Below are 57,671 nucleotides of genomic sequence, written 5' to 3'. Positions count from 1 at the left end.
AGGCGGCTGCTATGCGTATCGTATTGTCCTAGAACTAGAAAGTTTTTAATTTTAAAAAATAGCCTAACAATACCGACTTCAATATATAAAATCCTATTTTTGACTCATGCTAGAGCAATTAAGTAAACATCTCGACATCACTTTTCCCTTTCTGGCACAGAAAAGACTTTTTTTGGCCGTGAGTGGAGGAGTGGATAGTATGGTTTTAGCGCATCTTTTTCAGCAACTTCCCTTTGACATAGCTATTGGACACTGTAATTTTCAATTGCGTGGCATAGATAGTTTCGAGGATCAGCATTTTGTTCAAAACTATGCCCATCAACAGGGTATTCCTTTTTATTATACCCAATTTGACACGCAAGCTTTTGCGGAGGATTACAAATTATCCATACAAGTTGCAGCAAGAGAATTGCGTTATCATTGGTTTTTAGAACAAATCGATTTGCATCACTACGATTATGTGTTAACCGCTCATCACGCGGATGATAATTTAGAAACTTTTATTATCAATCTTTCCCGAGGGACAGGAATAGAAGGGTTGGTAGGAATTCCAGATCAAAACGAACACGTCATTCGTCCTTTATTGATTTTTTCTAGAGCCGAAATTGAAGCCTATGCACAAACCCATCAATTGGTTTGGAGAGAGGATCGTAGCAATGCTTCTGATAAATATTTAAGAAATAATATCCGACATCATCTAGTGCCCTTGCTTAAATCGTTACATCCGAATTTTTTAGGATCCTTTGCCAAAACGCAACAGTATTTGCAAGATGCGAAAACCTTGGTAGATGATGCTGCCGTAATGGTATACCAGCAAGTAGCTCGCGAAGAAGACGAAGCCATTTATTTCGACTTAACACAATTGATGCGTTTGCCCAATTATACTGCTTATTTGTATCAATGGTTGAAGGATTTCGGATTTACGGCTTGGAAAGATATTTATGATTTAGTAGACAGTGCGTCTGGGAAACAAATACTAGCCAAAGATTTCCGACTGTTGAAAGATCGTAATCATTTGATTTTATCTCCCACGACCCCAAGTGTCTCTGAAACGTATGCTATAGATCGTGAAATAAGTGAAGTTAAGATTCCCTTAAAACTACGTTTTACTATTGTTGAAAGTATCTGTCAATCGGATGCAAACACTATATTTGTCGATGCAAGCAAATTATCATATCCCTTGCAGCTGAGAAAATGGAAAGAAGGCGATTCTTTTTTTCCTTTTGGGATGCAAGGCCAACGAAAAAAAGTAAGCAAGTTTTTTAAAGACGAAAAGATGTCGTTACTAGAAAAAGAAAATACTTGGCTGCTTTGTTCTGAAGATCAGATTATTTGGATTATAGGCAAACGTGCCGATGAACGATTTAAAATAGAAACCACAACCCCCACCATATTAAAAATAGAATTTACTGCATGAAAAAGTTTGTATTACTAGCCCTATCTCTTTTCTACTTAGGCAATCTTTATAGCCAAATATTGAATCCGGTACAATGGACCGCAAAAATTGAACAAAAGTCATCCACCAATTACCTCATTACTTTTGATGCTGTGATTGAAAACGAATGGCATGTTTATTCGCAGTATACCCCCGATGGCGGTCCGCTTCCTTTGGAAATTATCTTCAATAATCAGGCTGGTAATTATCAATTGGTAGGCAAGGCCAAAGAAGGAAAGACTCGTACAGCTTTTAATGATGTTTTTGGAGTTAACGAAACCTTTTTTGAGAAAAAAGGACAGATAACCCAAGAAATAACAATACTTAACAAAGGTTTGAAATCCATAGTGGTTGCGATCAACTATCAGGCTTGTAAAGAAGTATGCTTGAACTTAGAGAAAAAGTTTACTATTGCTATACCTCAAAGTTCTTCAGATGCAAAAGGTTTAGAGTCTAAAGAAAATAAGAGTGTTTCGGATACTACTTCAACTTTTACTTTAACTAAAGATACCGCGTCTGTGGCATCAAAAGTAGCTATAGACGAAACAAAAGTTGATGCGCCAAACACAGCTGCAACTGCATCTAATACTTCAGCTTCACACAGCTTATGGGCTATCTTTTTTATTGCATTTATCTCTGGATTTGCGGCCCTATTGACTCCTTGTGTTTTTCCTATGATTCCGATGACGGTAAGTTTTTTCACCAAACAATCTAAAAATAGAGCAGCAGGTATTCGAAATGCGATTATTTATGGTATTTCAATAATAGTAATCTATGTTGTTTTGGGCTTACTAGTAACCTGGATTTTTGGTGCTGATGCACTCAATGCCATTTCTACCAATGTTTGGTTTAATTTGGTGTTCTTTGTCTTGTTGATCGTATTTGCAACTTCATTTTTAGGCGCTTTCGAGATTATGTTGCCTAATTCTTGGGCTAACAAAGTAGATAGTCAAGCGGATAGAGGAGGAATTGTTGGAATTTTATTTATGGCTTTGGCATTGGCTATAGTTTCTTTTTCCTGTACGGGACCTATAGTTGGTACTTTGTTGGTGGAAGCTGCTTCTAAAGGTGGTATTGCTCCAATTGTGGGTATGTTGGGCTTCTCCTTGGCTTTGGCTATGCCTTTCATGTTGTTTGCTATGTTCCCAGGTTGGTTGAATTCGTTGCCAAAATCAGGAGGCTGGTTGAATACTGTAAAAGTGGTATTGGGCTTTTTAGAATTGGCTTTGGCTTTTAAATTTTTATCCAATGCCGACTTGGTTTTACAACTGCATTTGTTGGAACGTGAAGTATTTATTGCAATTTGGATTGCTATTTTTGGCGCATTATCCTTGTATTTGTTTGGTAAGATTACCTTGCCTCATGATAGTCCAACTTCTTCAATATCTGTAGGAAGATTGTATATGGGATTGTTAACTTTGATTTTTACTGTATATTTAATTCCTGGTCTTTGGGGAGCTCCCTTGAAACTCATTAGTGCATTTCCACCACCTATGGAATATAGCGAAAGTCCACATGGCGTTGGAGGATCGTTGCCAACAGCCACAGTATCAGCATTGCCTCAGGGTGCTAAAAGGGGCCCACATGGTATTACAGTTTTTGATGATTACGATATAGGGTTGGCTTATGCCAAAACCGTAAATAAACCTATTATGCTCGATTTTACTGGTTTTGCTTGTGTAAATTGCCGCAAAATGGAAAACAACGTTTGGTCTGATTCAGAAGTGTTGTCTATCTTAAAAGATGAAGTCGTGGTGATTTCTTTGTATGTTGATGATAAAAGAGCTTTGCCTGAAAGTGAACAATTTGTATCAAAGACTACGGGTGAAACCATTGAAACCATAGGGGATAAATGGACCGATTTTATGATTTCAAAATACAAGACCAATACGCAGCCGTTGTATGTATTGATTGATTTGGAAGGGAACAGTTTAAACCCAAAACAGCCTACGATAAGTTATGTGGGAATTCCAGAATACGCTGCCTGGTTACGTGCCGGTATTGCTAAATTTTAGTTTTTATATCAACTATAGAGCCTAAATTTAAGAATTATACTATAACCCATCTTTTTCAAGATGGGTTTTTATATTTTTACACTAAACTAATTCAAAATCTAAGATTCATGAAAAAATTGTTTCAGTTGGGATTATTTTTTCTTGCTCTGACAGTTGTTGCGCAAGACAAGACCCAAAACTATGTTACAGAAAATTACACCAAAAAAGAAGTGCATATCAAAATGCGCGATGGTTTGGAATTGTTTACAGCAATTTACTCCCCAAAAGACACCTCCAAAAAATACCCAATAATCATGCTGCGAACGCCTTATGATTGTTCTCCCTATGGCGAAGATCAGTTTGATCGCAATATTGGACCTAATGAAATCATGATGAAGGAAGGGTATATTGTAGTGTACCAAGATGTGAGAGGGCGTTATATGAGTGATGGATTGTATGATAACATGCGTCCATTTTTACCCAATAAACAAAAGAAAACAGACATAGATGAGGCTTCAGATACCTATGACACGATTGATTGGTTGGTCAAAAATGTACCTAACAACAACGGTAATGTAGGTACTTGGGGAATATCTTATCCCGGTTTTTATGCTTCTTATTCTTTGTTGAGTCAGCATCCGGCTTTAAAAGCGGTTTCTCCTCAAGCCTGCATAGCTGATTTCTTTTTTGATGATTTTCATCATAATGGCGCCTATTTGTTGAGTTATTGGAAAGTTACGCCACTTTTTGGGCCACAAAAAAAACAACGTACTACTGAACCTTGGTTTAAATTTCCGAATGTAGGGACCAATGATGATTATGATTTTTTCTTAAAAACAGGGCCGCTGTCTAAATTGGATACATTTTATGATGCAACCGATGAATTTTGGCAGCAGTTGAAAACGCATGTGAATTATGATGCCTTTTGGCAAAAACGTGGTTTGTTACAACACTTAAAAAATATCAAACCTGCCGTAATGGTGGTTGGTGGCTGGTTTGATGCCGAAGATTTATATGGTCCTTTAAATACCTATGCCACTATCGAGAAGAACAGCAAAAACTATAATACCCTTGTAATGGGGCCGTGGAGTCATGGCGATTGGGCCAGAAATTCGGCCAAACAAGTAGTTGGTAATATTGCTTTTGGCGACAGTATTTCGGCTTTTTATCAGAAAAATATCGAGGCGAATTTCTTCCGTCATTTTTTGAAAAACAATGGAAAAGGGGATAGTAAATTACCCGAAGCGTATGTGTTTGATACTGGAAACAAAGAATGGAAGACATTTGATACATGGCCACCAAGGCAGACCGAAAAAAGACGTTATTATTTACAATCCCAACAAAAATTATCTCAAAATGCGCTTAACACTATTTCCTCTGAGTCCTTTGTGAGTGATCCCAAAAAACCAGTGCCTTACAGTGAAGATATTAAGCAGCAAGGTTTAACACCAAGAAAATACATGACCGACGATCAGCGTTTTGCGGCCAGAAGACCTGATGTTTTGGTGTTTGAATCGGATGTGTTGTCTCAAGATATGACTTTGGCTGGTGAAATACTAGCTCGCTTACAAGTGGCGACTACTGGAACTGATGCGGATTGGATTGTTAAAGTAATCGATGTTTTTCCAGCAGACGAGCCGGAGACCAAGATGGCCTCCTCGCATTTGAAAATGAGTAATTATCACATGATGGTGCGTAGTGAAGTGATGCGCGGGCGATTTAGAAATGATTTTGTACAACCAGAACCATTTACTCCTAATGAAAAAACGGCGGTCAATTTTAAATTGCAAGATGTTTTTCATACTTTTAAAAAAGGACATAAGATTCAAATTCAAGTACAAAGTACCTGTTTTCCTTTAATTGATTTGAACCCACAGACCTTTGTGCCTAATATTTTCTATGCCCAACCCGAAGATTTTACCACACAAACTCATAAGGTTTTTTCAGATTCGGTTATAGAGTTTACAGTGTTGAAGTAATGAGAGAGTAAAATTCCTAAGTCATTAGTAGTGTCTTTATAAGATACGAACACTCTCAGTAATTTAGTGTCTTATGGAATGAATAACTATTTACTTTTTAACTTAACTAATGTTTTCAATAGTTAACAAAAAAACTCGAGCGGAATGGCTCGAGTTTTTTGTTGATTTCTAGTGGTTAGCTAGAAGTTTGCTTGCAAGAATATACATCAAAGGTTAAATTTAATCCTCCTCTTGCTTGCTTTTGGTTGGTTAGTTAATTATTTGGTTTTGGTTTGTTAGTTTTGAAGTGAAAATTCATATTCTCCGTGTTGAGAAATGTCAAGTCCTAATTCTTCTCTTTCTTCTGTCACACGTAAAGGTGTAATTTTGTTGATGATAAAAAATAGCGCATAGGATGCTGCAAAAGCAAATACAGATACGATTACCATTGCTTTCAATTGTGTTAAAAATAAGGTAGCATCTCCGAAAATCAATCCTTCGTTATCTCCAACAATTGAATTTACTGACTTAGAAGCAAAAACACCTGTTAATAACATACCTGTCATACCGCCAACTCCATGACATGCAAATACATCCAAAGCATCGTCGATTTTTCCTTTAGGGAATTTGCTACAAACTACATTACTTACTACACTAGAGATGATTCCGATAGCAATGGCGTGAGAAATGCTTACAAAACCTGCAGCAGGAGTGATAGCTACTAAACCGACAACAGCTCCGATACATGCACCCATAGCTGATAATTTGTGTCCTTGAATTTTATCGAAGAAAACCCAAGTCATAGCAGCAGCTGCAGCAGCTACAGTAGTAGTACCTAAGGCTTGTGCGGCCAAACCACTAGCTCCAACAGCAGATCCTGCATTAAATCCGAACCATCCGAACCATAATAAACCAGTTCCTAATAATACATAGGTAATGCGAGCAGGGTTTACTTTTTGTACTTTTCTTTTTCCTAAAAAGATAGCACCGGCTAATGCAGCCCAACCAGCACTCATGTGTACTACGGTACCACCAGCAAAATCCAATACTCCCCATCCGAAGAATAGGCCGTCAGGGTGCCATGTCATATGACATAGAGGGGCATATATTGCAATAATAAATAATACCATGAATAATAAATAAGCCCAAAAACGAACACGCTCAGCAAAAGCACCAGTAATTAAGGCAGGGGTAATGATGGCAAATTTAGCTTGAAAAAAGGCAAATAAAATAAAGGGAATGGTTGGTGCTAATTCCCAAGCGCTAGTGTAATTTACACCTTCGAACATGAAATTAGCTGTAGGATCTCCTATGATACCTCCTATACTAGGACCAAAGCACAATCCGAAGCCTACTACGACCCATAAAACCGTAACAATCACCATAGCCATAAAACTTTGAAGCATTGTACTGATTACATTTTTTTTACCTACCATACCTCCATAAAAGAAACCTAAACCAGGAGTCATAAGTAAAACCAAAGCTGAAGCTACAATCATCCATGCTGTATCTCCAGTATCCAATTTTAAGGCTACTACGTGAGCACCAAGTTTGGCGGTTTCTGCTTGAAATGCCATTGAAAAAATTGATAATCCCAAAATTGTGACAAGAATCACACTTAAAACAATCTTACGCATAATTTATTAGTTTATGTTAATTACGAGGGTAAAAATATAAAATCATTTTTAACCCCTATAAAAAATATTAATTAAAACTTAATTTTTGTTATTTTCTGAATTTGACCCCCTAAAAAATAGGGTATTGTTTAAAAATGATTTATTTTTTAATATTTTAAAAATAGAGTAGTTGGATTTTTGAGGGGAGGTTAGGGTTTAGGGGTTAAAGTTTAAGGTTTAAAGTTTAAGGTTTAATTTTGAGGTATAAGGTGTGGTACAATTTAACCCAGATTCCGCATTAGAAATCTACTCTAACTATATTACTTCACCACAATTATATTTTTCGGTAGAGTTCAAGATACGCTTCGCTCAGTTCTCCCATTTTTAAATTCAAAATACAGAAGTATTAGCTCATTGGTTTATATTTTTCATAGGTATTCGCTGAACGTTATTTTCATCTTAAAAAATAGTCCGTGAGCACTTGCTTTTACTGTATAATTCAGTTTCGCTACGAAGTCTAATGTGGATTCTGGGTTTAAAAAAAAAAAGGAGCGGCCTTTGGGGTAACGCTCCTTTTCATTATTGGACTTGAATGGTTCAACTGAGTACGTGTTTGCTCAATATTTGATAGACTTCATTAATACTGTTACTCCCTTTTCCAAATTGTTTGGTAATGGGGTCAGTTTCGTTTTGTAACCAAATTTTAAGATCAGCATCTAAATCCAAAATACCGGCACTTTCCTTGGAAAATTTTTTAATCGTACGATACGGAATCGACAAATAATCGGTTTTGGAACCTACTAGTTGTTTTTCTACTAGAATAAGACGTTTGTTGGTAAATACGAAACTGTCTTTTATCAATTTGAATGCTTTTTCGATGGTTTCGCCCTCTATTAATAAGGGTTCAAACTCTTTCTCTATTTGTGCTGTGCTGACTTCAGAGGCATTGCCTAAGATAGCATTGAATAATCCCATAGCTTTTTAGTTTTGTTGGTATTTGTATTTATACTTATCACTTAATCGCGTTTGATGTGTTTCTAAGTTGATCTTTCTTCCTTGAATAAAGGCTACCGTAAGTTGGTTAGTTCGCATGTCTAAAGCATCGCCTTCTGAAAGGAAAAGAGTCGCATCTTTACCTACAGCGATTGATCCACATTGCGCCTCAATTCCTAATAATTTAGCTGTGTTTAGGGTAATAAGTTGTAAAGCTTTTTCTTTATCCAAACCATAAGCTACACAAGTACCTGCTAAAAAAGGCAAGTTTCTACTACTCATACGTTCTTTACTTCCGCTGTTTTCCAAACCAACTACAATTCCTAAATCGGTTAAAATCTTTGCCATTTTATAAGGAAGATTTACGTCTTGATCTTCGTTTATGGGCATGTCATGCACTCTACGCAAGAACACGCCAATTTTGTGTTGCTGCAAAAGTGGAGCGACTTTGTAGGCCTCAAATCCTCCTACCACTACGATTTTTTGGATACCATAATCTAATGCCAATTGAATGCCATCAGTGATTTGTTTTTCTTCATTGGCGTGAATGAACAGGGTTTGAGTCCCCTCAAACAATCCTTTGGTGGCTTCGGCAATTAAGTTACGCGTAGGAGAGGAACCAGCCATATACGTTTTTGCATTTTGGAAATAAGCTCTCAATTCTTCCAATTCTTTTTGATACTCTTTATTGGGTTCAATTCCTCCGGGTTCGGCCCACCATCCTGAGCGTTTGAAGGTTTGAGGTAAGGAAATATGTACGCCATCATTTTCTTTGATTACGGCATCTTGCCAATGCCAAGCGTCCAATTGTACTATAGAGGAAGTACCAGCAACACGTCCACCTCTTGGAGTAATTTGGGCCATTAAAATCCCGTTGGGGCGTACCGTTTCAATAACTTTCGAATCGGCTGTGTAGGCAATAAGACTGCGTACATTGGGATTAAAATTTCCAATTTCTTCTTCGTCATCGGAAGATTTCACGGCGTCAATTTCGACTAAACCTAAAGTAGCATTAGGCATGATGAACCCAGGATAAAGGTGTTGTCCCTTGGCATCCCAATGTGTTTCATAAGAGGAAAGTTCGTTTTGTGCTTGACTAGTGGTGCTCACTAAAGTAATCTTTCCAGCTTTGAATCCCACCGCTCCATTTTCAATGACTTCACCGTTGCCTAGATGGGCGGTTGCATTTAGAATTAGTATTGATTTCTCTTGAGCAGGGGCAGGAATATATTGGGCTACACTTAGCGAAGACCAACACAATAGGGCGCCTATAATGATTGTTTTAAAGTTCATTTCTTAGTATGTTTTGAATGTTATTAAGCAATTATCCGATTACAATTCTTCCATTGTATCGCATTCGTACTCTTTTTTGATGGTTTTTTTCGGTTCTTGTGTACTCATTCCTTTGTTTTTTTCTTGAAGCAATTGTCCAATGAGTGTTGCACGTTCTTTAGCATTCTCCAGCTTTTTAGCTTCATCAATTTGGCTGTCAAAATACACTACCCCTTCAATAAGTGTTTTTTCTACTTTAGCATAAATAGACAAAGGATTGTCGCTCCACAAAACCACATCGGCATCTTTGCCTACTTTGATACTACCCACTTTATCGTCTATATGTAAAAGTTTTGCAGGATTTAAGGTTACAAATTTCCATGCCTCTTCTTCAGAAACTTTACCATATTTCACCGCTTTGGCTGCTTCTTGATTAAGTCTTCTTGACATTTCGGCATCGTCTGAATTGTAAGCTACCACCAATCCGTGATTGTGCATGATCGCACCATTTTGTGGAATTGCATCGTTGACTTCAAATTTGTAAGCCCACCAATCCGAAAATGTTGAGGCTCCAACACCATGCGCTTTCATTTTATCGGCCACTTTGTAGCCCTCTAAGATGTGCGTAAACGTATTTACTTTGAAGCCCATTTTATCTGCCACATTCATGAGCATTAATATTTCGGATTGTACATAGGAGTGACAACTGATAAAACGTTGGTTGTTTAATATTTCAGCCAAGGTTTGCAATTCTAAATCCACTCTGGGCTCTTTTCCTTTTTTGCCTTTGGTATTAAAATTTTTCCAAGCTAAGTCGTATTCTTTGGCTTTTTGAAAATAATCGGTAAATACTTGTTCAACGCCCATACGAGTTTGTGGAAAACGAATAGGATTGGTATTGCCCCAATTGGATTGTTTCACGTTTTCCCCTAAGGCAAATTTGATGAATTTAGGTTGATCTTTATAGAGTAATTCTTCTGGTGCTGCACCCCATTTCCATTTTACAATAGCGGAACGACCTCCAATTGGATTGGCTGAACCGTGTAACAATTGAGAAGTAGTTACCCCACCAGCAACTTGACGGTAGATATTGATGTCTTCGGAATTCACTACATCTTCTATGGTTACTTCGGCACTCGAGTTGTGTCCGCCCTCATTAACCCCATTTGAAATGGCAATATGCGAATGTTCATCAACTATACCACTTGTTAAATGTTTACCGGTTGCGTCAATCAACATAGCTCCAGAGGCGCTAAGATTGGTGCCAATTCGAGTAATTTTCCCTTTTTGAATCAGTACATCGCTTTGTTTTAGAATCCCTTCTTTTTCGTTGGTCCAAATGGTCGCATTTTTAAAAAGAAGGTCTTGTGCTTTTGGGAGTTGTGTGTTTCCGTATGCTATGTTAGGGTATGTAACCGGTTGCACAACAAAAGGTTTTGCTGCAGTAGTAGTGTCTTTTACTATTTTGAAAGCATTGATTTTTTTGGCCGACCAAATGCTTTCATTTCCATTTTCATCTATGGCCTTGCCAGAGAGATGCGACGGGTCATTTACTAAACCGTTCACACGCGTATAAGTAGGTGTTTTGGATGCTTCATTTTTAAGTAAAAGATTCATCCATTGGTTGGCGTAGGTAAGTGTAGCGGGGATTTTTTTAATCTCTTTATTGGTTACCGTTACTTTAGGTTTGGCCAATTCGCCTTCAATATTCATTTTGTAGCTTTGTTGATTCACGGATAACTCATATTCGCCACGGATATCTTTTATGTTTGCTTCATTGACAACATATTTATTGCCTTGTACCCAGTTTTCAAAAAGCGTCGTTTTTTCGTCAAATATATCTCCGGATGTCACAATAAAATTGGCATAACTTCCGCTTTTTAAAGATCCAATTTCGTTGCTTTTGCCTAATAATTGTGCAGGTATAGTTGTTAGTGCTTCTAAGGCTTTGGTTTTGTCAAATCCAAATTGAATGGCACGTATTACATTGGTTTTAAAATCTTCAATTTTCTTTAATTTATCGGTAGTTAGTGCAAATGTGATGCCGTTATCAGCCAACACTTTTAGATTGGATGGTGCTTGATTCCAAAAACGTAAATCCGATAATTCCATTTGATTGGCATTGAAAGGGTTGGATACATCGTACGCTTCTGGAAAATTAACCGGTATAATAAAGGAAGCGTTGGTCTTTTTGATTTCATTAATACGTTCAAATTCGTTTCCAGCCCCTTTAAGCACATAATTAAGACCAAATTCTTTGGCAATTTTTGCTGCTCTTAAACTGTTTAATTTGTCTTCGGAGGCAAAAATTTGCATCAATTTTTCATTTGCGATCAAAGCTTCTAAGGATAGGTCTTTGTTGCTAGCATTCCCGTTTCTGTACCAAGCAAGGTCATGATACATTTGGCGTAACAAAGCCATCATTCCCATTAATGAAGAAGGATAGGCTTGATTGGTGGTTACACTTCTGGTAAATGCAAAATGATTAGTAATCGTATTGCTTAATATACGGTTGGTTTTATCGGTATTGTCTAGGGCAATCAATGCTCCAGTCCCTCGGGCAATTCCATCAGGTATGTGTGTGCCTACTACACCAAAGCCTGCTTTTAAAAATTCTTCGGCTTTAGCTTCATCATAAGCAAAAGTTTCATAAGCATTGATTTCAGATCGGATGTTCTCGTTCCAATAGTATCCTGTACGTTTGGTGTCGTACAAAGAGCCTCTGCCTTCATTTGGCGCTTTTTTAGGTTTTTCACTACCAAAGGAAGTGTAAAGATCAATGAAAGAAGGATAAATGGATTTGCCTTCGGACTCAATAATTAAAGTGTTTTTTGGAATTGTAACCGATGATCCTACCGCTACCACTTTGCCATTGTGAATCAATAAAGTGCCGTTTTCTATAATCTCTTTTGGAGAAACATAAATTTTGGCGTGAGTAAAAGCAGTGTAGTAATCGTTTTTATTGCTGATACTTTCATTATTCGGAAAGTACTCTTGTGCCTTAGCAATAGAGGCAAATGCACCTATTAGGAGCAGTAACATGATTTTTTTCATAAATGTTTGGGTTAGTTTTTTCAAAAATATAGTTTTTTGTAGCATCTTTACTATTTTATTTAAAATTTGATTCACTATTGTCATCCTTTCATTTTTTATTACTTATGACACGCTTTTTACTTTTTATAGTAGCATTTTTTTCACTTTCTTATAGTTTTGCACAGGAACAAGACATACAAGCTACCGTTCAGTCTTTTTTCAAGGGTTTTCATGAACGTGATACGATAGCTATTCAACAAGTTTGTGTTGATTCTTTGTCTATACAGTCGGTATCGGAAAGTTCCAAAGGCACCTTTTTAAAGAAAGAAACCTTCTCCAAATTTTTACAATCGATTGCTTCGATTTCAAAAAGCACCTTATTCGAAGAGCGAATTCTATCGCATGCTATAAAGGTTGATGGCGCTATGGCTATCGATTGGACGCCTTATGAATTTTATGTCAATGGGAAAAAAAGCCATTCGGGCGTCAATGTTTTTACGTTGTTCAAAGACAATGGACAATGGAAGATTGTAGCGATTATTGATACAAGAAGAAAGTAAAAACGAAACAAAATTTCCAATTCCCATTTCGAAAATCCAACAGATACCTAGTTTTATGAGAAAAATAATTACTCTCCTTTTATTGTGTGTTGTTTTTTCTTCTCTTGCACAAGAACAATTGACGGCTCCTTTTCAATTTTCGGGCTATTTAGAGATGTATTATACTTATGATTTTGGGCAACCTTCGACTCATTTGCGCCCTGATTTTGTATACAGTCACAACAGACACAACGAAATCAATTTGAACTTAGGTATGGCCAAAATGAGTTATGCCAAAGGCCCCGTAAGAGCCAATTTTGGGCTGATGGCTGGCACATATACGCAATACAATTTGGCTGCTGAGCCTGCTGTGTTGCAACCTCTTTATGAAGCAAATGTAGGCGTAAAGCTTTCTGATCAACACGATCTTTGGTTGGATGTAGGAGTAATGCCTTCGCATATTGGATTTGAAAGTGCTATTGGGAAGGACTGCCCAACACTTACTCGTAGTATCTTGGCGGATAATTCGCCTTATTTTGAAACAGGTGTCAAAGTGAGTTATACATCGCCTTCTGGACAGTGGTATTGGTCAGGTATGTACTTGAATGGGTGGCAACGCATACAGAAAATTGAAGGCAATCAAACGCCTGCTTTTGGAACTCAAATTCTGTACAAACCCATGAAAAATATCGTTTTAAATTGGAGTACCTATGTTGGTAATGAACAACCCAATGGCATTGAAAAATGGCGTTATTTTAGCAATCTTTATGGTCAATTTATTTTTTCCGATCAGGTGAATTTGACTGCTGGTTTTGATATTGGCACCCAACAATCGCTTCTTCGTTCAAAAGGTTTTGATACTTGGTTTTCTCCGGTTCTAATTTTACAATACCAACCCGTGAAAAAAATCAAAATGGCAGCTAGAGGGGAGTACTATGAAGATGCTAAAGGTGTCATTATCACTAGTAACACTCCCAATGGTTTTAACACCTATGGTCTTTCTGCTAATTTAGATTATTGGATTACAGAAAAGGTTGTAGTACGATTGGAAGCGAGAACTTTTCAAAGCAAAGATGCACTATTTTGGAATCAAAGTGGAGCTTCTCATTCTAATACTTTTGTTAGTTCTGCTTTGGCAATTGCTTTGTAAATGTATATTGTATTCTTCTGTCTTACCTAACAATCGGCCATATTAACAGCTATTGCCAGTCCACCTTCTGAGGTTTCTTTGTATTTAGAGTTCATGTCTTTGGCAGTTTGCCACATGGTATCAATGACTTTATCTAAAGGGACTTTGGCATTTTTAGCATCGGTTTCTAAGGCCAATTCCGCTGCGTTGATGGCTTTAATAGCGCCCATCGTATTGCGTTCAATACACGGAATTTGAACCAAACCACCAATTGGGTCACAAGTTAAGCCCAAGTGGTGCTCCATCGCAATTTCTGCAGCCATCAATACTTGTGCAGGGGTTCCGCCCATTACTTCGCATAAAGCGCCCGCAGCCATAGCTGATGACACCCCAATTTCGGCTTGACACCCCCCCATCGCGGCCGAGATCGTGGCTCCTTTTTTGAAAATACTTCCAATTTCGCCTGCCACCATCAAGAATTGTTTGATTTGTTTTTCGTCGGCTTTGTGGTTTTCAATCACCATATAATACATCAATACGGCTGGTATCACTCCAGCACTTCCGTTGGTTGGTGCTGTTACCACGCGTCCCAAAGCAGCATTTACTTCATTTACCGCCAAAGCAAAACAGCTTACCCATTTTAGAATTTGTCGGAACTTCACTTCGGTTTTTCGTATGACTTCTAGCCATGCTTGTGGTGAATCATAATTGGACAGACCAATCAAATTTTGATGCATGTCGAAAGCTCTTCTTCGCACATTTAGACCTCCGGGTAAAATGCCTTCGGAATGACAACCAATGTACATGCATTCCAACATGGTGTGCCATATGCGCATTAATTCTTGGTTGACTTCGGTTTCAGAGCGCATTGAAATTTCATTGGCCCAAACTATTTCGGAAATACTTTTTTGGTGTTTTTGGGTATAATCGTATAATTCTGCAGCAGTAGCAATAGGATAGGGGAAGGCACATTTTATGGCGCTTTTCGTTTTTGCATTAGCCCTTTCCTCTTTAACTACAAATCCACCACCTATAGAATAAAACGTAGAACTGTATTCTTTTTGTTCTTTAAAATAAGCCGTAAACGTGAGTCCATTAGCATGAAAAGGTAAAAAATCTTTATGGAAGATGATATCATCTGCAATATGAAAAGGTATTTCTCTAGCATTAGCTAAATTGAGGACATGATGTTTTTCGATGTGCTGAATAATGGATTGGATGTTTTGAACGGGAATGGTTTCAGGATCTTGTCCGCTAAGACCTAACATAACGGCCAAATCAGTAGCGTGCCCTTTACCCGTTAAGGAAAGAGAACCATGCAAATCCACTTTGATTCTCACAATAGTTTCATGGGTATAGCTTTCTTGTAATTCGGTTAAGAATCGCTCGGCGGCGCGCCATGGTCCTAAAGTATGTGAACTAGAGGGGCCAACACCAATCTTTAACATGTCGAATACTGAAATACACTCTTCCATACGAATTGCAATTTTATTGTAGAACAAATATAGCGTAATCAATATGAAATTCGTAGTAATGAAGTGCAAATAAGGATAAAATTTATGAATTTGATTTTTATTGCTCCCTTTTTTATGAAAAATTGATACGATTGATGATGGTGTCAAATGATTGATTTTGGGTGTATCTTAACTCAAATTGGGTAGTTTTTAATAGATTAAGACGCCATAAGTTTTAAAAAAGTAATATATTTACTATGACTAATAAATCATTTTTTATGGAAATCGAAAACTCACAAGAAAGCAATCAGCGATTTAAAGATTTAACTGACATTCTCATCCGTTTGGGGATGTTGTCCTTAATAGTGTATTGGTGTTATTCGTTATTAAAACCGTTTATTTTATTGATTATCTGGGGTGTTGTAATAGCAGTAGCTTTGCATCCCACCTATTTAAAAGCAGTCAAAGTTTTTAAAGGCAAAAAAACACTTACGGTTGTAATCATTACTATTTTCCTGTTGAGCATTATTATTATTCCAAGTTTTCTGGTGGTCGAATCGCTTTATGAGGGAGTAAGTTTTTTAACAAATTCTTATCAATCTGGGCAACCTATCATACCTCCTCCAAATGAAGTAACTGCATCTTGGCCTAAATTTACTCAACCCATAATTGAGATATGGCAACATGCTTCTGATAATTTACAAGACACTTTAATGAAATATTCTGAGGAACTCACCACGGTAGGTTCTTGGTTGTTGTCCGCCTTTGCTGGGGTTGGCAAAGGAATTTTGCAATTCAATGCTTCGATCATCATTGCGGGTATTTTACTGGTCTTTTCTGAAGATTTAAAAGGAGTATCTAGTAGAATATTCAACAAATTGGTAGGCGACAAAGGAGATCATTTTGCTAGTGTTACTGTAGCCACCATACAAAATGTGGTAAAAGGCTTTCTAGGAGTGGCCATCATACAAGCGATTATGGCTGGAATTGGTTTTTTTGCTGCAGGAGTACCTTTTGCCGGGCTTTGGACTGTATTGTGTTTGGTTTTGGCTGTAATTCAAATTGGTATAGGTCCTGTAGCTATACCCGTTGCCATTTATATGTTTTCGGTTGCTGATAGTACCACTGCAATAGTATTATCCATTTGGTTAGTGATTACGATGCTTTCAGATAACATTTTAAAACCGATACTTTTAGGAAAGAACGCACCGGTTCCTATGCCTGTGGTGTTTTTGGGAGCAATTGGAGGCTTTATGTTGAGCGGTTTTTTAGGTTTGTTTTTAGGAGCGGTGATATTGACGATAGGATATAAGTTGTTTCTCACTTGGCTTGATTTGGAAAAAGTAGTTAGTGAAGAGTAAAGAATGAGGAGTGAATAGTGATTAGATAAAAACCATTACAATGACTGAAACGTTACTGTAATGGTTTTTGTTATTGTAGCCATCAATTTTTATTCTTCTAACAATGCTTTTTTGATTTCCTGTAATTCAGCTACTTTTTCTGGGCTGACTTTGGGGTATTCTAAGCCCATTTCGTCCAGCACACTGATGATGGCAGAGGCAATGACGATGCGTGCATACGATTTATCATCAGCAGGTACTACAAACCAAGGAGCATGCACCGTTGCTGTTTCATGAATGAGATCTTGATAGGCCTTCATATAATCATCCCAAAAGGCTCTTTCTTTGACATCGGAAGCGCTAAATTTCCAATTTTTTTCTTCGTCATCAATACGCTCAATGAATCGCTTTTTTTGTTCCTCTTTGGACACGTTCAGAAAAAACTTAACCACGATGGTACCATTGTGATTCAAATACTTTTCAAAATTTCGAATGTCTTCAAATCGCTCTTTCCATATGTTTTGAGTGATCAATTGTGGTGGAAGCTTTTGGTTGTTTAAAATACTTTCGTGTACACGTACAACTAAGACTTCTTCATAATAGGAACGATTGAAAATACCAATTCGCCCTCTTTCGGGCAAATGCTTTTGGCACCGCCACAAAAAATCATGATCCAAATCTTCGGAACTAGGGGCTTTGAAGGAAGAGACTTGGCAACCTTGTGGATTGACACCTGATAACACGTGCTTGATAGCGCCATCTTTTCCAGCAGCATCCATCGCCTGAAACACTAACAACAACGACCATTTGTCTTGTGCATACAACACTTCTTGCATGTTCGCCAAGGCTTCAACTCCTAATTTTAAAAATTTCTCCAATTTTTTCTTGCTCAAATCTACATCTATATTGGTATTAAAGTTCTCCAGTCGAAATGGAGTAGTACCATCTACTTTGAATTGACCCGAAAATTTTTTGGCTTTGGCCATTTTTTCTTTCGGACTTAGATTGGGTTCAACCTTTTTTTCTTTATTGGCTTTGTTTTTCTTTTCCATAGTTGCTATAGTTTAGATGCTTGTTAATTAGTGGGTTGTACAATAGCTTTTCCTATCAAATGTAAGTTATTAATTTGTAATTCGAAAATTTTGAACCCACACAAATTTGACTCTTCTACAAGACTTTTGGACTGATGCTTTTGTTGTTAGGTCAATACAATTCGTTTCCCTATTTTTGAAAAAATTTAACCCAAATTCTATGAAAAAATTATTAGTATCGATTTTTTTCACCACTACTTGTCTGCTACAAGCACAAGTCAAAAGTCCGTCTGACTTTATACCGGACTATGGTAAACAAATCACCTATTATCATCAAGTAGAGGACTATTTTAAACATTTAGTTGAAAAATCCCCCTATGTAAAACACCATCAATACGGACAAACCGCGGAGCATCGCAATTTGAATGTCTATTATATTTCGACGCCCGAAAACTTGCAAAATTTGGAAGCCATCCGTTTGCAAAATCTTGCAGCTATTGGTATGGCAGCAAAACCTGCGCAAACAGTTGACGATAAACTGATAGTGTGGTTGAGTTTCAATGTGCATGGCAACGAATGGGCGGGTACCGAAAGTGCGCTTACAGTAGCCTATGAACTGTGTAATCCAGAGAATAAAACCACCAAAGAGTGGTTGAAAAACACTATTATTATCTTAGACCCTTGCGTAAATCCAGATGGATATTCTCGCTATGGCAATTGGTTGCATCAAATTGGAAACAAACAACCGCATCCTGGACTTACTGATAGAGAACACATGGAAGAATGGCCTGGCGGACGCTACAATCATTACATTTTTGATTTGAATCGTGATTGGGCATGGCAAACGCAAAAAGAATCTCAACAACGCATTGCCTTATACAACCAATGGATGCCTCAAGTGCATACCGATGTGCACGAACAAGGCTATAATTCGCCTTATTTTTTTCCTCCTTCGGCTGAGCCTTTACACGAATTTATCGAACCGTATCAAAAAGACTTCCATGCTTTGCTAGGCAAAAACATCTCGGCTAAATTTGATGCACAAAATTGGATTTACAATACTAGCGAGCGTTTCGATTTGTTTTATCCGAGTTATGGCGATACCTATCCCACTTACAACGGTGCTGTAGGAATGACCATAGAACAAGGAGGTATTGGAGCGGGTAGGGCCGTTACCATGGAAAATGGGGTTACATTGACCATCAAAGATCGTATGACTCATCATGCCACCACAGTATTGACTATTGTAGAATCGGCTGCCTCACAAGCAACGGCTTTGTTAAAAGGTTTTAGAGGTTTTATGAATACTTCTAGAAAAAACATCAAAGGGAAGTATGCTACTTATGTGTTGAAAAACAATCCCAAATTGGAGCAATTGGCTGAATTGTTGCGAAAAAACAACATTGAATATGCTTATGCCGATGGCAAACAAAACGCTAGTGGTTTTCATTATCAAACCAAAAAAGAGAGCAGTTTTACCATCGAACCCAATGATATGATTGTAAAAGTGGATCAACAAAAAGCCGTTTTTACGCAAATATTATTTGAACCTAATCATAAATTGAACGATAGTTTATCCTATGATATCACTGCTTGGTCTTTGCCTTTGGCTTATGGTGTTGAGGGGTATGCGGTAAAACGTGCCCTTGGTATCAAAATTAAAAAAGAAATTGAAAAACCTACGGTAAGCCTTCCTCAATCGGTTTATGCTTTTCATATCCCATGGAATAACCGTACATCGGCACAAGTTTTAGCAACGCTGCATCAAAAAGGTATTAAAGTACGTATGGCTGTTAAGGCATCCGATTTTGGTACTACAAAAGTTCAACCTGGAGGACTTATCGTAAGCAAAGGCGATAATCCATCGGTAGTTGATTTTGAAAAAGTAGTAGGCGCATTGGTGGAAAAAAAATCAGACTATTCGGTGTTAACTACAGGCTATTCCAAGAATGCTAGAGATTTAGGAGGTGAGAATTTCCCTTTGTTACCAGCCCCAAAAGTATTATTACTATCTGGTAATGGGATAAATTCCACTGATTTTGGTGCTGCTTGGTTTTATTTAGAAGAAACCGTTGGTTACCCTGTAAGCGTTGTTGATGTAAACAAATTCAACCGTATTAAGTTTCACGAGTATACAACCTTAATCCTTCCTGATGGATCTTATAATTTCTCTGAAGAGCAACTCAATAAATTAAACCAATGGGTGAAAAATGGAGGGAAGATCATTGCTATGAATGGTGCTTTGGATCTGTTTGTTGGCAAGGAAGGTTATGCTTTGAATGCTTTTGCAACGGAAGAAGAAAAGGAAAAAGCAGAAAAAATGGCCAAAGAAAACGATTTGAAAAAACGTTTCTTGGATGCTGCCAATGAAGAACGTAGAGCCATGTCGGATCAAATACCTGGTGCTATTATTGAAAATGTTTTGGATGTCACCCATCCAATGGCGTTTGGATTAGGCAAACAGTATTTTAGCTTGAAAACTGACAACCGTTATTATGCTATGTTAAAAAATGCTTCTAATATTGCTTATGTTCCTAAAGGTTATAAAAGCTATGGTTTTGTTGGTCACGAAATTGGAAAGAAACTACCTGAAACGGTAAGTTTCGCCATTGATTACAAAGGTGCAGGAAAAGTGATTTATATGGTAGATAATCCTTTATTTCGTGCATTTTGGGAAAATGGTAACTTATTGTTTAGCAACGCTTTGTTTTTAGTTAATTAAAGTAGTTATTATCTGTTTGCTTTCAAAAAAAGGCTTATGAGAGCACCCCTTTCATAAGCCTTTTGCATTTGTTTTTAGGTAGCAGTACGATGCACACGCAAGAGAAAAATATCTAAAACGGATAACCAATTGCGAGATTAAAAATTAGATTGTCCTTACGCCAACTACTGTTTCCTAAACTAATTTTGTCAATCACCCAACGGTCACCTTCGGGTAAATAGGGTTTTCGTAGCGGAAAAGCAAAGTCGGTTCGCAATACTAAAAATGAAAAATCAAATCGCAATCCAACTCCTGTACCCACAGCAATTTCCTTATAAAAATTTTTAGAAAATTGAGCGCCAGGTTTGTTGGGATTGTTGTTGAGCAGCCAAATATTGCCAGCATCCAAAAAGGCAGCTCCTTTTACAAAACCAAACAAATTGGTGCGGTATTCGGTATTCATTTCGAGTTTTAAATCTCCAGATTGATCCGCCAAAAAGCCATTGGTTGTCGTGCCGTTATCAAAAAAACTTCCTGGTCCGATAGATCGTGCTCTAAAGGCTCTTATACTATTTGTACCTCCAATAAAAAATTGTTTGATAAAAGGCATTTCTTTTGAATTTCCAAAGGGTAAAGCCGTACCAACAAGGATGCGACTAGCCAATTCACTAGTTTTGCTTATCTTGTAAAAATGTCTGAATTCATTTTCCAATTTCACATATTGACTCAACGGAACACCAAAAACTTTTAAGGTATCGCCTTTGCTGGCATTGGCTCCTGCTATTAATCCGGTTACCGCAGCCGAAACATCGATAACACCGCGATAATAAAAGGTGTTTCTTTTGTTCTTTTGCATCGTATTAGAATAGGTAAACGAATAAGTGGGGCCAAAAATAAGTTGTTGTTCAATCACATTTTTTAAAGAGGGATTTTGCACAATGGCCATTTCATACAATTCGGATACATTTTGCGGACGGGCAAATACAATTTCCCCCACATTCAAGCTATGTTCTCGTTTTTCATCGGTACGCCATTGGTACCCAAATAAGGCTTTGAAGGTTTGTAAGCGGTACAACAATCGTCTGTCTTGAAACTCATATCCTAAGGTCGCCTTTGTTTTAGGAGTAAAACGACTGCTTTGTTGAAAGGCAATGGGTGAAATCAATCGAGGCCAAATGAGATGGGCTTCGGTTCCTAAGCGGTAGACGTTAAACCCGTTGTTTTGACCTGAAATTTGCACTTCGTATCCCCCAAATACAGAGATGCTTAATAATTCGGCAGCCCGAAAGGTATTGCGATTGCTCCAATTCAAATTGAGTTCGGTTCCGTTATAATTGGCCGAATTGCTTTTGGCAAGAAGTTCTACACTTAGTGATTTTTTTTCCAATGGCGATAAAAAATAATAAGCGTCCAATTGGTTTTTGGCTGAAATTGACGGGCGAAATTCATTTTTCACCAATTTGAAGGTACCTAAACTCACCAACCTACTCAAAGAAAGGTTGTGATCCGTTCGATTGTACACTTCACCCTTTTTGAAACGCAAGGCACGTTCGAAAAGAATAGGTTTGAAAAGATGGGTTGTATCGATAATGGTAACATCGGTCAGTGTATCATTCGCAGCAGAAAATTTAGCCACCGAATCCATTCCCATTCTATAATTAGGGTAGAGTAGCGTTTTCCCTATAGTATACACCATTTTTGCCTTGGCAGGAGTTTCCTCTTTTACTTTAATATACAAATCCACTTGATGGTTCCCATGGCTCGAATCGATTTGAACTTTGAGATACTCGGGGCTGAAATAATAATACCCTAGGTCTTTCAATCGTTGGTCAATGCGGATGCGTTCCTCTTTGATGGCATCAAGTTGATAAGTAGCGCCAACTTTTAAAAGACTTTGGGGTTGAGTTTGATAAATACTTCTTGATAATTGCGAAGTATCAGCAGGAAAATGTACTGATTGTATGCTGTAGACCTTGTTGGGAGTTACGGTATAAACAGCTTGAAGAGTCTTCCCTTTTTTTAGGGTGTCTACACTTGTTGTGCATTTAAAATACCCTTTGTTTTCCAAATAATTTTGCAACACCAATCGATTGTATTCCGTATCGAGCTTGTTGCTTAGTACCGGTGGCTCTCCTGCCTTGGTTCGCATCCAATGCCGAATGCCTTTTTCCTTTTTGGGAATTCCCGCCCAATTGTAAAGCGTTAATTTAGGATACCAACTCAACAACGATTGATTGGGTAGAGGACGTGTTAAGGCCTGCAATTCGGAAGTCAAGGCTTTGGTTTGCGATTTGTCTTTGCCTAACACTTTTACCTTGGCTCCCACATACAACAGTTCGCCCTCCTGAAGATACTTGGTAGGAGAACAACTCCACAAAAAGAAGCTGAATAGAACTACAAGGTTTTTGAACAATTTCATAGGTTTTCAGTTATAGGGTGTTGTGAGTTGTATAAAGGTTAAGGTTTACTATTACTTGTTTTACTGCTAAGACACTAAGGTCCAGTTTTACTTTCGGGACTTCTGGGTGATATTGCTATTTGGGTTAATTTTTACTTTTACTGAACAATTCTCTGAATTTATTGTAATCCATAGTAATGATGAATGAAACTCCGGTTTCTACAACTTCTCCTTGCAGGGCTACTTGGTATTTATTGATGCGATACCCACGAACTTTGTAGCGACCATCTTTGGTTATTTGATAATCGATACTCACATCTCCAGCTATATTGCTGGCTTTTTCATTGGCTTGTTGATTACCTTCTATACCAAAACTACTGCCTACGGTTACTTTCATTCTGTCATTGAAAAGTTTTTTAGAAATACCGATGTTCAAATCTGTTTTCTCTTCTTTTTTTCCGGTGGAGTAATCTTCTTTGTTTTGCAAATCGAAATTGAGATCTATTCCTTTGATCAAATCGCCTGCTAGACTGTTCAATTGATTGGATAAGATTTTACTCGCACTGCTTTTGGCCATAGCCGAAGCCGAGATACCTGATTCGCTAGACAAAGGGTTTTCCCCCATGAAATTGCCTAATACCAACAATGAAAATACTTGTTTGTTCATTTCGTTAGGATCGTCTCGGAGTTGGTCCAAACGGGCTTTGGTGGTGCTAATAATTTTTGAAGAAACCGAATTGTTCTCTGGCAATGCAATGTCAAAATTAATCTCGGGTTGCAAAATTCTACCGGTAATCTTCAATTGCGTTTCGAAAGGAATTTTTTCTTTAAAGGTATTGCGTTCGGCATCGGAGCTGCTTTTGATTTGATTTTCCACCAAATCGATAGGCGCAGTGTTGACCTTGTATAGGGCGGTAATGTTGATATCGGCACTCATAGGTTCTCCTTTCCACAAAATATAACTGCCTTTTTTAATGTCGAATTTACGTTTAATACCACTAAAGGTCATTTCATATACCCCTTCCTCCAATTCATATTTCCCGGTTAGGGTTGTTTTGCCCGAATCGTCAATGCCGCCATTTAAGTTGGCCGTCCCTTTGGCTTTTACAAAATCACCGGTTGCTTTATCGATAATTAAGGTCAATTCGGCTTCTTTATCCACAGTTATATCTACCGAGGCATTGATGCCTGTTACTTCGGTTTGATTTAAATTCTCCTCAGGCGTTATCGTTTTGGTGATTAAAGTTTGGTTGGGATCAATAAATTCTACAATCCCTTCTCTGTCAGCTATAGCAGGATCGGATTGTGGGACAATGATGGTGAATTTTGTAGCCTTGTTGACTTTGATAGCCCCTGCAATTTTCGGGTTTTGAGAGGTGCCTTTGATGGTCAGTTTATTGTCTAAATACAATTCTCCATAAAACAAATCATTGTCTTTGGCCGTTGCATTTATCGCTTTAAAATTATCCGCATTCAAAGACAAATCAAACCCAATTTTATTCAAATTGTTCATGTCAATGGGACCATCTAATACCAAATCATTTCCTTTTTCGTCTTTGATGGTAAAGGTGTCAAAAATGATTTTTCGGTCGGAAAATACAATGGCATCATTGATGGATTGGTAATAGGCATTGAGAAATTTTACTTTGAAACCTACATCATGAAATTGCATTTGACCCGTTACTATTGGAGTTTTCATTGGGCCTACGATGGTATAATTACCCGTCAAATACCCAGTACTTTGGGTCAATTGGCCCAGTGTATACGCTTGAATGCTTTTCATGTTCAATTGCTCAATGGCCAATACCATGTCTAGGTCATTTTGGGTAGCTGCATAGGTTCCGTCAAGATATACCTTAGTTTGGTCTCCATTAAGTCCAAGATACACTTGATATCTATCGCCTTGGGTGTTGGCTACTTTTAAAGCCCAATCGCCTAAGATTTCATTTTGGAATGAAAAGCCATCAATGCGAATATCTGAAGTGAAAAGGGGAGTAGTGGTCCAATTTTTAAGCTGCGCTTGTCCGTTAATGGTACCGCCCAATTTCCAATCCTCTTTTTCGACCAAATCGGTTAATGTATTGATAGCGAAATTGGTAAAGGCAATGCTAATCGGGGCGTTGGGAGTAAGGCTTTCGGATTGCAAACTCACGCTATTGCCTTGATTTTCAATTTTGACATTCGAAAATACAATCCCTTTTGACGAGAGCAGGATAGCATTGTCTTCGGGTAATTGCCATTTTTCATAATTTAAGAGTAAGCCTTCTGGATGCAAATGAATCAGGGTATTGGCTTTGGAAGTTGTGACTTGGCCTGACGTATGATACCTAGCTTGATTTTGGAGGTCTTTGATTAACAAATCGTAATCTAATTGATTTTTCGCTATTTTTCCAGTAAGTAAAGTAAAGGGCAAATGCATTTGCGGATACTGCAGGTCGTCAATTTCTAAACGATATTGTAAGGCTTGGTCTTGGGTGGTAAGGTCCAATGTCGCCTGAGTTAAGGTTTGATTACCATACACGATTTTAGGCAAGACCGCTTGCAATACCAAAGAATCCTTAACCGAAGAATAGTTCCCCGTTATTCGTATGGGTTGTAGTGTTTTTAATTCGGGTAGCAATTGACCGAAAAGAGGACTTTCTTTGGTAGTTACCTTAAGACGAAACTCTTGCGGTGGTGTTTTTACTCTTTTGAGTTGAAGGGCAGGGTTGTAATAACTGGCCCAAGTGTTTTGTAGTGCAGGGGCTAATTGACTCCATTGAAATTTTCCCGCAAGCGAAGCATCTAGAATACTAGAGGTCAGTTGTAGGGAAGTGGAGTCTGCACTACTTTTGGCTAATACCTGCAATGTATCAATGGTGTAAGTTCCTTTTTCATTGGTCACCTCTAATTGATTAGCCCAAAGCGAACCGTTTAGTCGATCCCAATCTAAGGATTGAAAATCGGCTTGTACATCACCACGTAATTTGAGCGGGCCCGCATGCAATCGCAATTGTTCTAAATCGATGGCTTCTATTCTAAGATGGGCTTTCCCATTTGGGACTTTCCCTTGTCCGTCGCCTTGCGCCGTTAATTGAAATTCTAAATTGGGGTCCTTCGAATAGAGTTGTGCAGCTATCATGCCTTTTTGGGAAGAGGCATTCCATTGCCAATTTTGGTAATTGTAGCCATTAAATCGTAATTGGGATATGTTTCCTGAGCCAGTAATTGTAGCTGTTTTGGGGTCAAAACCACTACCTTTAATTTGGGCTTTGGTAGATATTTTACCCAAACTTTTATTCTGCAACAAACCACCCAAATCGAATTGGAGCAATTCCGCTTGTGCTTGATAACGGGGGACGTTTTTTTGGCTTTGGTCTAAGGAGGCTTTTATTTTGGCATTGCCTAAACTGCTCTTCACCGAAAGATGGGTGGCGAGTTTTTCGAGGGAACCCGAAAGTTGGCCTTGAATATTGAGTTGTTTTGGAAGCGAAAGGTTTGTAGGAATACTGCCAGGAGGGGCCCATTGTGCAATGTCTTTGGCTGTGGTTTGCAACTTTTCAATGGTCAAATCGAATTGGGTTTTGTCTAGATGTGGCAAGCCTAACAAACGTCCACTGGCTTGAAGTTGGGTATTACCAATGCCACTGAGACTGAGTTGCTGCAACAGTAAATTATTGAGTGGTCCTTCTACAGTACTTTTAATAATCATTTTTCCTTTGGGGTTGTCTTTAAAAGGAGGGGTTTCGTTAAGCTGAGGAGCCAAGAGTAGTAGGTCAGAAAATCCAAATTCACTTTGCTTCATTTTGGCTTTAATTTTAACTGTTTCAGGATTTTTAGTTAAAGTAACACTTGAAGTATAGCTTAGTTCTAATTGTTGACGCAACTCGGAGTGAGGGGTTTTGAAGAAAAGGTTTTTGACATAGGCATTTTTGGGTCCGAAAAACATTTCGGCACGCCCTTCCTTAATGGAAAAGCCTGATTGTTCTTGGGCGGATAATTGGTTCAAAGTAGCTGCTATGGCGTCTGGACTATAGTACATATTGCTCAAGGCCAACTTGGAGTTTTTAAGTTGAATGTGGTGATAATCGAAGCCTTTGGACAATTTGGGATAGTTTTTGTCGTCGAATTGAAAAAACAATTCGGGTACCTCCAAAGTTTTGAGTTTGACTTCCCAACCCTTTGCTGTAGCAACAGGCGCTTCGGAAACGGGTGAGGTGGCGATAGTCGATTTTCCAATAGTCACAGCTCCTCTGAGGTTTTCAAATGCGGATTGCTGAATTACTACCAACTGATTGGCTAAATCAATCAATTCGAATTGGGTATACCAACGTCTGAAGGAGAGGTGGGTTTGGAGGTTTTGGGTAGACTCTTCGTAGTCTACTTGCACTCTACGGATATCGATTTCACCTAGATTCACTTTCCAAGGCTGAGTTGGAGGCGTAGTGATAGCCAAGGCATTGGGTGCTACTTTTTTTGGCGAAGTTTGTATCCTTTGCTGTACCCGAGTGGTGAGTCCCATTATGGTTATTTTGGGCAATTCAAGAGTTTGGTTTTCCAGATCAAAAGTTTTGAATTCCGTTGCCATGCGTTTTAGTTTAACCGAGACTTGCAATGGGTCTTTGGCATCGTCATAAGCGAGTCGAAGCGTGTCTACTTTAAAATTCCGCAGTACTATAGCCATAGCGGTGCCTCTGGTATCTTCGGGATTGGTCGAAGCAAAGGCTTTAGCGATATAATCAAAATTGAAAGTCCCTTGAGTGTTGCGATTGATTTTGGTAGTTATTCCTGTAAGTACAATGTCGTTGAGCGTGAGTTGGTTGTATAGTAAATCGGTCAAACTATAATCCACAAGTATTTGACGGGCAGCCAATAAGGTATCTTTGTTTTGGTCTTCCAAATAGAATCCTTTTATGCGAAGAGGTTGAAAAAATCCAAACGATATCGACTGTATCGTTACAGGCGTCTTGATTTTTTTTTGAAGATAGGCCACACCTTGCTCTTTGACCCATTGTTGCACAAAGGGTTGATGTAGCAACACCATCGACAGTACTAGTAAAAGTACTACCGAGGGTAAGAGTCGTCTAGTGATGGCTATAGTTTTGGATACAAAGGCTTTCAAACGCACAGAATTTACTATAAAAATAGGTTTTTTAAAGTTAAATAACAAGTGTGTAACTGTTTGAAAAATAGTTACTTTGAAAGATAAGTTATCCTATGGATAGTTTAGCAGATTCTTTCCGTAAATAGTTTGGCATGGGTTTACAGTTCCAAGTTCAGAAATTCTTCAACAATCGGGACATCAGCATCAGCCCAATCTAAATGCATAAGTTCTGATTTGTCTAGTAGTTTATAATCTTTATGTTCGGCTAAAACAATTTCTCCAGAGACATAATTTGATAGTAATGGAATCAAATTAATGGTAAAACTTCCATAATTATAAATACTATTTGATAATTGTCTTACAACTTCAATTTCGATATTGATTTCTTCTTTGACTTCTCTTTTAATACATTCAATTACATTTTCCCCTTCTTCTAATTTTCCACCGGGGAATTCCCATTTTAAAGGCAATTTCATTTGTTCACTTCTTTGAGTGACTAATATTTTGTCATTTATCTTTATGATTGCGCAAGTAACATTTATCATTATGTATTTTTTCTAAAAATAGCTAAACTTTTTGATTTGTCATTCGAAACTCAATGTATTGATGATTTTATTTTAAAAGTAACTTTATTTATTTACTTAAATTATCAAGATTAAATCAACTTGACAATGGAGTATGATCCATAAAGTACATCTACTTTCATAGAAGCATACTTCCCCAATTTTTTTGATGGATGCAAAAGTTGAAGTGCTGTTTGAAAGTTCATACGTTAAAAGAGAACTTTTGGAAGTGAAAGTTTGTATTTCGTATAAGGTTTCGAAAATTGGCTCTTAGGTATTTTATCTTTAGAATATAGGTTGATTTGAAACTTTAAAAGTTGTGTTTTAAAATAGAAAGTAAAATCAACTTATAAATAAATGGATATGACAATCTAAGAAAACTTCTTAAAAAAAGGTTTGTCGATGATTTGGTAAAGGGCGCCAAAGAGTAATAACCACAAAACCCCCATGAGCACATAGCCCCAAGTCCCTAGAGACCAGCTAAAGACAAACAACCAAGTGTCTATTTGGTAAACGGGATTGAAGGCTTGCCAATCATTGGTTGGCCCACCACTTGAGACCAAAAATACCATCACCGAAATACAATAAATAACCAACAGTGTTAATAGGGCAGTGCGGAGGATTTTGTTTCTTAACATGGCGTAGTGGTTTAGCTAGGGTGTGTGTTTGTAAATGTTAAAAAAAACATAATATCAAATTTAACATAATTTTATTAAAAACACAACTTGTTGCTAATAAATTGTAAATGAGTCTTTTAATGATTTAAAGTTGATTGATTATCTGAATATGGGTTTAGAATTTTCTTAAAGGAATTTAAGGTTTTAAAGTTTAAGGTTTTAAAGTTTAAGGTTTAAGGTTTAAAGTTTGTCCTTTCATAATTATGGTTTATGGTTTAAACGCAAGGGCGCAAAGATTTACGCTAGGAACGCCTTAGCGCCGTAGACAGTCTAGAAATTTCGTGAAAAGTACTGCCTCGAAATAGACTACAAATTATGCTGCTAACAGAAAATAGATTTGCATTATCAGATTGCCGCTAACGAAGCCCAAAGCGTCGGGTTTGAAAACCGTTACGCTTTTTCTTTTTCGAATCGATGCATCACTTCTTCGTAGTAAGCATAAGTGGTTTTGGCAATCGCAGCCCAGCTAAAGTGGTCTAAAACGCGTTGGCGACCGGCTTTTCCCATTTGGATGGCAAGTGATTCGTTTTCGAGTAAAAGGTTGACTTTGTCGGCAAAGGCTTTTTGAAAGGCTTCGGGATGGACAGGATTAAAATCGGCGCGGGAAACGGGGGTTAGCGGAATGAGATATCCGGTCTCTCCTTCGATTATGATTTCGGGGATGCCACCAACGGCACTACCTACAACAGGCGTTTCGCAAGACATGGCTTCGAGGTTGATTATACCAAAAGGTTCATAAAGTGAAGGACAAGCAAAAACACGTGCGTGACTGTAGAGTACACGGATTTTTTCTCTAGGAAGCATTTCAGATATAAGTACAACCCCATCGCGGGTGTTTTTTAATTCAGCAATGAGTTGTTCTGTTTCGGCAGCAATTTCGGGTGTATCAGGTGCTCCAGCACAAAGTACAATTTGACAGTCCTTCATAAAATATTGTGCAGCAGCAATAAGTTGTGCAATTCCTTTTTGTCGGGTAATACGTCCTACAAAGAGTACAAATGGCACTTGCGGGTCGATACCCAATTCGGTCAACAAATCCTCATCAAAAGTAGGTTGGTAAAAATCAGGATCAATGCCGTTATGAATCACGGTAACTTTTTCGGGGGCTACACCATAGGCTTCGATGACGTCGGCTTTCATTTGTTGACTTACAGCTATGACGCCATCGGCGGTAGCGTAGGCATGTTGTTCTAACCAACGGGATAAGAAATACCCGTTACCCAATTGTTCTACCTTCCACGGACGGTGGGTTTCGAGACTGTGTGTAGTTAAAATGAGTGGAATTTGCAACAGTTCGCGAGTAAACACCCCAGCTAAATGCGTATACCAAGTGTGACAATGCACTACATCGGCTTCAGGAGTGGCCTGTGCCATTTCGACGTTTTTGCTTAAATTATGAAACATCTTCAGGTGAGGCTGTGCGTTGTCTTCCATTTTGGTCAAACAAGAAGTAATACCTAACACATTCATAGTGTCTGTTGTTTCCGCTTGTGCTCCAAAACAACGGACTTCTACCTTTGCTAATTTGGCTAATTCTTGACTTAAAAAATCGATATGTACACCAGCACCACCATAAATATGAGGTGGGAATTCATTGCTATATAATGCTATTTTCATACTTGGTCTTTTGGTTATGAGAGCGTTTAACTATCAAAAGATTGGATTCCAATTCTCTAATGGAAAACACTTTTTCTATAGGTTTATAAAACTAGAAAAATAATATGAAAATGCCATTAGATTGAAGTAATATTTTTGGCAATAGAGAGCATAAAAAAAGCCGAAACTTACGTTTCGGCTTTTGAAGAGCGAAAGACGAGGCTCGAACTCGCGACAACCAGCTTGGAAGGCTGGAGCTCTACCAACTGAGCTACTTTCGCATTAATTAAAGGAAAAGAATTCCTTTTTGTGATGAACGTGTTAGTATTTTTACTAACTTAGAGCGAAAGACGAGGCTCGAACTCGCGACAACCAGCTTGGAAGGCTGGAGCTCTACCAACTGAGCTACTTTCGCATTATTGTGGTGCAAATATAGGCAAACATTTCATTTATTTGCAAATTTTTGAAGCAAAAAAAATGAAAAAAAATGCTATAAATTTGTAATTGATTTATAATTAAAAAGTTATCAATGTATATTTTTTGATCTCTTACGCGTGCTTAAAAGGTTATTCAGGCCTGAATCGACTTTTGGCAAACGTTTTTTGATAAACGAGACGGTTAAATACACTTTTGTTTTACTTTTTTTTGGTTATGAAAGCCATAAAGAGCATGACTTTTTTTGTATTCGAGTTAAATGGGTTGGTTGGTGAGCTTAATACATTTTAGTTTATGAATAAAAATTACCTATGGTTACTTTTATTGGTTGGTATAGCGTGCCAAAAACCCACTGGAGAAATAGCGCAAATTTTGAACACGCCTCGCCCTAAACCAATACCCACAATTACAGTAGATAGCGGCTCAATTGCTTTTGATAGCACTTTGGTATTGGCTTATCACAATCCCACACTTTTGACTTTTTATAGAGCTACAGGCTTTCAAACGGTATGGCAAAAAAAATCCTATCGAGACTATTTTTTACAGCACATCAAAAACGCAACTACAGAGGGATTAGATCCACAAGCGTACGATATCAATGCACTAGAAAAAATGGAATTGAAGCAACGCACGCTCTCTAATCAGGAACGTGTGACCTACGATATACTTTTAACGGCCAAAATTCAGTCTTTTTTAACGCATTTGCGTGTAGGGAAACTAGATCCCAAACAGTTGTATACCAATTGGGACATTCAAAAACCTGCTTTTGATGTCAATAGACTACTCGCTCAAGCTTTAAAAGAGCAACAAATCACCACTGTGGTAGCCGAAGCAACTCCAAAATCAGCGGTATATCAACAGCTAAAAGTAGCGTTACAAGTATTGGAAACTTTTCCCAATCGCACTTTTGAAAAATTAGTGTATGTGCGTACCCTAGTTCCCAAAGACACTAGTTTTCAAATGCGCACAATTAAAAAACGATTGTTGTATTGGAAAGACGCCAAGACTATAGATACACTCAAAAATTATTACAGTACAACCACTATTACGGCGGTAAAACAATTCCAAAAGCGACATGGTTTGACTCCTGATGGGATCATAGGCGAGGGGACACTCCATGCTTTAAGTTTTGATAAATTGGATCGGAAAAAACAAATTATTGCCAATATGGAACGCTGGCGTTGGTATGATTTGATTCCAGAACAAGATTATCTATTGATTAATATTCCTGATTTTAAATTGATTGTAGTCGAAAATCGAGATACTGCAATCGTAAATAAAGTAGTTGTGGGTACCATCAAACGAAAAACACCGGTACTGTCCTCTTATTTACGTACAGTGGTACTCAACCCAACATGGACGATTCCACCAACAATATTGAGAGAAGATGTAGTGCCTGCAATGAAAAAAAACAGAAGGTACTTGGCTAATAAAGGGATTGTAATATACGATAGCAATAATCAAGTAGTATCGCCTTGGGCATGGAATGCTGCTACGCCCCATAATTATCGGTATGTACAAGGTCCTGGTCCCAATAATACCTTGGGCGAAATGAAAATATTATTTCCGAACCATCACAGTATCTACTTGCACGATACCAATCACAAAAATTTGTTCGGCCTGAATAATCGTTCCTTAAGTTCGGGCTGTATACGGGTTGAAAAACCGCTAGAATTGGCAGGATATCTCTTGAGACATTCCGAACATTGGCCCCAAGAAAAAATTGATTCTATTATTGCTACTCGGAAAACTCTAGATATCAAAATGGAAAAAAAATACCAGATACACATTTGGTATTGGACAGCTTGGTCCGAGAATGGGCAATTGATTTTTAGACGCGATTTATACGATTACGATCAAGAGCTCTACCGAAAATTAAGAAGTTAGTGGTTCTAATGTTTTCTCTACCGCTCTAGAAGGATGGTAAATAAATAATAAACTATTCTCTTTAATGGTGTTGATTATAGGGAGGGTCAGTTCTTGTGGTAAAGCAGGACAACCTAAACTTCTGCCCAATCGTTTGTGATTTCTGATAAACGAATCGGATACATAATCGGCTCCATGTATCACAATGGCTCTAGCGCGTGCGTTGTGGTTGATTCCTTTTTCTAAACCGTCTAACTTTAATGAAAGTCCGTGTTTTCCGCGGTAAACTTCTCCCGTGCTATAAAAACCAAGACTACTTTGATTCGATTCGTTTCTGTTGGAGAAATGGTTGGCGTATTCTTCACCTGTATTTTTACCGTGTGCTACTAAGGAATGAAATAAGATTTGATTGGTACTTAAATCAATTACCCAAAGTCGCTTCTTATTAGCCGATAAACTAAAGTCGATTAAAGTAAGTATGTCTTTCTTTACTATGCCTTGTTTTTTTAAGATTTGATACCCTTTTAGTGCCTGGGCAAAACTTTCCAATTTAGGCAATTCATATTCATTGGATTGCAAAGAATGATACAAAGAATCAATTTCCAATTCCTCGTTTGATAGCGAAGGTTTTTCGTTAGTATAGGCTATTGGAGTAGGTTTTACAACGGGTAAAGCACTGGCAGAAACGGTATGTAGTAATGAGAAAATTAGTGTAAAAAATAAACTGTAAATCATTGAAGTAAAGCAAGTTATAAGTGAGTTTGACGTTTGCAAATGTACGATATTTTAGTGTGAAAAATCAATAGAGGCATTTAAACGATTAAATTTAACTTTTTATCGGTAAAATGATAGTATGAATATTCTGAAACCTTACCACTTCGCTATTCAAATACCAGTTAACCATTAGTAATTTGTGTTTTTTTACTTCTTTAAAAATGTTCTAAAAAGATTTTTAATTTTAACACTAAAAGTCTTTTTTTCTTGTGTATTTCTGTAAACTAATTCACAAGCACTGTGCCAAACTTGTTGATAAAGAGTAATTTGTATTATTTTAGTAAAAAAATAGGGCAGGTTTGTAACATTCTCCATTGTTCCGCGTCTGTTACCTTAAACATGTTTTCAATGACAATTATGAAATGGGCTATTTTATTCGTTACATTTTTTGGAATAAGTTCTATTTATGGACAAAAAAAGACGTTACCAACCTATCGAATTCATGAATCCATAACTATAGATGGTCACAGCAATGAAGCCTCTTGGCAAACTGCAGCTGTAGCTACTGATTTTGTCATGTTTCAACCTGATAATGGAAAAGCAGTGCCTGTAGAAAAGCGTACCGAAGTTAAAGTAATCTATGATGATCATGCGGTATTTATCAATGCTAAAATGTACGATAATGAACCTCATAAAATTTTGAAGGAAATTGCCAAGCGAGACGATTTTGCTATAGCTGATTTCTTTGGTGTTTTTATTAACGGTTACAATGATGGGCAACAAAATTTTCAATTCTTTGTAAGTGCAGCAGATGGTCAGGCCGATTGTGTAGCGACAGATGTGAATGGCGAAGATTATTCCTGGGATGCCATTTGGCATAGCAAAGCCGTAATGACCGATTTTGGATGGGAAGTCGAAATGCGAATTCCCTATGCTGCTATACGTTTTCCTAAAACACCTGTACAAACTTGGGGTATTAATTTTTTTAGAGAGATTCGTAGGGATCGCCAAAAATATTCTTGGAATTTTATCGATGCCAAATTGGGTACTTTTACCCAACAAAATGGGATACTTCAAGGCATTGAAAATATTGACACCCCCATACGTCTGTTTCTTTTTCCATATGCGTCTTATTATGTAAATGCCAATGCACAGCAAAAAACCTTTGGTACCATTAAAGGGGGCTTGGATGTTAAATACGGAATAAACGATGCGTTTACCTTGGATGCTATCTTAATTCCAGATTTTGGACAAACACGTTTTGATGACACGATTTTGAATCTAGGACCTTTTGAACAACAGTTCAATGAAAATCGACCCTTTTTTACTGAAGGGACCGAATTGTTTAGCAAAGGGAATTTGTTGTATAGCCGAAGAATAGGTGGGAACCCAACAAGAAGACCTAAAAGAGAAGCCCATGAAATTGTTACTGAACAACCCAATACCGTTAATTTATTGAATGCCTTCAAAGTTTCGGGTCGCACTCAAAAAGGACTCGGGATAGGGGTACTTAATGCTGTAACCGAAAAAACAACCGCTACTCTTTTAGATACCATTTCCAAAACTTCGAGAGCAGAAGTGATAGAGCCATTAGCCAACTATAATGTATTGGTATTAGACCAGCGATTTCGAAAAAATTCCTCCCTCAGTTTTGTTAACACCAATGTCATGCGCAGTGGTGATTTTAGGGATGCCAATGTATCGGCTCTAATATGGGATTTAAACACCAAAGCCAATACGTATAACTTGTCAGGTGATTTTAAATACAGTCAAGTACACGCTGCTACGGTACAAAAAGGCTATGCCACACAACTAAATTTTGCCGAAACTTCAGGAAAATATCGTTACAGTTTTGGGGCTGATTTATTTAGTAAAGATTACAATATTAATGATTTAGGAATTAACTTTGAAACTAATTTTTATAGTTTTTACGGGAATGTAAATTATCGTATTTTGAATCCCACAAAGAAATTTAATGGCTTTCGTGTGAACTACAATACGTTCATTCAGTTCAACAAATCGACGGGACAGGTGCAAGGAAGTAGCATTAACCTGAACACTAATATCGACTCAAAAAAGAACAATTCCTATGGTTTTGGTATCAACGCTAATCCTTTTGAGCGTTATGATTATTATGAACCGCAATATACCGGTAGATTTGTTATTGTTCCTACTTCTATAGGGCTTTGGGCCTATTATTCACGTAATTACAACTATAAATTTGCTTTTGACATTAATCCTGAATATTTCAAAAGCGACGAACCTGGGAGAGAATTTATTGCCATTAATCTAAGCCCTCGATACCGTTTTAGTGATCATTTGGCTCTAGTTTACAATTTTAGTTATTCGAGAAGAAACAACAACAAAGGCTATATTGATAAATTATTTGATCCGATAAACGCTAATGCCGCTCCAGAAATCCTATTTGCCAATCGAAATGTGGTTACCTATGCCCACAATCTTTCGGCTAAATACTCGGTGAATAGTTTGCTTAACATTAATTTAGATGTACGACAATATTGGTCATATGCTGAAAACTTAGCTATCCTTTTATTAGCAAACAACGGAAGACTACAACCTTATACTGGTTATACTCAAAACAAAAATTCAAATTTTTACAGTTGGAATATGGATTTAAATTGTAGTTGGTGGTTTTCTCCTGGAAGTCAAGTATCTCTTTTGTACCGAAATAGTTCAGCTAATTTTGAACGCGAAATTGAAAAAGATTATAGTAACACGCTTCGTAATTTACTTTCTAATAACAAATTACAACATAGCTTATCTATTAGTGTACGCTATTTTATCGATTACAATCAGGCGAAGCATTGGTTCTCTAAAAGTTAAATTTTTAATAAAAAAAACTTCTTTTTATGAAAATTTATCCCCTATAACGATTGAAATTCTTATTCGGTTGACTTATCCCTTTTTCAAGATTTTAAAAATCTTTACCTTTGGTAAAAATAAAAATTATGAACAAGAAAGTTATCCTTATGATTCTTGACGGATGGGGTAAATCACCTGATCCTAAAGTATCTGCAATAGACAATGCCAATGTCCCTTTTATCAATAGTCTTTACGAAAAATACCCTAATGCTCAATTAAGAACCGATGGTTTAAACGTAGGTTTACCCGAAGGTCAAATGGGAAATAGTGAGGTTGGGCACATGAATTTAGGAGCAGGAAGAATTGTGTATCAAGATTTGGCAAAAATCAACTTAGCAGTAGCCAATCATACTTTAGCCAAAGAACCTGTTTTGATAGATGCCTTTACTTACGCTAAAGAAAATAATAAAAAAGTACATTTCTTAGGTTTGGTATCAGATGGAGGAGTACATTCCCACTCTTCTCACTTAAGAGGGTTAATCGAAGCTTCTCAAGCGTATGATTTACAAAAAGTATATGTACATGCGTTTACTGATGGGCGTGATGTTGATCCAAAATCAGGAAAACAATATATTCAAGATTTAGAAACTTTCATGGCTCCAACTACTGCAAAATTAGCTTCAGTTGTAGGTCGTTATTATGCGATGGACCGTGATAAACGTTGGGAACGTGTAAAATTAGCCTATGATTTAGTTGTTAATGGTACAGGAACTCCAACTCAAAATGCTGTAGCGGCTATTGAAGAGAGTTATGCTAAAGACGTGACCGATGAGTTTATCGCGCCTCTAGTAATGGTAGATGATGCTGGACAAGCCGTAGCTAAAATTGAAGAAGACGACGTGGTGATATTCTTTAACTTCCGTACTGATAGAGGAAGAGAGTTAACCGAAGCACTTTCTCAAACCGATTTTCATGAGCAAAACATGCACAAATTGAATTTGTATTATGTTACGCTTACCAATTATGACGAAACCTATGAAAACGTAAAAGTGGTGTATAATAAAGATAACATCACTGAAACTTTGGGAGAGGTTTTGGAAAAAGCAAATAAAAAACAAATTCGTATTGCTGAAACTGAAAAGTACCCACACGTTACCTTCTTTTTCTCTGGTGGAAGAGAAACACCATTTGAAGGAGAAACGCGTATTTTGAGAAATTCTCCAAAAGTAGCCACTTACGATTTGAAACCTGAGATGAGTGCTTATGAACTTAAAGATGCTTTGGTTCCTGAATTACAAAAAGGTGAAGTGGATTTTGTATGTTTGAATTTTGCCAATGGTGATATGGTTGGGCATACAGGAGTTATGAGTGCAGCCATCCAAGCTTGTGAAGCTGTTGATGCTTGTGTGAAAGAAGTAATTGAAGCGGCTTTAGCTAATGATTACACTACTATCGTAATTGCCGATCACGGAAATTGTGAAACCATGATCAATCCTGATGGCAGTCCAAATACTGCACATACCACTAATCCAGTGCCAATTATTTTAGTAGATAAAGAATTAAAACATATTAACGATGGAGTATTAGGAGATATTGCTCCTACGATTTTAGAATTAATAGGCGTTGCAAAACCTGAAGTAATGACCCGTCATTCTTTGTTGTAATCCTTTAAGAATAGCAAGCAAAAACCCCAAAATCATCATTGATTTTGGGGTTTGTTTTTTTAGAAAACAAGAAGCTTTTAGGAAAACATCTTCGAAATTTTCTCTGCTTTTTTACTTTCGCTATAATCGTAGAACCCTTCTCCCGATTTCACACCTAATTTTCCAGCGCGTACCATATTAACTATTAATGGGCAAGGGGCATATTTTGGGTTTTTAAACCCATCGTACATTACATTTAAGATAGCCAAACACACATCCAAACCAATAAAATCGGCCAATTGTAAGGGCCCCATAGGATGTCCCATACCCAATTTCATTACGGTATCAATTTCGTAAACACCGGCTACTTTGTTGTAGAGTGTTTCTATGGCTTCGTTGAGCATAGGCATCAAAATACGATTGGCAACAAAACCAGGATAATCGTTGACTTCAACTGGTACTTTACCTAATTTTTCGGATAACTTCATAACTAATGTAGTCACTTCATCTGATGTGTTGTATCCACGAATTACTTCTACCAATTTCATTATCGGCACGGGGTTCATAAAATGCATACCAATTACACGTTCGGGGTGACTTACCACCGCAGCAATTTGTGTGATTGAAATGGAAGAGGTATTGGTCGCCAAAATAGTGTTGTGGGAACAAACTTCATTCAATTGTTTGAAGATATTGAGTTTCAGCTCTACATTTTCTGTAGCTGCTTCAACGACTAAATCTACGCCAACTACACCGTCTTTAATATCGGTATAGGTAATTATATTGGTAATAGTTTTGACTTTATCTTCTTCGGTAATAGTACCTTTACTTATCATTCGGTCTAAATTGGCGGCGATAGTAGCCATGCCTTTATCAAGGGCTTTTTCCGAAACATCAATTAATTTTACCGTAAATCCGCTTTGTGCGAAGGTATGTGCGATTCCGTTGCCCATAGTTCCAGAACCTATAACCGCTATTGTTTTCATAAATTATTGTTTATTTATTGGTTTACACACATTATATCATCATTAGGTCTTTAGGCCAATGAATTCAAATGCTCTAAAAATCGTTAAATAGTTGGATTGAAATTGAAATATTTGTCTAAGTCTTCTTTAATGACTTCATATTCGTTGTCGTTGATAAATGTATTGGTATATAACCATAGATATCTTTCATATTGTATATTATAGGGAAGTACCGCATCTATAACAAAATACTTTCTTCGAAAATAGTCTTTTTGTTTGCTGTAAATTAATTTGATAAATTGATCGACTTCTGTAGCATTATCTTTGGTATAGATAAAATAGAACAGTTTAGATGCATCTAAATGCTTTTCATCATGTCCATCGAAAAAGAGCTTAAGAACTGCTAAAAATATAAGAGAAATTGTTAGTAATACAGTCTGCAGCAAAACATTACCAAGCTTAAAATATTCAATGATTACATAACTTAAAAATAAAGCATTTAATAGAAATGAAATCATACTAACTAAAAAGAAACGATCTTCCTTTGATTTGTTGACATAATGTGTTGTCTTTATTTCTTCTAAAGGAACATTATATTTTAATTTATGCTTGGAAGTATTTAAATCAACAAGAACTTCATCCTCAAGAATTTCAAAGGATTGTTTTTGGTTTCTGAATTTAATTTCTAATTTATTTTTCATTAAAAACGTACTACTTCTTAAAACAATCAATGATTTGATAGGCCACACGAAGTGCTTCCGTAGCTTGTTCTAAAGTAACAATTGGAGTGGTGTCATTATTGATGGCATCAGCAAAGGTATTCAATTCATCCAAAATGGCGTTGTTTTGTTCTACTTCTGGATTAGCAAAGTAGATTTGTTTTTTTATGCCTTCGGCGTTTTGAAGAATCATGTCGAAGTCACCCGGAACTTCTGGAGCTTCTTTCATTTTTACTACTTCGCATCTTTTTTCAAGAAAATCGACAGAGATATAGGCATCTTTTTGAAAGAAACGCGATTTACGCATATTTTTCATGGAAATTCGACTCGCAGTTAAATTGGCCACACACCCATTTTCGAATTCGATTCTAGCATTTGCAATATCTGGAGTTTCACTAATAACAGATACACCACTAGCGCTGACTTGTTTTACTTTAGATTGAACGACACTCAGTATGGCATCAATATCGTGTATCATCAAATCCAATACTACGGGCACATCTGTTCCTCTAGGGTTGAATTCGGCCAAACGGTGTGCTTCAATAAACATTGGATTTTCAATCATGTTTTTAGTAGCAATGAAAGCGGGATTGAATCGCTCAACATGTCCTACTTGACCTTTGACATTGTATTCTTTTGCAAGAGCGATGATCTCTAATGCTTCTTCAACGGTATTAGCAATGGGTTTTTCAATAAAAACGTGTTTTCCAGATTTAATGGCGACTTTGGCACATTTAAAATGCGATAACGTAGGAGTAACGATATCTACCACATCAACTGCATGAATTAGAGTAGCAATAGTTTTGAATTGTTTATACCCAAATTCTTTTTCTATTTTCTGTCCATTTTCAAGATTTTCGTCATAAAAACCAACTAATTCGTATTTGTCGGATTGTTGCAATAATCTTAAATGTATTTTTCCTAAGTGACCAGCACCTAAAACTCCAATTTTTAGCATAACAATGTTCTTTCTACAAAAATAACAAATTGTCGATAATTACCAATTTTTTGTACAGTGAAAACCCAATATCTTATAAAAGGAAATGCTTTTGATATTGCTATTTCTTTTGATTTGGAAATTGAAATTTTAGTTTAATTTTGCCCAAAAAATAATTCCAAACATTGAAAGATACTTCCAAACATCAAGGCCTTCGTAATCAGTTGGTAACCCTTTTAAAAGAAAAAGGCATACAAGATAAGAATGTATTAGATGCCATAAGTAAAATTCCAAGGCACTTATTTTTAAATTCTAGTTTTGAAAATTTTGCCTATCAGGACAAAGCTTTTCCTATAGATGCAGGGCAAACCATTTCACAGCCCTATACCGTAGCGTTTCAATCGGAATTGTTGCAAGTTAAAAAAGATGATAAAATTTTAGAAATTGGTACAGGTTCTGGTTATCAAACCGCAGTATTGTGCGCGTTAGGAGCAAAAGTATATACTGTTGAGCGTCAGAATGAATTGTTTAAAAAAACGAATGTCTTGTTCAAAAAACTTGGGATTCGGCCGAAACATTTATCTTTTGGCGATGGCTACAAAGGATTGCCCTTGCATGCCCCATTTGATAGTATAATTGTTACAGCAGGAGCACCCATCATTCCTAAAGCCTTAATGGCTCAATTAAAGATAGGTGGCCGATTAGTCATTCCATTAGGAGAAACGACCCAAATCATGACCCTTTTGATTCGGAAAAACGCCACTCAATTTGAAAAACATGAGTTTGGAGAATTTCGATTTGTACCATTGTTGGAAGATAAAAACTAAATTCTATCCAAAATTATCCATAAAAAAAAGACCATTTTCTGAGGGAAATGGTCTTTTTTTTATGAAATTTTTCAAATAACTAAGCTTTAGGCACATTGCCATCTTTCACCATTTGTTTGTATAAAGCGTTAAGAATTTCATCTACCGCAGTACCCACATCACTAAAATGTGAAGATCGAGTAGTACCAGTCCAAAGCAATTTATTTTTAACTAAGGAAAATATATTAGTTTCGACTCTATAATAGGTAGTTTCTTGATAATAACCTGGCGTATAAAAATTTGGAGCATACATGCCGTACCAATTTCCAAAACCATAGCCATATCTTCCAGTGTAAATCCCACCAAATCCACCATAATACATGGAGGTATTGGTTCCGGGTACATAGTTAGTTTCTTTGTCAGTACTTACTAATCGCATGGTTAACACCCCATCAAAATCCTCACTTTTTAAAAGTTCAAGTTTTTGATCTTGTGTTAGATTAGCCGTGTTTTCATTCAGGTATTGGAAAGAAGTTTTAAAAACAGGGTTTTTAGAGGCTATTCGATTTTCGACTGTTCTTCGAGTTGCTTCATCTTTGACTAGCGCTACCACTAGTACTTTTTTAAATTGTTCTTGAGTAAGGGTAGTTTCTGGGTCGCTCCAGCTGTTGACAATAGCCGTATTGCTTCCACAACTAAACAATACTAGGCTAGCAAAAAAAACAAAAATAACTCTCATAATCGTTGATTTTTAGTGATATACACTGTAAATTTAACGATTATTCGTATAAATTCCTTAAAATTTAAAAGGATTTTTTTAAACGATCCAAATCACGTTTGGTGTCTTGTTCTTTTAGAGATTCTCTTTTATCGTAGTTTTTCTTCCCTCTACACAATCCGATTTGTAATTTAGCTAAGCCTTTCTCGTTTGTGAACAACTTCAACGGAACGATGGTCAACCCTTTGGCTTGTACGCTTCTAGCTAAGCTTTTTAGTTCGCGTTTGTTCAATAACAATTTGCGTTCACTTCTAGCTTTATGATTGAATTGATTTCCAAAAGCATATTCTTCTATATAAGTATTAATCGCAAACAACTCATTTTTGGGGTTGAACTCGCAAAAACTTTCTGTGATGTTGGCTTTTCCAAGACGTATTGATTTGATCTCGGTACCCACTAGTACAATTCCAGCAGTATAGGTTTCGATTATTTCATAATCAAAACGCGCTCTTTTATTAAGTATGTTAACTGTTTTTTGCATAGGCCAGCAAATTTAGGGACAAAATACCGAAAGCACAATTCTTTTTATAAAATAGCCATACATTTGTAATATGGAAAAGAAACAATCAAAAGACCCACTGCATGGGGTGACCTTGCAAATGATATTAGAGCAACTGGTAGCTTATTACGGATTTGATACTTTGGGTGAATTAATACCGATTAAGTGTTTTACGTCAAATCCAAGTATAAAATCAAGTTTGACCTTTTTGAGAAAAACTGATTGGGCTAGAAAAAAGGTTGAAGAATTATACTTGCGTTCCTTACCTAAATTTTAGTTCAATTTATAACTTATCATCAGACCTCCGCGATACGGTAGCCATTCTCCACTTTTGTTCCAATTTTTGGCTTTCTCATAGCGCCCTGGTGTACCATCATTGTAGTAACCTTTATAAAATCCTTGATGCCAACCTCCACCCAAAAACGCTTCTAGATTTATTTTATCGGTAATTTTAAAGTTATACCCCACAGTTGCTCCTATGCGGTACCCAAATCCATCTTCATATAAGTTTGTATTCCAATAATTCCATTTTTGAAGCCTGTAAATATCTGGTCCAACATGTGCACCAAAATACCAACCCTTGTATTTTTCTTTAAAATGGTAGCGAACTTCTGGTGTAATGGTGCAAAATTGCATTGGATGATGGCTTGCAAAAGATTTCCAAAAGGAGGCCATAACATCAACACTAAAGGTTGTTTTGTTACCGATACTTGTTTCTATTCCAATATTTGGCACCCCAACCAGTGCCGTTACTCCATTCAGTTTTACATAGGTTTGACTAAAACTAGTAGTTGAGATAAATAGCAAAAGGAGTGTAATTGTATTCTTCATTGTAAAATTTTGATGCAAAGATAAATTTAATTTTGAGAAAATTCTGAAAATAATACCCTTTAAAGAAACAAGCTTGTAGTTTTTTACCGCATAGAAAAACAGATAACTACAAGCTTGCTATTTATTTAAAAAATATATTTGCCACCCAGATAAAAATTCCGTCCCGCAGCATTTATACCTGAAGCAAAAGTTCTGTATTGGGTATCCAACAGATTTTCAATGCCAGAAAAGAGGGTAAGATTATTTATGAGTTTGTAGGCTCCTTTCAGATTATAGGTTTGCCATGCAGGCATTCCGTTGGCTGGTGCATATTGTAAATTATCTTCGCCACTTGGTGAATACTCTTTTAATCTCTTTTTTCCATTGTATAAAATATAAGCATCTGCCATCCATTTATCCGCTTCATAACTTAATCCTGCTTTTCCATAAGTGGGCGCAATATGATCTAATGGAAATCTACCTGAATTATTCTGAACTCTACCATTGGTATAATTGAAGTTACCATAGCATAGCAATTTTGGAAGAAGATACCATTTGAAAGAAGTCGACAGTCCCACAATCTCGCCTTTCCCTTGATTTTGATTCGCGTAAATTTGACTTACTTGTCCTTCATAAATCATGCTATTTTGACCATTGAGTGTAAAAGGAGATGTGACAATGGCATCATACAAACGAGTATAAAAGAAGGTGCTTTCTAGTTGAAAGCGTTTGCCTTCCCAAAAGGTGATGCCCATATCAGCGGTTATGGATTGTTCCGGTTTTATGTTTTGGTTAGGAACAATCACTCTTCCGGGAACCGATTCGAAAATTTTAGCCAAATCATCGATATTAGGAACCCGAAAAGCAGAGGCTAAATTGAATACTAATTTCGCATTTTTACTGGGGTTATGGGCAATTCCAACGGCACCACTATAGGTGAAATTTTCTTGCTTTACCGTGGTGTAAGGAAGTTTGAAAAAATTTGTATCTGCTTCGCTATTCAATTGAGTAAAGCCGCCTCTAAAACTTGTATTGAAGGTTGTCAATTCCGTAATATCATTATTAAAATAAGCAAATGCTTCGGCTCTAAGTGTATTGTTTTTTCCATCAGGATATCGGGAATCTGTAACGGATTCGCCACCAGATAAGATGTTTTTACGAATTCCTTTGGAATGTAAATCATCATAGTAAAAGTCAGCACCATATACCAAATCGCCGTTCCCAATTTTAGTTTTAAAATCGGAAGTCAAAGCGTATACATTTACTTTTTCTATTCTAGAAGTTTGGTTGGCACTACCAAAGCTTCTGGTAATCCTGCTTTCTTCTACTTTTTGATAACTAGCATTCAAATTCAAAGTTGTAGAACCAAAAATGTCTTTTTTTACTAATTTATAAGCTGATAAAAAACGGTCTTGTGGGCCGTAATTCCAAACGGCCGATCTAAGTTTTCCAGAAGCATTTGTATCTGTCAAACGATCATACCTAGGAATGTCTGTTGTAGTAGAGTATTGAATATTCAATGCGTGTTTTGTAGATTCATTTTGCTTAAAAACTACTTTCTGCATAAAATCATATTGGGTATAGCCCGAAAATTTTTGAATGTATTTGTTAGGGTTAGCCACTTGTGTATCAATTCCGTTTTTGGTTTCTACATAGAATAGGCGTTCACCAAAGAAAGGGTTGTTACCATTTTTGTTTTTCCCCATTCTTAAATCTCCAAATTCATTATAAGAAAAAGAGGTTAGGCTCGCCCAACGACGGCCAGCATAATTAAAATCAAAATGTCCCGATTTGCCTTCGTTTACCGTGCTGTAGGAAGATAATACGTTTCCAGAAAACTTTTTATTGCCATTTTCTTCAAGCAAACGGGCGTTTTTGGTTTGCAAAAAAATTGCACCACCCATTGCATCGCTCCCATAAATAGTGGAAGAAGGGCCAAAGAGCACATCAATGTTTTCCAGCATATTTTTATCAACAGTGATGATATTTTGCAAATGCCCCGAACGATAAATAAGGTTGTTCATGCGAATACCATCAACTACTAACAAAATGCGACTAGATTCAAAACCTCTGATGATGGGGCTACCACCACCTTGTTGTGATTTTTGTACGGCTAATGTTCCTGAATTCGCTAGAGCATCAGCGCTAGTTTGAAAGTTTTGAAACTCGATTTGCTTTTTGGTCAGCGTTTCTACTTGTTGAGAAGTGTTTTTTTTGGGCAATACAAACCTTCTTGTACTTACCATTAATTCATTTAATTGTACAGTATTAAGACTGTCTTTTTTTGTTTGAGAATACCCCAAAATGGAGCATAGACAAGTTAACAAAGTAATTGTTTTCTTCATAGTTGCTTTGGTTTAATTTAATAAAAAAATCGATTTTAAAAAATTAAACTAGCAGGGTGGACGCAATAGTTTTTGGCTCAAAAGCCAAGTGCAGATATTTTTTTTATTCTTTATCGAATTTTTAGTAATGAAAAAATTAGGACTATTGTCCATTTTCCATTGGCTTGAAGTAGGTTCGTGTACGGATAAAAAATGCCCTTTTTTCTTGTGTGCAGGGATGGATTTTTGTTTTTGAAACGATTGTGTCAACAAAAGTCTAATTTCGTTTTCCAGTTCGTCTTTTACTACTTGGGCAACAACCCAATTCTTTTTGTAAGTTATTGACTTTACGTCATAATATATGCCATTAATTTGAAACTCTCTTTTATTGTCTTTTGCATTCCATTCTTTTGCCGTAAAATGAAGCCATTGAAATTTTTCCGTTTCGTTAAGCTGATTTTGGAAATGAATATGTTGCCATTCCTGTAATATAAGCATTGTAAAAGAAAAAAAAAGCCCCAAACAGTACATTACGACCATTGTGTACGTACTGAGAATCTTTGTATGCTTCTTTTTTGTTATCATTAATCACTAAATAGTATTAAGTTTAGAATATACAACAGAGTCAATAAACTTACCATCAAAATATTCATTTTCTTTAAAATGGGCTTCTTTAACGAAACCACACTTTTGCAAAGCCTTTTCTGAAGCCCCGTTATTAGGGTCGATTACAGCTTCAATAGAATGTAATTGCATTTGGTGAAAGCCATATTCTACCACCTTATTTATTGCTTCTGTTCCGTAGCCTTTTCCTTGAAAATCAGGAAGCATCATATAGCCAATTTCAGATCGGAAATGTTCGGGTTGAATTCGATAATGCCCAATATACCCAATAAACTCATCGTTTTCTTTTAACGTTATTGCCCAATTGATGCCATCATTACTGTTGATTTTTTCATCCATCATTGCAATTAAAAACAGGACTTCTTCCTGTGTAGTAATTATTGGTCTTGGAATGTATTTCATGGTTACTGGATTGGAGCGCAAGGCCAATAAACCCTTGGCATCAGACTCTTGAATTCTTCTCAAAAGCAAACGTTCGGTTTGTAAGACGGGAAAAGGGGTAAAAGTTACTTTCAACATCAACTTATAGTATTGTAATAGTGTAGTTAGATTGAAAAACAGCCTCTGGAGCCAGTCTTTGAATACCTTCTTTCTCCATCAATTTCCCTGAATTATTTGGAGTATCTGCATAACCAAACCATGGTTCTATACAAATAAAAGGCGCATTTACTGGAGTCCAAACGCCAAGATCTGGAAAATCAGTATAATCTACTTTGAGTATAGGTTGGTTTTCTTCTAAAATTGTTACAGCTTTTGAAGGTATATTTTTGAATACTAAAGCATCATTTTCAAACAATTGATAGTGAAGTCGTAACTTACCGTTATCTAGAGAAAGTTGTTCTGTTTGGTTCGAAATCAATCCCTCATCTAATAAATGATAGGTTAAAGTTGATGCAGTATCAAACTCTAATTGGTATTTTTCAAAAGGTAGAGACAAAGCAAAAGCAGGATGTCCACCAATGGAAAAAGGAAGTATCGTTTTATTCTTATTTATTACTTTGTAACCCAATACCAATGTGTTTTCCACCAAACTGTAGCTCAATTGCAATTCAAATTTTAAAGGGAAAAGTTTTAGCGTATTCGTATTACTCTCTAAGGCCAAAGTGACGCTAGTAGAGGATTGCTCCATTATAGTAAATGAAAGATCTCTAGCAAAACCATGACGAGGCAACTGGAATATTGTGCCTTCATATTCATATTGATTGTTTTTTAGTGTACCAACTATGGGGAATAAAATAGGGGAGTGTTTTCCCCAATATTGAGGATTTCCATTCCAGAGGTATTCTTTTCCTTCTTTATTTTTCAACGAAACCAATTCGGCTCCTTGATGTTGTATGGTAGCTGATAAATATGCATTAGATATATGAATTGTTGCCATGAGTGAAATTTAATATTTTAAGGGAATAAAGATATTGATTAAGAAGATATCATCGAAATTTTTATTTATGCAGCAATATCTTAAATAATATGATAGAAATAAAAAAATGTCTATGTAATTCATTTAATTTGTATTTCAACTAAAAACGATACACGATGTTCAAACGATTTTTCTTTGTTGGCATACTTTTCTTTAGTAGTCTTACTTTACTTTATGCACAGCAGCAATCAGGAGCAAAAGAAACTGAGTCAGTTTCAGTTTATGATTATCACGAGGCATTTGCTCCAAATTTTTATACCAAAAACGGCAGTCTAACGCGTTCAGCAAGTGGGCAACCCGGACCAGCCTATTGGCAAAATCGAGCGGATTATCAGCTAACCGCATTTTTGCAGGAACAAACGAATGAAGTGGTAGGAACAGCAAGCATTAACTATACAAACAATAGCCCAGATCCATTGTCTTTTTTATGGTTGAATTTAGAACAAAATTTGTTCAGACAGGATTCAAGAGGTACTGCTTTGGTTCCGCTTACAGGTAGTAGAAATGGAGGTCAGGGACAATTGTTTGATGCGGGTTTTAAAATAAAATCTGTAAAAGCGTCACTTGGAAAAAAGAAAACTGCCATCGATTTGAAATACATTATTACCGATACTCGTATGCAAGTATTTCTTCCTGAAGCACTTGCTTCCAAAGGAGGTAAGATAAAATTACACATTGAATTTTCTTTTATTGCCCCTAATGAAGGCTCTGATAGAATGGGGGTATTAACTACTCAAAACGGGAAAATTTTTACCATGGCGCAATGGTATCCTCGTATGTGTGTTTATGATGATATTAGAGGTTGGAACACGCAACCTTATCTAGGTGCCTCTGAGTTTTATTTAGAATATGGTGATTTTGATATTAAAATTACGGCTCCAGCCAATCATTTTGTGGTTTGTTCAGGAGAATTAATGAATCCTGCAGAAGTATATACAAATTCGCAATTTCAACGATACAAACAAGCATTACAAAGCGACAACACTGTAACCATCCGTTCTGCAGAAGAAGTTAAAGAAGCAGCCAAAAGTCGTACTATTAGCACGAAAACATGGCACTATTCTATTAAAAATGCACGTGATTTATCTTGGGCTTCATCGACAGCTTTTGTTTTAGATGGTGCCAAAATCAATTTGCCAAGTGGTAAAAAAGCCTTGGCCTTATCAGCCTATCCTATAGAATCTGCAGGTAACGAAGCATGGGGACATTCCACAGAGTACGTAAAAGGTGCTATTGAAAATTATTCCAAGAGATGGTTGGAATATCCTTATCCTGTAGCCACCAATGTTGCGGGTAATGAAGGAGGTATGGAGTATCCAGGAATTGTGTTTTGTAGTTGGGAATCCAAAGGGAAAGATTTATGGGGTGTAACCGATCATGAATTTGGTCATATTTGGTTTCCGATGATAGTGGGCTCAAACGAAAGGCTTTTTGCGTGGATGGATGAAGGTTTTAATACTTTTATCAATACCTTAAGTGGTGCTGATTTTAACAAAGGCGAATACAAAGACCAACCTTCTGATTTGCATGAGATAAGTGAGATGTTAACTCATCCAACACTAGAGCCCATTATGAGTTCTCCTGATAATATGAAAGAGAAAAACATAGGAACCCTTTGTTACTACAAACCAAGTGAAGGTTTGGTTATATTACGCGAACAGATTTTAGGGGCTGAGCGTTTTGATACTGCTTTTAAAACCTATATCGAGCGTTGGGCATACAAACATCCTACGCCTGATGATTTTTTTAGAACCATGGAGAATGTTGCAGGAGAAGATTTGAATTGGTTTTGGAGGTCTTGGTTTCAAAACAATTGGCGTATGGATCAAGGCATACATGCCGTAAAGTACATTAAAAATGATCCCAAGAACGGTAGTATTATTTCTATAGAAAATTTAGAAAAAATGCCCATGCCAATAGTTGTAGAAGTAAAAACTAAATCAGGTGCAAGCAGTCGAATGAAATTACCAGTTGAAATTTGGCAACGTAACAAAGATTGGTCTTTTAAGTTCCCTTCAACCGAAGAAATTGAAACCGTTACCTTAGATCCCGATCATGTTTTTCCGGATGCAAACCCTAGTAATAATGTTTGGAAATCCGGTCAAAGTTTGACCCTTGAGGATGTTATCATTGACAGTTATTTGGGGGTGTATACTACAAAAGAGGCCAATTTAAGCATCACACTTTCAGACCAAAACAATCAATTGCAAGTGGATATAAAAGGTTATCCTTCTTTTATTGCGGTGCCTGTTGTTAATGAAAAAGATATTTTTGAGTCGATTGAAGCAGGTGTTCGTTTTAAATTTAATGTTTTGAAAAATGGATTTGATTTAGTTTTTATGGATAATGGACAAACTATTCCCTTTACCAAAGAATAAATGAAACCAAAAATACCCCCAAAAAGCAATTGCTCTTTGGGGGTATTACTTACTGGCCTTTTTGAATTAATAATTAAAGTGCCGATATAATAAATTCACTTCTTCTATTCATTTGATGTTGGTCTTCGGTACAGTTTGATTGGTTTGTAGGCTCACAACCACAATCGTTTACCAATTGCGATTCACCGTATCCGCGACCTGTCAATCTCGATTTATCAATACCTTTAGCGATTAGCCATGCTATAGTTGATTTGGCTCTTCTTTCGGATAAGGCCATGTTGTATTTAGCGGTTTGTCTACAATCGGTATGAGAGCGAATATCAAGTTTCATCGTAGGATTACGCATTAAAACATCGTGTATTTTAGCTAGATCTATAGCAGCTTCTTTTCGAATATTCGATTTATCTAGATCAAAATAAATCATTTTAATTCCGAAACACTTCCCAAGATCATCGCCAACGGCAACTTTACAGATACTAGTTTCTAATTGAATGTTTAGCTTAGTTTCTCCAGAAGTATTGGGAATGGCAATTTTGACCTCTTTGGCTTTATAATCCGTTTTGATGGCTCTTACATAATAGTTTCTATCACACTCTACTACAAATTGATAATTGCCTCCAGCATCAGTGGTACCTTCACTTACCGTGTTGTATTGACTATCGAGTAAGGTCATTTTTGTTTCAGGCAAAGGAATACCAGTTTCAATATCTGTAACTACACCTGTTAATACTTGTTTGCATCTAGGTTTATAATTAAATTTGTATATATCATCAGAACCTATGCCTCCCTCACGGTTGGAGCTAAAAAAACCTTTATTCGTTTGACTATCTCTGTAGTATCCAAAATCATCTTTAGGAGAATTTACTTCGCCACCATCATTCTCAATTGTTCCAAAACTTCCGTCATTATTAATCTTGGTTGTAAAGATATCAAATCCACCAAGTCCAGGATGTCCGTCAGAAGAGAAATACAGTTCATTGTCTTTTGTAACAAAGGGGAAAGATTCACGTCCTTCCGTATTGATATCTTTTCCTAAATTGATAGGTTGGCCAAAGGTTCCATCAGGATGAATGGCTACTTTATAGAGGTCAGATTGACCAATACTTCCAGGTCTATCCGAAGCAAAATATAAAAGTTGTTCATCTGGGCTTAGCGCTGGGTGTGCTGTGCTAAAATTATCACTGTTGAATGGTAATTCTTTAATATCGGTCCAACGATTGTCTTTTAAAGTAGCTTTATAGATTTTCAACAACGTAGTTTTATTGGCATCTTTTCCTTTTTTTCCATCTAAATAATTGTTTCTAGTAAAAAAAACTGTAGCACCGTCTTTGGAAAAAACAGGAGTAGATTCATGAAATTTAGAGTTAATGTTCGAGTCAAATCGTTTTGGACTGTTTGGGTTCATTTCTGAATCGATGTTTGCAGCATACAAATTGGTAAAATGTTCCCCTGTCCAAGTATGAATTCGCTGACTCACTCCACCAGTATCTCTGGCTGAAGTAAATATCATTTGATTGTCTACTACGGTACTTCCATAATCCGAATACTTCGAATTAATTCCTGCATCTTCTATAGTATAACGACCAACGTTGGCTCTAATTTGAGATAAATAATTTGCATTGTTTTTAAATCGTTTGCTTCTACTGTCTTTTGAAGATTTTCCTTCAAACTTGTTTAGTAATGCATCGGCTTCTTTTTCTTTACCAATAGCTTTAAGTGATTGAGCATATCTATAGTAATATTCAGGTTCTAAATCTGGAGATAATTGATACAATTGCTCATACCAATGTGCTGCTTTATCATAATCTGAATTAAAATAATAAGCATTACCTAATTTTTGAAACATATCTGCCGATTGATACCCTTTTGCAGCAACCCTTTCATAGGTCTGTATGGCATCTACATAAGCATAGTTGTCGTATTTTTTATCAGCTGCAGCTATCTTCGCTTTTTGGGCATAATTGGTGCACCAAAAAAAGGAGGAGATAGCAAGACCAAGTAGTAACTGTTTTTTCATGATCTATTATTTTATTTTAATCATTCAATGTTTGTTATGTGCTTAGAATTTGTTGTTTTGATTGGGAATTTTATTCAGTATTTCAATAGACCTTTCTGTATCGCCTATTTGTTTCAAAGATTGAGCATACCTAAAGAAATATTCCGTTTCAAGTTCAGATGTCATTTTAAACAAAGCTTCGTAATACTTACTTGCTTTAGCAAAATTTTTCTCAAAAAAATAATAATCGGCTAAGTTTTGAAAAATGTCTTTTGAAGAAATTCCTTCATTGGCCATTCTTTCATAGGTTTCAATAGGGTAAATCGAAATCTTCTTTACTTCATAATAGGGGTGTATCGGTTTCGTTTTTTCTATTGAATTTGTATTTTTAATGGTTTGATCTACTGCATTATTCTCTATCACTGTATCTACATGATCTTTATTCTTAATCCTTTTTTTTTCTGTTATAACACGCTTGTTGTTCGGTCCAAGATCATGGGTAGGGATTAGCTTTTTATCAGAAACTATGTATGTTTCTTTAGTATTTCCAAAAGACATATTTATGTATTCCGTTACCTCATAAATAGTGATACTATCTCCAACTTTTTTATTATTGTTTTCCTCTTCATTTTGAAACAAAGAATTAGCCAACACCAAAAATGGATAAAAAACTAATGTGGTTACTATTTTAGATACACTGGTTTTCAAAACTAGAAAAATCTTGGAGTAACAATTTTAGCATTGTTCTTAAATAGTTCAAATCTCAAGAAAACTTCATGAGAACCTGAATTATAATTCTCTAAATTGGTGGTTTCAGCATCGTAGCCATACCCAATGAATAACCCATCGGTGACTTGAAAACCTACCATTGCACTCATTGCAGCACTCCATCGATATGCTACACCAACTACTACTCGTTCTATGAACATAAAATTAGCTGAAGCATCAAACTGAAGCGGGGCACCTTCTACCATTTTTGTTAATATCGCTGGCTTGAATTTAATGTCTTTGGTAAACTCAAATACATATCCAGCTATGAGGTAGTAATTAATTTTTTCTTTAAAAACCGCAATATCATTATCATCGTATCGATTGGTTTCGATAAAGTTTGGAACCGATAAACCTATATAGGCTTTATCAGAGTGAAAATAAATACCAGCTCCAATATTGGGGGTAAATACATTTCTAAGGTTTTGAAACTGTGGATCGCCTTGATCGGATGGATTTAATTTATTGATATCTAAATTAAATATATTAGCCGTTGCCTTAACTCCAAAAGAAAGTTTGAATGTATTTGAAGTAGGCACTGTATAAGATACATCCGCCGAAATGGTATTTTCATTGGTAGGCCCAATCCGATCATTGATAATGGATACTCCAAGTCCAAGTTTACTGTTACCTAAAGGAGTATTCAGAGATGCGGTATTGGTAATTGGAGCACCGTCAAGTCCTACCCATTGATTCCGATGTAAAGCCAAAATACTCATGGCACCTCTACTACCAGCATACGCAGGGTTTATGTTGATGGTATTGTACATATATTGAGTAAATTGCGAATCTTGTTGACTAAAACTAACAATACTAGATAACAGTGCTACTAGAGTGACTATTTTTGTTTTCATAACAATTGTATTTTAGAATTAAAACACATTAAATATAATAAATTGAATTCTATTATTTTGATAAATACAAATATCCGTCTTTACTATTATTCACCTGATTACCATTTGAATCATATGAAGTGTAGGATAAAATGTAATAATACGTTCCTGTTGGCAACCCAGAATTAGCACTAATTGTTGTTCTTCCTCTAGAAATACCATCGAAATAATTGGAGGTATTGTTGTAATTTTTGGTTTCAAATACTAAAACACCCCAACGATTGTATATTTCTATGTTGTTTTCAGGATAACATATTGTATCGTCAATATTGTCAATCATGAAAGTATCATTTAAACCATCTCCATTAGGTGAAAACGCATTGTGAACCACTATAGAACCACATCCTAATACTTTGCAATCAAAGTTCACATTCATATTTATAAAGACACTTCTTGGGCAATCACCATTGTCAATTCTGTATTCAAATTGATAATCACCTACTGCTAGTTCAAATGGGTTGAACTCACTTCCGTTTAGTCTATTTGTAGCACTAATGTCTATCCATCGGCCCCCTGTTGGGATATTAGCAGGGAGTAAGGCATTTAGATTAATAAGTGTTGGATCGGCATTACAAGCAAGGCTATTAACAGTAACAGAAGCAATAGGAGTGATGTCTATAGTTACTGTTGCTGTGTCGCAATCTGTTGGGAACAAATTATTACATATTTGATACGTAAATGTGTATTTTCCAACAGCAATACCATTTGAAACAGAGATGTTACCATTAGCATCGAATACAATATATGGATTTGCTCCTGTGAGTATTTTAAAAGTTACTTCTGACGTTTTCACAGCTGCTCCATTCAATAAATCATTACTCGAAATAACATTACCAATAATTCCAGTATTACTGCATTGAATCAAGCTATATTGATCATTGATAGCATCTAAACCAACATATGTTTTACAGTTTATACCAAAGTCAATGTCAAGATTTACTCTTTCTTGTTCTGTTAGTGTTGCAAAAAGAATGCTGTTAGTAGTGTTTCCACAGTCAATATAGGTTGAAGTTTTGCTAACTTTTGAATTGATTTCTTTATTCGCTTTAGAAGGTAATACTTTCACCAAACCAGTAGCTGCAATTTTTTCAGAGGCTGCTTGGAATAAAGTTTCTTTTTTGAATTCTATTCGGTATTCACCATATGCTCCAAAGTCTGGTCTTGTTCTCCAAAAACCTAAGATACCCATGGTCACGGATCGATTAAAATTGTTAGGACCAGTTATGAATATGTTAGGTACATTTGTTGAACCATTGCCAAAACCTGCGGCATTAAGTTCTCCGGTGTTTTGAACCCCTTCATAACTACCATCACCATTAAAGTCTATCCATTCCCATTTACTAAAGTCTATTGCACCATTACTGTCTGGAATGTTTTTCGTTACCACACCATCATTGTTGGCATCGAACCATTCGTCTTGTTTTCCATTATTATTCAAGTCATACCAAACAAAATCACCCAAAACTGGTAAATTTGTTTTTCCATAATCGAAATCTCTTTTTAAATAATTACAGGTTTCAACTTTAATAACTAAGAAACTAGGATTTACATTGAACAAACCTAAGGCACTATTTAAATTGGCATCTTGCACTTGAAGTACATATTCACCTGGTACCATACCATTGAATGCATAGGTACCATCAGCTTTGGTAATTACAAATAATGTTGACCCTTGAGTACCATTTATTGGGTTTAATGTCACTGGTACATTAGCTAATGGTGTGTTTGTATCGATGTTTGTAATTTTACCAAATACTTTAGTACTATTACAAATTACAGGTACAGTGACAGTAGCCGTGTCGCAATTTCCAGAATCTGCTTTTTCGCATATTTGATATACTAAGGTATAGGTTCCTGCAGGTGTACCTGCTTTAACATCTATACTTCCATCGGGGTTTAAAGTTAATGCTCCTGTAGGATCAGCTGTTACTACTGTTAATTCTACATCATTAGGATTCACAGGATCAGTATTTAATGTATCATTGTTGAAAACATTTAACACATTCAGATTACTATTTAATCCATTTACAGGACTTAAAGTATCGTCTACTGCATCAATTTTAAATCTTGGGCGAGAAGTACAAAATGGATCTGCTGGAGGATAAGCCACTGTTATAGTCACTTCTGGATTTAACGTAAAACTTATTTTCGCTTCAGGTCTGATGTTTTCAAATCCATCTGCACCTTCCATCCATTTATTATTAACCAATATCCAACCAGGCCAGTCTACACCATTACCATTTTGATCCACTGTAACACCAGGCCATAAAACTTGACCACTTAATGGTAAATCTGTCATAGTACTCACCACTTGATTTTTACTGTCTGTCCAAGTAAGTGTTAACCCATTCACTGGAGTAAAGTTTACTGCTGTTGCACTATATTTTAAATATGGTACATCATTGATACAAATAGCTTCTGCCGTAATATTCATCACCGGATTCACAATAGTAATTATTACTGTAGCTGTATCACAATTGGATGTATTTAATTTTTCGCAAATTTGATACTCTAATGTTAGTGTTCCCTCAGGAGCATTTGGTAACACATCTATACTTCCATCTGCATTTAATTGAAGATAAGGATTACTTGTTACAGTTGTAAGTACTACATCGTTAAGATTTAATGTTCCACCATTTAAAGTATCATTTGAAAACACATTCAATACTTTAGGAGTGATTTGATTTACCCCAACAATTGGTCCTGCTGAATCATTATTAGCATCTATTAGATTTGTTGCTTCATTTACTGTTTCGTCATCTTTGTCCTCAATTGGTTTTTTATTAGGATCTAATCCTAAAGCAATAGCTGTATTCAACACGAATCCTCTATTTAAATCTTCTTGAACAACAGTGTAGGTTTGCGTATATTCAACAACTCCATTAGGATCTAATTTTTCAACACTTGTATCTAGCCCTGTCAATGGATCTTTTACATTTACTTGATACAAGGTAACATTACCCGTATTTTTGACTATAATGGTATAATTAATAGTATCACCTACACGACTAAACGATTGTGTAGTAGTAGTTTTTATGACATCTATACCTGGTTTAGGCTCAAGTTCTGTTATGGTACAATCTGGACAATCATTTGATCTTGGACATCTTACACATGGTGTAGGATCAGATGAAGTATCCGTTACATTATTTCCTTTTGGATCTTTTGCAATAACCGTAGCTAAATTATAGATAACACCTTTGTTAACATCTTCTTGTGTAATCACATGTGTACCAGAGAAGGTAGTAGTATCTGAAGCACCTGGTGCTAAAGATGCAATTGGACCTCCTGTGATCGTAGCGTTGTTATCAGCCACTGTGATGTTGGTCAACGTTACATTACCAGTGTTTTTGATTACGAAATTGTAGCTTACAACGTCTCCCACATTGGTAATACCATCGTTGTTGCTGTCCACATAGGTACCGTCTTTTGTAATGTCGATGCTTGGTTTTTGATCCAATTCG

40 protein-coding genes and 2 tRNA genes (1 of these 42 running past the window's edge) are annotated in these 57,671 nt (G+C 36.6%); 14 read left to right on the top strand and 28 right to left on the bottom strand.

Annotated features, from left to right (window positions below; all coding sequences use genetic code 11):
• The 4 genes from ACZIX2_RS10550 to ACZIX2_RS10535 all read left to right on the top strand — a co-directional run.
• Nucleotides 1-32: the 3' end of an anthranilate synthase component I family protein gene (locus ACZIX2_RS10550; protein ID WP_463340050.1), read on the top strand. It extends 1,273 nt beyond the left edge of the window; only the last 32 of its 1,305 coding nucleotides appear in the window; its start codon lies beyond the left edge, outside the window; its stop codon occupies nucleotides 30-32.
• Between the two features lie 74 nt (nucleotides 33-106).
• Nucleotides 107-1,417, top strand: coding sequence for a tRNA lysidine(34) synthetase TilS (gene tilS, locus ACZIX2_RS10545; protein WP_463340049.1), 1,311 nt, complete (start codon nucleotides 107-109; stop codon nucleotides 1,415-1,417).
• Complete coding sequence (locus tag ACZIX2_RS10540; RefSeq protein ID WP_463340048.1) at nucleotides 1,414-3,450, top strand: protein-disulfide reductase DsbD family protein; 2,037 nt, start codon at nucleotides 1,414-1,416, stop codon at nucleotides 3,448-3,450. The genes tilS and ACZIX2_RS10540 overlap by 4 nt, the downstream gene beginning before the upstream one ends.
• Before the next feature lie 107 nt (nucleotides 3,451-3,557).
• Nucleotides 3,558-5,408, top strand: coding sequence for a CocE/NonD family hydrolase (locus ACZIX2_RS10535; RefSeq protein ID WP_463340047.1), 1,851 nt, complete (start codon nucleotides 3,558-3,560; stop codon nucleotides 5,406-5,408).
• A 275-nt stretch (nucleotides 5,409-5,683) separates the two neighbouring features.
• Here the strand turns inward: ACZIX2_RS10535 and ACZIX2_RS10530 are convergent, their stop codons facing one another.
• The 4 genes from ACZIX2_RS10530 to ACZIX2_RS10515 all read right to left on the bottom strand — a co-directional run bounded on the left by ACZIX2_RS10530 (nucleotide 5,684) and on the right by ACZIX2_RS10515 (nucleotide 12,322).
• Nucleotides 5,684-7,024 (bottom strand): ammonium transporter, encoded by a 1,341-nt coding sequence (locus ACZIX2_RS10530; RefSeq protein ID WP_463340046.1) that lies wholly within the window; start codon nucleotides 7,022-7,024, stop codon nucleotides 5,684-5,686.
• A 576-nt stretch (nucleotides 7,025-7,600) separates the two neighbouring features.
• Nucleotides 7,601-7,978, bottom strand: coding sequence for a PH domain-containing protein (locus ACZIX2_RS10525; protein WP_463340045.1), 378 nt, complete (start codon nucleotides 7,976-7,978; stop codon nucleotides 7,601-7,603).
• A 6-nt stretch (nucleotides 7,979-7,984) separates the two neighbouring features.
• Nucleotides 7,985-9,289 carry an amidohydrolase family protein gene (locus ACZIX2_RS10520; protein ID WP_463340044.1) on the bottom strand — a complete coding sequence of 435 codons (1,305 nt, stop codon included), beginning with the start codon at nucleotides 9,287-9,289 and terminating at the stop codon, nucleotides 7,985-7,987.
• A gap of 39 nt (nucleotides 9,290-9,328) precedes the next feature.
• Nucleotides 9,329-12,322: an amidohydrolase family protein gene (locus tag ACZIX2_RS10515; protein ID WP_463340043.1), complete on the bottom strand. Its 2,994-nt coding sequence runs from the start codon at nucleotides 12,320-12,322 to the stop codon at nucleotides 9,329-9,331.
• Between the two features lie 104 nt (nucleotides 12,323-12,426).
• On the opposite strand from ACZIX2_RS10515, the gene ACZIX2_RS10510 reads away from it, so the two are divergent.
• Together ACZIX2_RS10510 and ACZIX2_RS10505 are read left to right on the top strand one after the other, a co-directional pair.
• Nucleotides 12,427-12,861, top strand: a complete 435-nt coding sequence (locus tag ACZIX2_RS10510; RefSeq protein ID WP_463340042.1) for a nuclear transport factor 2 family protein — start codon at nucleotides 12,427-12,429, stop codon at nucleotides 12,859-12,861.
• Nucleotides 12,862-12,916: 55 nt separating this feature from the next.
• The gene (locus tag ACZIX2_RS10505; protein WP_463340041.1) at nucleotides 12,917-13,990 is read left to right on the top strand and encodes a porin; all 1,074 of its coding nucleotides are present in this window, start codon (nucleotides 12,917-12,919) and stop codon (nucleotides 13,988-13,990) included.
• Between the two features lie 26 nt (nucleotides 13,991-14,016).
• Here the strand turns inward: ACZIX2_RS10505 and ACZIX2_RS10500 are convergent, their stop codons facing one another.
• Nucleotides 14,017-15,444 (bottom strand): L-serine ammonia-lyase, encoded by a 1,428-nt coding sequence (locus ACZIX2_RS10500; protein ID WP_463340040.1) that lies wholly within the window; start codon nucleotides 15,442-15,444, stop codon nucleotides 14,017-14,019.
• A 257-nt stretch (nucleotides 15,445-15,701) separates the two neighbouring features.
• Here ACZIX2_RS10500 and ACZIX2_RS10495 point away from each other — a divergent pair, with 257 nt between their 5' ends.
• Nucleotides 15,702-16,784, top strand: coding sequence for an AI-2E family transporter (locus tag ACZIX2_RS10495; protein ID WP_463340039.1), 1,083 nt, complete (start codon nucleotides 15,702-15,704; stop codon nucleotides 16,782-16,784).
• 89 nt (nucleotides 16,785-16,873) lie between these two features.
• Here ACZIX2_RS10495 and ACZIX2_RS10490 read toward each other — a convergent pair whose 3' ends face one another.
• A complete protein-coding gene (locus ACZIX2_RS10490) occupies nucleotides 16,874-17,815 on the bottom strand; it encodes a polyphosphate kinase 2 family protein (RefSeq protein ID WP_463340038.1) in 942 nt (313 codons plus the stop codon).
• A gap of 199 nt (nucleotides 17,816-18,014) precedes the next feature.
• Between ACZIX2_RS10490 and ACZIX2_RS10485 the strand changes: the two genes are divergently transcribed.
• Nucleotides 18,015-20,516: a M14 family zinc carboxypeptidase gene (locus tag ACZIX2_RS10485; RefSeq protein WP_463340037.1), complete on the top strand. Its 2,502-nt coding sequence runs from the start codon at nucleotides 18,015-18,017 to the stop codon at nucleotides 20,514-20,516.
• Nucleotides 20,517-20,628: 112 nt separating this feature from the next.
• Here the strand turns inward: ACZIX2_RS10485 and tamL are convergent, their stop codons facing one another.
• The 7 genes from tamL to ACZIX2_RS10450 form a co-directional block, all read right to left on the bottom strand.
• Nucleotides 20,629-22,914, bottom strand: coding sequence for a translocation and assembly module lipoprotein TamL (gene tamL / locus ACZIX2_RS10480; protein ID WP_463340036.1), 2,286 nt, complete (start codon nucleotides 22,912-22,914; stop codon nucleotides 20,629-20,631).
• A 124-nt stretch (nucleotides 22,915-23,038) separates the two neighbouring features.
• On the bottom strand, nucleotides 23,039-27,994 hold the full coding sequence (locus ACZIX2_RS10475; protein WP_463340035.1) for a translocation/assembly module TamB domain-containing protein: 4,956 nt from the start codon (nucleotides 27,992-27,994) through the stop codon (nucleotides 23,039-23,041).
• Nucleotides 27,995-28,134: 140 nt separating this feature from the next.
• On the bottom strand, nucleotides 28,135-28,521 hold the full coding sequence (locus tag ACZIX2_RS10470) for a (deoxy)nucleoside triphosphate pyrophosphohydrolase (RefSeq protein ID WP_463340034.1): 387 nt from the start codon (nucleotides 28,519-28,521) through the stop codon (nucleotides 28,135-28,137).
• Between the two features lie 389 nt (nucleotides 28,522-28,910).
• Nucleotides 28,911-29,177, bottom strand: coding sequence for a hypothetical protein (locus tag ACZIX2_RS10465; protein ID WP_463340033.1), 267 nt, complete (start codon nucleotides 29,175-29,177; stop codon nucleotides 28,911-28,913).
• 429 nt (nucleotides 29,178-29,606) lie between these two features.
• On the bottom strand, nucleotides 29,607-30,833 hold the full coding sequence (gene glgA / locus ACZIX2_RS10460) for a glycogen synthase (RefSeq protein WP_463340032.1): 1,227 nt from the start codon (nucleotides 30,831-30,833) through the stop codon (nucleotides 29,607-29,609).
• A gap of 187 nt (nucleotides 30,834-31,020) precedes the next feature.
• Nucleotides 31,021-31,093: transfer RNA gene (locus tag ACZIX2_RS10455), tRNA-Gly, on the bottom strand.
• 61 nt (nucleotides 31,094-31,154) lie between these two features.
• A tRNA-Gly gene (locus ACZIX2_RS10450) sits at nucleotides 31,155-31,227 on the bottom strand.
• A 314-nt stretch (nucleotides 31,228-31,541) separates the two neighbouring features.
• On the opposite strand from ACZIX2_RS10450, the gene ACZIX2_RS10445 reads away from it, so the two are divergent.
• Nucleotides 31,542-33,134 (top strand): L,D-transpeptidase family protein, encoded by a 1,593-nt coding sequence (locus ACZIX2_RS10445; RefSeq protein ID WP_463340031.1) that lies wholly within the window; start codon nucleotides 31,542-31,544, stop codon nucleotides 33,132-33,134.
• Here ACZIX2_RS10445 and ACZIX2_RS10440 read toward each other — a convergent pair.
• Complete coding sequence (locus ACZIX2_RS10440) at nucleotides 33,123-33,848, bottom strand: murein L,D-transpeptidase catalytic domain family protein (protein WP_463340030.1); 726 nt, start codon at nucleotides 33,846-33,848, stop codon at nucleotides 33,123-33,125. The genes ACZIX2_RS10445 and ACZIX2_RS10440 overlap by 12 nt on opposite strands.
• A gap of 387 nt (nucleotides 33,849-34,235) precedes the next feature.
• Between ACZIX2_RS10440 and ACZIX2_RS10435 the strand changes: the two genes are divergently transcribed.
• A complete protein-coding gene (locus ACZIX2_RS10435; RefSeq protein WP_463340029.1) occupies nucleotides 34,236-36,671 on the top strand; it encodes a DUF5916 domain-containing protein in 2,436 nt (811 codons plus the stop codon).
• A gap of 125 nt (nucleotides 36,672-36,796) precedes the next feature.
• Nucleotides 36,797-38,314 (top strand): 2,3-bisphosphoglycerate-independent phosphoglycerate mutase, encoded by a 1,518-nt coding sequence (gpmI, locus tag ACZIX2_RS10430; protein WP_463340028.1) that lies wholly within the window; start codon nucleotides 36,797-36,799, stop codon nucleotides 38,312-38,314.
• Between the two features lie 77 nt (nucleotides 38,315-38,391).
• Here the strand turns inward: gpmI and ACZIX2_RS10425 are convergent, their stop codons facing one another.
• From ACZIX2_RS10425 to ACZIX2_RS10415, 3 genes are all read right to left on the bottom strand, one after another.
• Complete coding sequence (locus tag ACZIX2_RS10425; RefSeq protein WP_463340027.1) at nucleotides 38,392-39,279, bottom strand: 3-hydroxyacyl-CoA dehydrogenase family protein; 888 nt, start codon at nucleotides 39,277-39,279, stop codon at nucleotides 38,392-38,394.
• A gap of 83 nt (nucleotides 39,280-39,362) precedes the next feature.
• Nucleotides 39,363-39,959 (bottom strand): hypothetical protein, encoded by a 597-nt coding sequence (locus ACZIX2_RS10420; protein ID WP_463340026.1) that lies wholly within the window; start codon nucleotides 39,957-39,959, stop codon nucleotides 39,363-39,365.
• A 10-nt stretch (nucleotides 39,960-39,969) separates the two neighbouring features.
• Entirely contained in the window at nucleotides 39,970-40,935 is a 966-nt protein-coding gene (locus tag ACZIX2_RS10415) for a Gfo/Idh/MocA family protein (protein ID WP_463340025.1), read from the bottom strand.
• A gap of 164 nt (nucleotides 40,936-41,099) precedes the next feature.
• Here ACZIX2_RS10415 and ACZIX2_RS10410 point away from each other — a divergent pair, with 164 nt between their 5' ends.
• Nucleotides 41,100-41,741, top strand: a complete 642-nt coding sequence (locus ACZIX2_RS10410; protein WP_463340024.1) for a protein-L-isoaspartate(D-aspartate) O-methyltransferase — start codon at nucleotides 41,100-41,102, stop codon at nucleotides 41,739-41,741.
• A gap of 79 nt (nucleotides 41,742-41,820) precedes the next feature.
• Here the strand turns inward: ACZIX2_RS10410 and ACZIX2_RS10405 are convergent, their stop codons facing one another.
• Nucleotides 41,821-42,459, bottom strand: a complete 639-nt coding sequence (locus ACZIX2_RS10405; protein WP_463340023.1) for a hypothetical protein — start codon at nucleotides 42,457-42,459, stop codon at nucleotides 41,821-41,823.
• A gap of 64 nt (nucleotides 42,460-42,523) precedes the next feature.
• Entirely contained in the window at nucleotides 42,524-42,979 is a 456-nt protein-coding gene (smpB, locus tag ACZIX2_RS10400) for an SsrA-binding protein SmpB (RefSeq protein WP_463340022.1), read from the bottom strand.
• A 70-nt stretch (nucleotides 42,980-43,049) separates the two neighbouring features.
• On the opposite strand from smpB, the gene ACZIX2_RS10395 reads away from it, so the two are divergent.
• A complete protein-coding gene (locus tag ACZIX2_RS10395) occupies nucleotides 43,050-43,274 on the top strand; it encodes a VF530 family protein (protein ID WP_463340021.1) in 225 nt (74 codons plus the stop codon).
• Here ACZIX2_RS10395 and ACZIX2_RS10390 read toward each other — a convergent pair.
• From ACZIX2_RS10390 to ACZIX2_RS10370, 5 genes are all read right to left on the bottom strand, one after another.
• The gene (locus ACZIX2_RS10390; RefSeq protein ID WP_463340020.1) at nucleotides 43,271-43,828 is read right to left on the bottom strand and encodes a DUF3575 domain-containing protein; all 558 of its coding nucleotides are present in this window, start codon (nucleotides 43,826-43,828) and stop codon (nucleotides 43,271-43,273) included. The two genes, ACZIX2_RS10395 and ACZIX2_RS10390, sit on opposite strands and share 4 nt — an antisense overlap.
• A gap of 125 nt (nucleotides 43,829-43,953) precedes the next feature.
• A complete protein-coding gene (locus tag ACZIX2_RS10385) occupies nucleotides 43,954-46,152 on the bottom strand; it encodes a TonB-dependent receptor plug domain-containing protein (protein WP_463340019.1) in 2,199 nt (732 codons plus the stop codon).
• A 48-nt stretch (nucleotides 46,153-46,200) separates the two neighbouring features.
• A complete protein-coding gene (locus ACZIX2_RS10380; protein WP_463340018.1) occupies nucleotides 46,201-46,629 on the bottom strand; it encodes a hypothetical protein in 429 nt (142 codons plus the stop codon).
• Nucleotides 46,630-46,722: 93 nt separating this feature from the next.
• The gene (locus ACZIX2_RS10375) at nucleotides 46,723-47,274 is read right to left on the bottom strand and encodes a GNAT family N-acetyltransferase (protein ID WP_463340017.1); all 552 of its coding nucleotides are present in this window, start codon (nucleotides 47,272-47,274) and stop codon (nucleotides 46,723-46,725) included.
• A 4-nt stretch (nucleotides 47,275-47,278) separates the two neighbouring features.
• Nucleotides 47,279-48,133, bottom strand: a complete 855-nt coding sequence (locus ACZIX2_RS10370; RefSeq protein ID WP_463340016.1) for an aldose 1-epimerase family protein — start codon at nucleotides 48,131-48,133, stop codon at nucleotides 47,279-47,281.
• A 155-nt stretch (nucleotides 48,134-48,288) separates the two neighbouring features.
• Between ACZIX2_RS10370 and ACZIX2_RS10365 the strand changes: the two genes are divergently transcribed.
• Nucleotides 48,289-50,550: a M1 family metallopeptidase gene (locus tag ACZIX2_RS10365; RefSeq protein WP_463340015.1), complete on the top strand. Its 2,262-nt coding sequence runs from the start codon at nucleotides 48,289-48,291 to the stop codon at nucleotides 50,548-50,550.
• Nucleotides 50,551-50,623: 73 nt separating this feature from the next.
• Here the strand turns inward: ACZIX2_RS10365 and ACZIX2_RS10360 are convergent, their stop codons facing one another.
• The 4 genes from ACZIX2_RS10360 to ACZIX2_RS10345 all read right to left on the bottom strand — a co-directional run.
• Nucleotides 50,624-52,567, bottom strand: a complete 1,944-nt coding sequence (locus ACZIX2_RS10360) for an OmpA family protein (RefSeq protein ID WP_463340014.1) — start codon at nucleotides 52,565-52,567, stop codon at nucleotides 50,624-50,626.
• Nucleotides 52,568-52,609: 42 nt separating this feature from the next.
• Nucleotides 52,610-53,254, bottom strand: a complete 645-nt coding sequence (locus ACZIX2_RS10355) for a tetratricopeptide repeat protein (RefSeq protein ID WP_463340013.1) — start codon at nucleotides 53,252-53,254, stop codon at nucleotides 52,610-52,612.
• Nucleotides 53,255-53,256: 2 nt separating this feature from the next.
• Entirely contained in the window at nucleotides 53,257-54,168 is a 912-nt protein-coding gene (locus ACZIX2_RS10350) for a PorP/SprF family type IX secretion system membrane protein (protein ID WP_463340012.1), read from the bottom strand.
• Between the two features lie 52 nt (nucleotides 54,169-54,220).
• Nucleotides 54,221-57,671: DUF7507 domain-containing protein (locus ACZIX2_RS10345; protein WP_463340011.1), on the bottom strand; the 3,451-nt coding region annotated here is incomplete at its 5' end.

Source organism: Flavobacterium riviphilum (assembly GCF_055231795.1).
Note: the sequence above shows the minus strand (reverse complement) of the source record. Positions and strands in the feature narration are given on the sequence as shown.

What these genes read in the sequence shown, in the direction of transcription:
- tilS (WP_463340049.1), top strand. Translation starts at nt 107, where the DNA reads ATGCTAGAGCAATTAAGTAAACATCTCGACATCACTTTTCCCTTTCTG.
- ACZIX2_RS10540 (WP_463340048.1), top strand. Translation starts at nt 1,414, where the DNA reads ATGAAAAAGTTTGTATTACTAGCCCTATCTCTTTTCTACTTAGGCAAT.
- ACZIX2_RS10535 (WP_463340047.1), top strand. Translation starts at nt 3,558, where the DNA reads ATGAAAAAATTGTTTCAGTTGGGATTATTTTTTCTTGCTCTGACAGTT.
- ACZIX2_RS10530 (WP_463340046.1), bottom strand. Translation starts at nt 7,024, where the DNA reads ATGCGTAAGATTGTTTTAAGTGTGATTCTTGTCACAATTTTGGGATTA.
- ACZIX2_RS10525 (WP_463340045.1), bottom strand. Translation starts at nt 7,978, where the DNA reads ATGGGATTATTCAATGCTATCTTAGGCAATGCCTCTGAAGTCAGCACA.
- ACZIX2_RS10520 (WP_463340044.1), bottom strand. Translation starts at nt 9,289, where the DNA reads ATGAACTTTAAAACAATCATTATAGGCGCCCTATTGTGTTGGTCTTCG.
- ACZIX2_RS10515 (WP_463340043.1), bottom strand. Translation starts at nt 12,322, where the DNA reads ATGAAAAAAATCATGTTACTGCTCCTAATAGGTGCATTTGCCTCTATT.
- ACZIX2_RS10510 (WP_463340042.1), top strand. Translation starts at nt 12,427, where the DNA reads ATGACACGCTTTTTACTTTTTATAGTAGCATTTTTTTCACTTTCTTAT.
- ACZIX2_RS10505 (WP_463340041.1), top strand. Translation starts at nt 12,917, where the DNA reads ATGAGAAAAATAATTACTCTCCTTTTATTGTGTGTTGTTTTTTCTTCT.
- ACZIX2_RS10500 (WP_463340040.1), bottom strand. Translation starts at nt 15,444, where the DNA reads ATGGAAGAGTGTATTTCAGTATTCGACATGTTAAAGATTGGTGTTGGC.
- ACZIX2_RS10495 (WP_463340039.1), top strand. Translation starts at nt 15,702, where the DNA reads ATGGAAATCGAAAACTCACAAGAAAGCAATCAGCGATTTAAAGATTTA.
- ACZIX2_RS10490 (WP_463340038.1), bottom strand. Translation starts at nt 17,815, where the DNA reads ATGGAAAAGAAAAACAAAGCCAATAAAGAAAAAAAGGTTGAACCCAAT.
- ACZIX2_RS10485 (WP_463340037.1), top strand. Translation starts at nt 18,015, where the DNA reads ATGAAAAAATTATTAGTATCGATTTTTTTCACCACTACTTGTCTGCTA.
- tamL (WP_463340036.1), bottom strand. Translation starts at nt 22,914, where the DNA reads ATGAAATTGTTCAAAAACCTTGTAGTTCTATTCAGCTTCTTTTTGTGG.
- ACZIX2_RS10470 (WP_463340034.1), bottom strand. Translation starts at nt 28,521, where the DNA reads ATGATAAATGTTACTTGCGCAATCATAAAGATAAATGACAAAATATTA.
- ACZIX2_RS10465 (WP_463340033.1), bottom strand. Translation starts at nt 29,177, where the DNA reads ATGTTAAGAAACAAAATCCTCCGCACTGCCCTATTAACACTGTTGGTT.
- glgA (WP_463340032.1), bottom strand. Translation starts at nt 30,833, where the DNA reads ATGAAAATAGCATTATATAGCAATGAATTCCCACCTCATATTTATGGT.
- ACZIX2_RS10445 (WP_463340031.1), top strand. Translation starts at nt 31,542, where the DNA reads ATGAATAAAAATTACCTATGGTTACTTTTATTGGTTGGTATAGCGTGC.
- ACZIX2_RS10440 (WP_463340030.1), bottom strand. Translation starts at nt 33,848, where the DNA reads ATGATTTACAGTTTATTTTTTACACTAATTTTCTCATTACTACATACC.
- ACZIX2_RS10435 (WP_463340029.1), top strand. Translation starts at nt 34,236, where the DNA reads ATGACAATTATGAAATGGGCTATTTTATTCGTTACATTTTTTGGAATA.
- gpmI (WP_463340028.1), top strand. Translation starts at nt 36,797, where the DNA reads ATGAACAAGAAAGTTATCCTTATGATTCTTGACGGATGGGGTAAATCA.
- ACZIX2_RS10425 (WP_463340027.1), bottom strand. Translation starts at nt 39,279, where the DNA reads ATGAAAACAATAGCGGTTATAGGTTCTGGAACTATGGGCAACGGAATC.
- ACZIX2_RS10420 (WP_463340026.1), bottom strand. Translation starts at nt 39,959, where the DNA reads ATGAAAAATAAATTAGAAATTAAATTCAGAAACCAAAAACAATCCTTT.
- ACZIX2_RS10415 (WP_463340025.1), bottom strand. Translation starts at nt 40,935, where the DNA reads ATGCTAAAAATTGGAGTTTTAGGTGCTGGTCACTTAGGAAAAATACAT.
- ACZIX2_RS10405 (WP_463340023.1), bottom strand. Translation starts at nt 42,459, where the DNA reads ATGAGAGTTATTTTTGTTTTTTTTGCTAGCCTAGTATTGTTTAGTTGT.
- smpB (WP_463340022.1), bottom strand. Translation starts at nt 42,979, where the DNA reads ATGCAAAAAACAGTTAACATACTTAATAAAAGAGCGCGTTTTGATTAT.
- ACZIX2_RS10395 (WP_463340021.1), top strand. Translation starts at nt 43,050, where the DNA reads ATGGAAAAGAAACAATCAAAAGACCCACTGCATGGGGTGACCTTGCAA.
- ACZIX2_RS10390 (WP_463340020.1), bottom strand. Translation starts at nt 43,828, where the DNA reads ATGAAGAATACAATTACACTCCTTTTGCTATTTATCTCAACTACTAGT.
- ACZIX2_RS10385 (WP_463340019.1), bottom strand. Translation starts at nt 46,152, where the DNA reads ATGAAGAAAACAATTACTTTGTTAACTTGTCTATGCTCCATTTTGGGG.
- ACZIX2_RS10380 (WP_463340018.1), bottom strand. Translation starts at nt 46,629, where the DNA reads ATGCTTATATTACAGGAATGGCAACATATTCATTTCCAAAATCAGCTT.
- ACZIX2_RS10375 (WP_463340017.1), bottom strand. Translation starts at nt 47,274, where the DNA reads ATGTTGAAAGTAACTTTTACCCCTTTTCCCGTCTTACAAACCGAACGT.
- ACZIX2_RS10370 (WP_463340016.1), bottom strand. Translation starts at nt 48,133, where the DNA reads ATGGCAACAATTCATATATCTAATGCATATTTATCAGCTACCATACAA.
- ACZIX2_RS10365 (WP_463340015.1), top strand. Translation starts at nt 48,289, where the DNA reads ATGTTCAAACGATTTTTCTTTGTTGGCATACTTTTCTTTAGTAGTCTT.
- ACZIX2_RS10360 (WP_463340014.1), bottom strand. Translation starts at nt 52,567, where the DNA reads ATGAAAAAACAGTTACTACTTGGTCTTGCTATCTCCTCCTTTTTTTGG.
- ACZIX2_RS10350 (WP_463340012.1), bottom strand. Translation starts at nt 54,168, where the DNA reads ATGAAAACAAAAATAGTCACTCTAGTAGCACTGTTATCTAGTATTGTT.